The 57671-nt window shown below is 36.5% G+C and carries 54 protein-coding genes (2 of these 54 running past the window's edge); 24 read left to right on the top strand and 30 right to left on the bottom strand.

Annotation, left to right across the window (positions count from 1 at the left end):
• The 5 genes from bamA to IL45_RS10785 form a co-directional block, all read right to left on the bottom strand.
• On the bottom strand, positions 1–1712 hold the 5' portion of the coding sequence (gene bamA, locus IL45_RS10805; RefSeq protein WP_036583754.1) for an outer membrane protein assembly factor BamA. 868 nt of this gene lie to the left of the window's left edge; the window shows 1712 of its 2580 coding nt (coding positions 1–1712); the start codon lies at positions 1710–1712; its stop codon lies off the left edge, out of view.
• 4 nt (positions 1713–1716) lie between these two features.
• Positions 1717–2451 (bottom strand): isoprenyl transferase, encoded by a 735-nt coding sequence (locus IL45_RS10800; RefSeq protein WP_036583751.1) that lies wholly within the window; start codon positions 2449–2451, stop codon positions 1717–1719.
• A 2-nt stretch (positions 2452–2453) separates the two neighbouring features.
• Positions 2454–3134: a type IX secretion system protein PorG gene (gene porG / locus IL45_RS10795; RefSeq protein WP_036583748.1), complete on the bottom strand. Its 681-nt coding sequence runs from the start codon at positions 3132–3134 to the stop codon at positions 2454–2456.
• A gap of 102 nt (positions 3135–3236) precedes the next feature.
• Complete coding sequence (locus IL45_RS10790; RefSeq protein ID WP_036583746.1) at positions 3237–4112, bottom strand: NAD kinase; 876 nt, start codon at positions 4110–4112, stop codon at positions 3237–3239.
• Positions 4112–4768 (bottom strand): CBS domain-containing protein, encoded by a 657-nt coding sequence (locus tag IL45_RS10785; protein WP_036583744.1) that lies wholly within the window; start codon positions 4766–4768, stop codon positions 4112–4114. The genes IL45_RS10790 and IL45_RS10785 overlap by 1 nt, the downstream gene beginning before the upstream one ends.
• A gap of 86 nt (positions 4769–4854) precedes the next feature.
• Here IL45_RS10785 and IL45_RS10780 point away from each other — a divergent pair, with 86 nt between their 5' ends.
• The 8 genes from IL45_RS10780 (at position 4855) to clpX (ending at position 13293) form a co-directional block, all read left to right on the top strand.
• Positions 4855–5571 carry a pyridoxine 5'-phosphate synthase gene (locus tag IL45_RS10780; RefSeq protein ID WP_036583742.1) on the top strand — a complete coding sequence of 239 codons (717 nt, stop codon included), beginning with the start codon at positions 4855–4857 and terminating at the stop codon, positions 5569–5571.
• Positions 5572–6336 carry an alpha/beta fold hydrolase gene (locus IL45_RS10775; RefSeq protein ID WP_036583740.1) on the top strand — a complete coding sequence of 255 codons (765 nt, stop codon included), beginning with the start codon at positions 5572–5574 and terminating at the stop codon, positions 6334–6336.
• A 101-nt stretch (positions 6337–6437) separates the two neighbouring features.
• The gene (locus IL45_RS10770) at positions 6438–7694 is read left to right on the top strand and encodes an OmpP1/FadL family transporter (protein ID WP_106200833.1); all 1257 of its coding nucleotides are present in this window, start codon (positions 6438–6440) and stop codon (positions 7692–7694) included.
• Between the two features lie 13 nt (positions 7695–7707).
• Positions 7708–9300 (top strand): lipase, encoded by a 1593-nt coding sequence (locus IL45_RS10765; protein ID WP_036585266.1) that lies wholly within the window; start codon positions 7708–7710, stop codon positions 9298–9300.
• 81 nt (positions 9301–9381) lie between these two features.
• Complete coding sequence (locus IL45_RS14950; protein ID WP_042244783.1) at positions 9382–9729, top strand: phage holin family protein; 348 nt, start codon at positions 9382–9384, stop codon at positions 9727–9729.
• A gap of 162 nt (positions 9730–9891) precedes the next feature.
• Positions 9892–11220 carry a trigger factor gene (tig, locus tag IL45_RS10755; RefSeq protein ID WP_036583735.1) on the top strand — a complete coding sequence of 443 codons (1329 nt, stop codon included), beginning with the start codon at positions 9892–9894 and terminating at the stop codon, positions 11218–11220.
• Between the two features lie 87 nt (positions 11221–11307).
• Positions 11308–11982, top strand: a complete 675-nt coding sequence (gene clpP, locus IL45_RS10750) for an ATP-dependent Clp endopeptidase proteolytic subunit ClpP (protein WP_006796247.1) — start codon at positions 11308–11310, stop codon at positions 11980–11982.
• A 69-nt stretch (positions 11983–12051) separates the two neighbouring features.
• A complete protein-coding gene (clpX, locus tag IL45_RS10745) occupies positions 12052–13293 on the top strand; it encodes an ATP-dependent Clp protease ATP-binding subunit ClpX (RefSeq protein ID WP_006796248.1) in 1242 nt (413 codons plus the stop codon).
• Positions 13294–13344: 51 nt separating this feature from the next.
• Here the strand turns inward: clpX and IL45_RS10740 are convergent, their stop codons facing one another.
• A complete protein-coding gene (locus tag IL45_RS10740; protein WP_036583731.1) occupies positions 13345–14871 on the bottom strand; it encodes a GH3 auxin-responsive promoter family protein in 1527 nt (508 codons plus the stop codon).
• 62 nt (positions 14872–14933) lie between these two features.
• Here IL45_RS10740 and IL45_RS10735 point away from each other — a divergent pair, with 62 nt between their 5' ends.
• Positions 14934–15728: a DUF2797 domain-containing protein gene (locus IL45_RS10735; protein ID WP_036583728.1), complete on the top strand. Its 795-nt coding sequence runs from the start codon at positions 14934–14936 to the stop codon at positions 15726–15728.
• Here IL45_RS10735 and IL45_RS10730 read toward each other — a convergent pair.
• Positions 15725–18439 (bottom strand): AsmA-like C-terminal region-containing protein, encoded by a 2715-nt coding sequence (locus IL45_RS10730; protein ID WP_036583725.1) that lies wholly within the window; start codon positions 18437–18439, stop codon positions 15725–15727. The two genes, IL45_RS10735 and IL45_RS10730, sit on opposite strands and share 4 nt — an antisense overlap.
• Positions 18439–19137, bottom strand: a complete 699-nt coding sequence (locus tag IL45_RS10725) for a queuosine precursor transporter (protein WP_036583723.1) — start codon at positions 19135–19137, stop codon at positions 18439–18441. Before IL45_RS10725 ends, IL45_RS10730 begins: the two co-directional genes overlap by 1 nt.
• Positions 19138–19200: 63 nt before the next feature.
• On the opposite strand from IL45_RS10725, the gene folK reads away from it, so the two are divergent.
• On the top strand, positions 19201–20334 hold the full coding sequence (folK, locus tag IL45_RS10720; protein WP_036583720.1) for a 2-amino-4-hydroxy-6-hydroxymethyldihydropteridine diphosphokinase: 1134 nt from the start codon (positions 19201–19203) through the stop codon (positions 20332–20334).
• Here the strand turns inward: folK and IL45_RS10715 are convergent.
• The 3 genes from IL45_RS10715 to IL45_RS10705 form a co-directional block, all read right to left on the bottom strand.
• Positions 20331–20858, bottom strand: coding sequence for an RNA methyltransferase (locus tag IL45_RS10715; protein ID WP_036583718.1), 528 nt, complete (start codon positions 20856–20858; stop codon positions 20331–20333). The two genes, folK and IL45_RS10715, sit on opposite strands and share 4 nt — an antisense overlap.
• 73 nt (positions 20859–20931) lie before the next feature.
• A complete protein-coding gene (locus tag IL45_RS10710; RefSeq protein WP_036583716.1) occupies positions 20932–21933 on the bottom strand; it encodes a PorP/SprF family type IX secretion system membrane protein in 1002 nt (333 codons plus the stop codon).
• 17 nt (positions 21934–21950) lie between these two features.
• Positions 21951–25214, bottom strand: coding sequence for a T9SS type B sorting domain-containing protein (locus tag IL45_RS10705; RefSeq protein ID WP_036583714.1), 3264 nt, complete (start codon positions 25212–25214; stop codon positions 21951–21953).
• A gap of 144 nt (positions 25215–25358) precedes the next feature.
• Here IL45_RS10705 and IL45_RS10700 point away from each other — a divergent pair, with 144 nt between their 5' ends.
• Positions 25359–26267: a NifU family protein gene (locus IL45_RS10700; protein WP_036583712.1), complete on the top strand. Its 909-nt coding sequence runs from the start codon at positions 25359–25361 to the stop codon at positions 26265–26267.
• Positions 26268–26391: 124 nt separating this feature from the next.
• On the top strand, positions 26392–26592 hold the full coding sequence (locus IL45_RS10695) for a dodecin family protein (protein ID WP_036583709.1): 201 nt from the start codon (positions 26392–26394) through the stop codon (positions 26590–26592).
• A gap of 1 nt (position 26593) precedes the next feature.
• Here the strand turns inward: IL45_RS10695 and tsaB are convergent, their stop codons facing one another.
• The 17 genes from tsaB to IL45_RS10610 all read right to left on the bottom strand — a co-directional run bounded on the left by tsaB (position 26594) and on the right by IL45_RS10610 (position 43283).
• Entirely contained in the window at positions 26594–27283 is a 690-nt protein-coding gene (gene tsaB, locus IL45_RS10690; RefSeq protein ID WP_036583706.1) for a tRNA (adenosine(37)-N6)-threonylcarbamoyltransferase complex dimerization subunit type 1 TsaB, read from the bottom strand.
• Position 27284: 1 nt separating this feature from the next.
• The gene (locus IL45_RS10685) at positions 27285–28556 is read right to left on the bottom strand and encodes an efflux RND transporter periplasmic adaptor subunit (protein ID WP_036583703.1); all 1272 of its coding nucleotides are present in this window, start codon (positions 28554–28556) and stop codon (positions 27285–27287) included.
• Between the two features lie 4 nt (positions 28557–28560).
• Complete coding sequence (locus tag IL45_RS10680) at positions 28561–29889, bottom strand: TolC family protein (RefSeq protein ID WP_036585263.1); 1329 nt, start codon at positions 29887–29889, stop codon at positions 28561–28563.
• 56 nt (positions 29890–29945) lie between these two features.
• Positions 29946–31115 carry an efflux RND transporter periplasmic adaptor subunit gene (locus tag IL45_RS10675; RefSeq protein ID WP_036583700.1) on the bottom strand — a complete coding sequence of 390 codons (1170 nt, stop codon included), beginning with the start codon at positions 31113–31115 and terminating at the stop codon, positions 29946–29948.
• Between the two features lie 16 nt (positions 31116–31131).
• Complete coding sequence (locus IL45_RS10670; protein WP_036583698.1) at positions 31132–32391, bottom strand: ABC transporter permease; 1260 nt, start codon at positions 32389–32391, stop codon at positions 31132–31134.
• Position 32392: 1 nt separating this feature from the next.
• Positions 32393–33640, bottom strand: coding sequence for an ABC transporter permease (locus IL45_RS10665; protein WP_036583695.1), 1248 nt, complete (start codon positions 33638–33640; stop codon positions 32393–32395).
• Positions 33633–34334: an ABC transporter ATP-binding protein gene (locus tag IL45_RS10660; protein ID WP_036583693.1), complete on the bottom strand. Its 702-nt coding sequence runs from the start codon at positions 34332–34334 to the stop codon at positions 33633–33635. Before IL45_RS10660 ends, IL45_RS10665 begins: the two co-directional genes overlap by 8 nt.
• 96 nt (positions 34335–34430) lie before the next feature.
• Positions 34431–34643 carry a hypothetical protein gene (locus IL45_RS10655; RefSeq protein WP_036583690.1) on the bottom strand — a complete coding sequence of 71 codons (213 nt, stop codon included), beginning with the start codon at positions 34641–34643 and terminating at the stop codon, positions 34431–34433.
• 2 nt (positions 34644–34645) lie between these two features.
• A complete protein-coding gene (locus IL45_RS10650; RefSeq protein ID WP_036583688.1) occupies positions 34646–35173 on the bottom strand; it encodes a DUF420 domain-containing protein in 528 nt (175 codons plus the stop codon).
• A gap of 2 nt (positions 35174–35175) precedes the next feature.
• A complete protein-coding gene (locus tag IL45_RS10645; protein WP_036583686.1) occupies positions 35176–35877 on the bottom strand; it encodes an SCO family protein in 702 nt (233 codons plus the stop codon).
• A complete protein-coding gene (locus IL45_RS10640; RefSeq protein WP_036583684.1) occupies positions 35870–36574 on the bottom strand; it encodes a hypothetical protein in 705 nt (234 codons plus the stop codon). The genes IL45_RS10645 and IL45_RS10640 overlap by 8 nt, the downstream gene beginning before the upstream one ends.
• Positions 36575–36633: 59 nt before the next feature.
• Positions 36634–37041 carry a cytochrome C oxidase subunit IV family protein gene (locus IL45_RS10635; protein ID WP_036583682.1) on the bottom strand — a complete coding sequence of 136 codons (408 nt, stop codon included), beginning with the start codon at positions 37039–37041 and terminating at the stop codon, positions 36634–36636.
• An 18-nt stretch (positions 37042–37059) separates the two neighbouring features.
• A complete protein-coding gene (locus IL45_RS10630) occupies positions 37060–38058 on the bottom strand; it encodes a cytochrome c oxidase subunit 3 (protein WP_036583680.1) in 999 nt (332 codons plus the stop codon).
• A gap of 36 nt (positions 38059–38094) precedes the next feature.
• Positions 38095–38682, bottom strand: coding sequence for a cytochrome c oxidase subunit 3 (locus tag IL45_RS10625; protein ID WP_036583677.1), 588 nt, complete (start codon positions 38680–38682; stop codon positions 38095–38097).
• 3 nt (positions 38683–38685) lie between these two features.
• Positions 38686–39579 carry a heme o synthase gene (cyoE, locus tag IL45_RS10620; RefSeq protein ID WP_036583675.1) on the bottom strand — a complete coding sequence of 298 codons (894 nt, stop codon included), beginning with the start codon at positions 39577–39579 and terminating at the stop codon, positions 38686–38688.
• Positions 39580–39779: 200 nt separating this feature from the next.
• Entirely contained in the window at positions 39780–39959 is a 180-nt protein-coding gene (locus tag IL45_RS10615) for a hypothetical protein (RefSeq protein WP_036583672.1), read from the bottom strand.
• A 198-nt stretch (positions 39960–40157) separates the two neighbouring features.
• Positions 40158–43283: a leucine--tRNA ligase gene (locus tag IL45_RS10610; RefSeq protein WP_036583669.1), complete on the bottom strand. Its 3126-nt coding sequence runs from the start codon at positions 43281–43283 to the stop codon at positions 40158–40160.
• Between the two features lie 126 nt (positions 43284–43409).
• On the opposite strand from IL45_RS10610, the gene IL45_RS10605 reads away from it, so the two are divergent.
• The 4 genes from IL45_RS10605 (at position 43410) to truB (ending at position 46196) form a co-directional block, all read left to right on the top strand.
• Positions 43410–44288 (top strand): cell division protein FtsX, encoded by an 879-nt coding sequence (locus IL45_RS10605; RefSeq protein WP_036583668.1) that lies wholly within the window; start codon positions 43410–43412, stop codon positions 44286–44288.
• A gap of 85 nt (positions 44289–44373) precedes the next feature.
• On the top strand, positions 44374–44679 hold the full coding sequence (locus tag IL45_RS10600) for a DUF3098 domain-containing protein (protein ID WP_051788713.1): 306 nt from the start codon (positions 44374–44376) through the stop codon (positions 44677–44679).
• Entirely contained in the window at positions 44679–45473 is a 795-nt protein-coding gene (locus IL45_RS10595) for an undecaprenyl-diphosphate phosphatase (RefSeq protein WP_036583666.1), read from the top strand. Before IL45_RS10600 ends, IL45_RS10595 begins: the two co-directional genes overlap by 1 nt.
• A 6-nt stretch (positions 45474–45479) precedes the next feature.
• Positions 45480–46196 (top strand): tRNA pseudouridine(55) synthase TruB, encoded by a 717-nt coding sequence (truB, locus tag IL45_RS10590; protein ID WP_036583663.1) that lies wholly within the window; start codon positions 45480–45482, stop codon positions 46194–46196.
• On the opposite strand, the gene IL45_RS10585 is transcribed toward truB, so the two are convergent.
• Complete coding sequence (locus IL45_RS10585; protein WP_036583661.1) at positions 46193–46666, bottom strand: LEA/WHy family protein; 474 nt, start codon at positions 46664–46666, stop codon at positions 46193–46195. The two genes, truB and IL45_RS10585, sit on opposite strands and share 4 nt — an antisense overlap.
• 109 nt (positions 46667–46775) lie before the next feature.
• Between IL45_RS10585 and IL45_RS10580 the strand changes: the two genes are divergently transcribed.
• Entirely contained in the window at positions 46776–47975 is a 1200-nt protein-coding gene (locus tag IL45_RS10580) for a LamG-like jellyroll fold domain-containing protein (RefSeq protein ID WP_036583660.1), read from the top strand.
• Positions 47976–48036: 61 nt separating this feature from the next.
• On the opposite strand, the gene IL45_RS10575 is transcribed toward IL45_RS10580, so the two are convergent.
• Positions 48037–48792: a helix-turn-helix domain-containing protein gene (locus IL45_RS10575; RefSeq protein WP_036583657.1), complete on the bottom strand. Its 756-nt coding sequence runs from the start codon at positions 48790–48792 to the stop codon at positions 48037–48039.
• 319 nt (positions 48793–49111) lie between these two features.
• On the opposite strand from IL45_RS10575, the gene IL45_RS10570 reads away from it, so the two are divergent.
• The 7 genes from IL45_RS10570 to IL45_RS10545 all read left to right on the top strand — a co-directional run.
• Positions 49112–49507 (top strand): type III secretion system chaperone family protein, encoded by a 396-nt coding sequence (locus tag IL45_RS10570; RefSeq protein ID WP_036583655.1) that lies wholly within the window; start codon positions 49112–49114, stop codon positions 49505–49507.
• Positions 49508–49567: 60 nt separating this feature from the next.
• The gene (locus IL45_RS10565) at positions 49568–50281 is read left to right on the top strand and encodes a PspA/IM30 family protein (RefSeq protein ID WP_036583652.1); all 714 of its coding nucleotides are present in this window, start codon (positions 49568–49570) and stop codon (positions 50279–50281) included.
• Positions 50282–50283: 2 nt separating this feature from the next.
• Positions 50284–50493: a zinc ribbon domain-containing protein gene (locus IL45_RS14945; RefSeq protein WP_081866592.1), complete on the top strand. Its 210-nt coding sequence runs from the start codon at positions 50284–50286 to the stop codon at positions 50491–50493.
• Between the two features lie 48 nt (positions 50494–50541).
• Positions 50542–51252 carry an OB-fold-containig protein gene (locus IL45_RS10560; RefSeq protein ID WP_036583650.1) on the top strand — a complete coding sequence of 237 codons (711 nt, stop codon included), beginning with the start codon at positions 50542–50544 and terminating at the stop codon, positions 51250–51252.
• 99 nt (positions 51253–51351) lie between these two features.
• The gene (locus IL45_RS10555) at positions 51352–53424 is read left to right on the top strand and encodes a flotillin family protein (protein WP_036583647.1); all 2073 of its coding nucleotides are present in this window, start codon (positions 51352–51354) and stop codon (positions 53422–53424) included.
• 164 nt (positions 53425–53588) lie between these two features.
• Entirely contained in the window at positions 53589–54203 is a 615-nt protein-coding gene (locus IL45_RS10550) for a transposase (protein ID WP_146128643.1), read from the top strand.
• Positions 54204–54293: 90 nt separating this feature from the next.
• Positions 54294–57671, top strand: partial view of a DNA repair ATPase gene (locus tag IL45_RS10545; RefSeq protein ID WP_036583641.1) — the 5' portion only. 1497 nt of this gene lie beyond the right edge of the window; only the first 3378 of its 4875 coding nucleotides appear in the window; the start codon lies at positions 54294–54296; its stop codon lies beyond the right edge, outside the window.

Below are 57671 nucleotides of genomic sequence, written 5' to 3'. Positions count from 1 at the left end.
CCTATGGTTCCTCCAGTAATTAAGAATCGTTGACTACGATCGACTTCTCTGAAATTTTGCTGATTAACACGAAACTGTTCACTGTGTGAAAACGAAACATTAAATGAAACTGGTTTCTTACCACCTAACCACGGCTCCGTAAAATTTAAACTATATGTTCTAAATATTGTACTTGCTTGTGCTCTAATGGCAAGAGTTTGTCCATCACCCATAGGCACTGGTTCATAGGCCTCGCCATTAAAAATGTTACGTAAAGAAAAGTTGTTGAAACGTAAACCTAGTGTACCCACAAAACCACCACCACCATAACCACCTTGTAGTTCGATCTGGCTAGCTCCTGCTTCTTCTAATTCAAATTCAACGTCGACAGTACCGTCTTGCTGACTTACATTTTTAAGTTGTGGATTAATCGTTTCTGGATTAAAGAATCCTAGCTGACCTAATTCACGAATTGAGTTAATAATTTTTTGTCTAGAATATCTTTCACCTGGTGTGGTTTGTAAATTTCTATAAATAACGTGGTCATTAGTTCTTGTGTTACCAGTAACGGTAATGTTATTAAAGAAGGCTTCTTCACCTTCTACTATACGTACTTCAAAATCTATGGTGTCATTATACACTCGTGTTTCAACAGCATTTACAGATGAGAATAGGTAACCCGTATTTTGATATTGATTTGAGATATCATCAGAGTCTGGATCTTGTGGATTACTAATACGTTCATAAAACGCTACTCCATTATACACATCACCTTTATCAACTTGCAATATTCTCCTTAATTGATCGTCTGTGTAAACAGTATTCCCTACAAACTCTATATTACCGAAATAATACTTTTTACCTTCTTCTACCTCTATATCTAGAGAAATCCTTTTATCACTGTTTTTTATAAGAGTATCGCCTATAATACGGGCATCTCTAAAACCTCTTTCTTTATACATATCAAGAACAGAGCTTAAATCTTCTTGATAGTCTGCCTCGATATATTTAGACCTTTTTAATAACCTAAAAGGATTGCGACGTTTTGTGTTTTTCATTGCTTTACGCAACTTCTTGTCTTCAATCAACTGGTTTCCAGTAAAAGTTATTTCTTCAACTTTTACTTTCTCACCTTTATTAATATCGATTTTCATATCAACACGATTAGTGCTTTGATCTGTTGTATCGATTACTTCGCGTACACGAACTAAAGCATCTGCATATAAATAACCGTCATCTTTGTATTTATTTTCAATAAAATTACGTGTGTTGGTAACCAGGTTTTCAGTTGCTTTACGACCACTAGTAAGCTTAAGTTCATCTCTTAAGTCTTTAGCTTTTCGTTCTTTGATACCAGTTATTTCTACATTGCTTAAGTTAGGAACCTCAACAATATTTAATTCAAGGTTGATGATTTCTAACTCACCACCATCTGGATCAGGAATCACACTGGTTTTATAAAATCTAATATCACTGAATAGCTTTAAATCCCATAATTTTTTAACCACATCACTTAATCGCTGACCTGGAACATAAATTTCATCTCCTTTGCGTAGACCTGTGAAGGCTATTACGGTGTTTTCGTTATAAGTCTGGCTACCTGTTACAGTAATATCGCCTAATTTATATTTTGTGGCGTTTCCAATAGGTGTATCTGCCTGTTGTGCCTTTATAGTAGTTCCTAATAAAAATACTACTGCTATAAGTAGCGAGTGTGCTAGCTGTCTTGTCATTATTCTATAATTGTTCACTCGTTTTACCGAATCTACGTTCTCGGTCTTGATAATTTTTTAATGCCTCTATAAGATGTTCTTTCCTGAAATCAGGCCAAAGTACATCAGTGAAATAAAGCTCTGCATAAGCGATCTGCCACAGCAAAAAGTTACTTATACGTTGCTCACCACTCGTTCTAATCAATAGGTCTACGTCTGGCATGTAATTAGTATACAATAAACCATTAATCGTATCTTGATTGATATTCTCAACTTCTATCTCTCCTTCTTTCACCTTATTTGCTACATTTTTAATAACTGTAATCAACTCTTCACGTGACCCGTAACTAAGGGCTAGAGTTAAGTTCATATGATTATTATTTTCTGTAGCAGTAATTACTTCTTGAAGTTCTTTTTGTGCCGTTTTAGGCAATAATTCAAGACTACCTACTGCTTTAAGGGAAATATTATTTTTTTGTAAAGTAGGAAGTTCTTTTTTAAGACTTGACACCAGTAATCTCATAAGAGTATCTACTTCAAGCTTAGGTCTTTTCCAGTTTTCTGTACTAAAAGCATACAAAGTCAGGTTCTTAATACCTAACTCTGCACAGGTTTCAACTGTTTCTCTTACAGCTTTTGCTCCTTTTTCATGTCCTCGCACTCGCATGAGGCCTTGTTTTTTTGCCCAGCGACCATTACCGTCCATAATTACAGCAACATGCTGTGGTATATTATGGGTATGTAGTACGTTTTTATCCATTCTTAAAAATTACAATAACAAGGTTTTCTACCAAATGCATAAGTTAACGTTACACCAGAGAATACATACCAATCATTATTGTTAATATTCCCAAACCTTACACTTTCAAAATCCTCGTTATTACTACCATCTAGGTTATCTGTAAACGTATATCGCACACCAGCTTCTAATCCTAAGACCAGCTTAGGTGCTATATTATACTTTACTCCTAAAATAAACGGAATTGCTAATCCTCTATCTGTGTCATCTTCTACTAGTTGATTACTAGCTTGATCTAATCTAAAGCCTTCATATTGAAAACCAGTAATCCCTGTGTAAATATAGGGCACGATTTGAGGTTTACCCGTGTAAAGTTCCCATTCCCAAAAATTATATTCAATCCCTACACTTGCTTCTATAAGGTTGTAATTATACTTATAACCTCTTAAATCTCTTGATATATCATCACTATCATTATCGTCACCTACCATATTAGAAAATATTAATGAAGCTCTAAAGCTGTGACGGTCACTACGATTCCATTTAAAAATACCACCTACAGTAAGATCTACAGGATCTATAAACTGCGTGCTACCTACATCACCAATGATATTACTACCACCTGCAAAGAGGCCTACCTCATAGGTTTGCGCTTTCGCGAAAGCGAAACAAAAAAGAAAACTAACTAATAATAATAAACGCATGGAAATTTTAAAACGTGCAAATATAACAATTCTCATTACCTGACATGAGTAAACATGCATGATTGTGAGTAATGTAAAACTAGGTTTCTTTAAAATTATTGTCTAATTACGTTTATCTTCTCCCCAAAGTAATTTATGACGAATGGTTTTTATAAAACTCACGTGCTCTAATTCAATTAAATCAATTGTGAAATCTGCCTTTTTTAAAGTGATTTCAGTCTCATCTGGATATGAAGCAATACGATTATCTAAAGAGGCCAGGAATTCATTTTCTCTACCCATAACTTTTACGGTAATAACAGTTTCATCAGGAATGACTAATGGTCGTGCGTTTAAATTATGAGGCGCTATAGGCGTAATGACCAATGCCTTAGTATCTGGTGTAATTACCGGTCCACCACAACTTAAACTATAACCGGTAGATCCCGTAGGAGTGGAAACAATCAACCCATCTGCCCAATATGATGTTAACAACTCACCATTAAGATGAGTTTCTATTTGTATCATACTCGTGGTATTCTGTCTGCTTACTGTTACTTCATTAAGCGCAAAGTTATCTGGTACCAGATGATTTTCTGGATGTTTAGAGGTTGCTGTGATTAAACTGCGTTTACTTAAACGGTATTTTTTATTGAACAATAAAGTAAAAGCGAGCTCTAACTCTTCTGACTGCAATGTCGCGAGAAATCCAAGTCGCCCAGTATTAATTCCCATTACAGGAATATTAAGCTTACCGATATAGGATACAGCTCTTAAAATAGTACCATCACCTCCTATACTGATCATTAAATCAAAACTAGTATCTAATGATTTAAAAGTCCCTTCCATGTTTAAATCAATCTTATCCCCAATAAGGGAAACATAGTCCTGCTCCATATAAACATCACAATCACGTAAATGCAATTGCTTAAGAACACTGGCAATAGTAGAAAGACTATCCTCTTGAAGATACTGACCGTAAATAGCGATTTTCTTCATTACATGTTAAGGTATTTATTAAGGTAATCTGATCGTTCTTTAAGATTATCGAGATAGGTATCTTCCTCTGCAGCACTGACTACTTCATAACTATATCTTCTAAAAGTTTGTAGCACTTGATTAACATTTTCTGCACTGACCTTAACGGTTATCTGAGTTAAATGATCATTATAACCACTAATAAAACAACCATATAACTTAGAATCATTAGACTCAATAATCTGAGTAATTTCACTAAAACTATAGTCTGTTGTACCTTTTTCTAGTACGATTACAGCTCCAGATTCATATAAAAAAGGAGAATCATTAAATAACTGCAAAATATCTTTAAGTTCATAATAACCTAAATATTGATTATTATCATCTAACACTGGCATCACATTACAATCATGCTGTGCAAATGCCTCCAGCACATCTAACCAATGTGTGTCAACCATAACATAAAAAGTGTCTAGCGCATACTTTACATCTTTTAATGTACATCCAGATTCAAAACAATGCGCATCGTTTTCAGAAACACAGCCAATGTAAACCTCATTCTCCATTACAGGAAGATGGGAATAGGTCAATTGCGAGAATATATTTTGAGACACCGTAACCTCATCTGTAACCTGAAGCGGCTTCACATCATTAATAATGTATTCTTGAATGTTCATTTAACAAGCTTTTTTTGCAAATTAATCATTTCTGTGATTACTCGTTGCGGTGAATCCTTTGTATTTTTGAAACTCAATAAATTATTATGACCGCACTTAGTGTAAATGTTAATAAAATAGCCACGCTGCGTAACGCTCGTGGAGGAAATGTACCTGACTTAATAAAATGCTCATTAGACATAGAGCAATTTGGCGCACAAGGCATTACCATACATCCTCGACCAGATGAAAGACATATTAGATATCAAGATGCTCGTGATCTTAAAAAGGTGATTCAGACAGAATTAAATATTGAAGGTAATCCTAATGAGAAATTTATCGCACTAGTAGACGAGGTTCAACCAGCACAGGTTACATTAGTACCAGATGCCGTTGACGCCATAACTTCAGACGCTGGATGGGACACCATAAAGAATGAAGCTTATCTAACTAAAATCGTAAAACATTTTAAAGATCAAGGCATAAGAACTAGCATTTTTGTAGATCCAACAATAGAAATGGTTGAAGGCGCCGCAAAAACTGGTGTAGATCGCATAGAACTTTATACAGAAGCTTATGCGCAACAATACCCTATCAATAAGAAATTAGCAGTTGCACCTTATATTAAAGCTGCTCAAAAAGCGCTTGAACTAGGCCTAGGAATAAATGCAGGTCATGACCTATCACTAGAAAACATGAGGTATTTTAAAGACAACGTGCCCGGACTACTAGAGGTCTCTATAGGCCACGCTCTTATATCAGAAAGCCTCTACATGGGTCTTGAAAATGTTGTGAATATGTATAAATCCAGATTAACAGACTAGATGCTGCATTCAATTATTTTAGGAGAAGGAAAACCACTTATTATTCTACATGGTTTTTTAGGCATGGCAGACAATTGGAAAACTCTCGGTAAAGAATGGAGTGAAAACGGCTATGAGGTTCATTTAATAGACCAGCGCAATCATGGACGTAGTTTACACAGTGTAGACTTTAACTACACACTACTTGCAAAAGACGTTCATGATTATTGTATAGAACATAAACTGGAGAACATCTATTTATTAGGCCATTCTATGGGTGGAAAAGTTGCTATGAAAGTGGCCGCAGATTTTCCTCAACTTATTAAAAAACTAGTTGTTGCAGACATTGCGCCTAAAACCTATGCTCCTCATCACAGTGATATCATTAATGGATTAAAGTCCATCAACTTTGATGAAATAAAAAGTCGTAAAGAAGCAGATGAGCAGCTCGCCCTACGTATATCAGATTTTGGCACGAGACAATTCTTATTAAAAAGTTTATATAGGATAGATAAAAATAGATATGGATGGCGCTTTAATCTAGAAGTATTAGGTGATAGTCAAGAGATGATTGGTTTTCAAGAACCCATCCAGACTCAAATAAATATCCCTACACTGTTTGTTAGAGGTGCAAATTCAGGATACATTAACGATAACGATTTCGTAATTATAGAACACGCTTTCGCGAAAGCGGACTTAAAAACAATCCCTAATGCAGGACACTGGTTGCACGCAGAACAACCTGAAATTTTCTATAATACGGTCACAAGTTTTCTTACAGATTAAATACTATGCAAGCATAATAATAACGAAAACGCTTGCGTAAGAAGTTTAAAATATTAAATTTGACTTAACAAAACCCCAATTTTTTTAATAACAAACTGATTATGAATAAATTAAAAGCTTTAGCAGTGCTTCTTTTGATTTCTACAATGGCTTATGCTGGTGGATATCGAGTAAGTACACAGAGTAATAGACAGTTAGCCATGGGACACACTGGTGTGGCTGTAGTTAACAGTGCTGACATTCTCTTTTTCAATCCAGCAGGATTGGTACACTTAGAAAACAAAATTAATTTTAGTGCTGGTGGATTTGGCGTTTTTTCAAGCGTTTCTTATCAAAACTCAGAATTTGGAACTTCTTCAGAAACTGACAGCCCTACAGGTACTCCTGTTTATGCTTATGGAACTTATAAAATCAATGAAAAGCTTGCTGTAGGTTTAGGTATTTACACTCCTTTTGGTAGTAATGTAACATGGCCTACAGATTGGTCAGGTTCTCATTTAGTAAATGAAATTGAATTAAGCGCTATATTTATACAACCTACTATTTCTTATCAACTATTTGATAGCGTTAGTATAGGTGGTGGACCGATTCTAGCGATAGGCGGAGTTACCTTTAACAGAAACGCTGGCCAATCACTTACTGATGAGCAAGGTAACCGCTCAAATGTAGGTATTGATGATTCCAGTGTAACTGCATGGGGTTGGACCGCAGGTTTAATGTTTACACCTAATGATCGTTTCTCTTTTGGTTTTAACTATCGTTCATTAATTAATATTGAAAGTACAGAAGGAACAGCTACATTCTCAAATTTCCCTAACTCTGCATTAACACCAGCAAACGGTGAAACTGGATTTACAGCGACTCTTCCTTTACCAGCAGAAATCACTGTAGGACTTAGTCATAAGTTTTTTGACGATAAACTTTTACTTGCATTTGATTACAATCGTGCATTATGGAGTGAGTACGAAAGTCTAGATCTAGTTTTTGAAAATGGATCTACTTCTATCAATCCTAGAAACTACAAAGACTCTTCTTCATGGAGATTAGGTGCTCAATATTTAGCAACTGATAATCTTACCTTAAGAGCCGGATGGTACTATGATGAATCTCCTGTACAATCTGGTTATTTTGCGCCAGAGACACCACGTAACGACTCTTTAGGATACACCTTCGGACTTTCTTATCAAGTTAATTCTAAACTTGCTATCGATGCTTCATTCCTTTACTTAAGATTTAAGGAAGTAAATGAATCGTATGACTTCTTTACAGATCCGGGAGCTTCGGCACCTTCTTCTTTTGGCGGAACTTATAAATCACAAGCGCTTATTCCTGGTATAGGAGTAACATACAGCATGTAAAAAAACAATGATGATGAAAAAATTTAATTTAAAATATATTGGACTTTTTATCGCAGCAGCTGCGGTAGTAAGTTGTGAGGTAGAATTTGATAATCCTATTGATGAAGCTGGAGTATACACCTCTGGTGAAGCAGATTTTTCAAACTACGTGTCAGTAGGTAACTCTTTAACATCTGGTTATGCAGATGGCGCACTTTATCTAGACGCTCAATTAAAATCTTTTCCAGCAATAATGGCTGGTCAAATGGAACTTGCTGGTGGTGGTGAATTTATCCAACCGTTAGTAAATGACAACGCTGGTGGATTGCTTGCCGGTGGAGTTCAAATATTGCCTAATCGATTTGTACTAGCAGTAGGCGCAAATGGTAGTCCTGCACCAGCAGTTTATACTGGCGAGGCACCTACTACAGATATCACAAATACTTTTACTGGAAAATTGAATAACTATGGTGTACCAGGTGCAAAAAGTTTTCATTTAGGCGCACCAGGATATGGAAATATCGCGGGTGTGGCAACTGGCCAGGCTAATCCGTATTATGTACGCTTTGCATCAGGTGGCATGTCTACTGTTATAGGTGATGCCGCTGCAGCAAACCCGAGCTTCTTCACTCTGTGGATAGGTAATAATGACATATTATCTTTTGCTACTTCTGGTGGTATAGGAGTTGATCAAACTGGAAACTTTGACCCAACATCATATGGGAGTAATGACATTACAGACCCTAATGTATTTGCAGGTGCTGTATCTCAATATGTAACGGCACTAACAGCAAACGGAGCTAAAGGCGCTTTAGTTAACATTCCAGATGTAACTTCAATACCTTTCTTTACAACTGTTCCTTTTGCACCATTAAGCCCTGCAAATCCAGATTTTGCCGCTCAAATCCCAGCTTTAAATGCTCAATTTGGTGCGTTAAATCAAGCGTTTGCATTTTTAGGTGTACCTGAAAGATCTATTACTTTTTCTACTACAGCTGCAAGTGCAGTAGTAATTAAAGACGAATCATTGACAGATATATCAGCACAACTTACACAGGTTTTAATAGGAGGCGGATTTCCTGCTCAACAAGCTGCACTTTTCGGTCAGCAATATGGACAAGCAAGACAAGCAACTGAGGACGACCTATTAGTATTCACTAGTCAGACTGTAATTGCACAGCTTAACAGTACACGTTTCCAAGAGTTAGTAGGTCTAGGTCTTGATCAAGCAACCGCTGGTCAGTTATCAGTAAACGGTATTACATTCCCGTTAGAAGATCAGTGGGTTTTAACTCCTGAAGAACAAACTGCTATAAGCACAGCTCAAACAGCATACAACTCTACTCTAGAAGCTCTTGCAGCTGCAAACGATCTTGCTTTTGTAGATGCTAGAACAGCTCTTTCACAAGTAGCTAACGGTGGTGTATCTTTTAATGGTGGTGTTTTAACATCTACTTATGCGACAGGTGGTGCATTTTCTTTAGACGGTGTTCACCCAACACCAAGAGGATATGCTCTTACAGCAAACTTTATTATAGATGCAATAAACGCTAAATATGACGCTAACGTTCCTAAGGTTAACATAGGTGCATACCGCTCTATTCAAACTAGTGATTCTGTAAACTAAAATCAGTTCAATAATTTATTAAAATCCGTCTCGGTTTTACTGAGACGGATTTTTTTATTTTTACCACCTAAATCATACATTATGAAATTTATAATCAAGCTGTTAATAACTGCACTATTAGTTGTATTGCTTTCAAAGCTATTACCAGGAGTAAGTACCGATGGATATCTAAGTGCTATTTTAGTTGCCATTTCATTATCACTTCTAAACTTTATAGTAAGACCTATTCTAGTGATACTCACATTACCAGTGACCATAATTACTCTAGGGATATTTCTTTTAGTCATCAATGCAATCATCATTTTACTTGCAGATTGGCTAGTAAGCGGTTTTGAGGTGGATGGGCTTTTATGGGCTTTTATTTTCTCTTTACTATTAGCTATCGGTCGCTCTATATTGTTTCAACTACTAGAAAAGGACAAGGATTAATCGACATAAGATGCCATGCTACAGCAGCATTTTGTATCCTAAAAACGTAAATTCAAGTTAAAACCGTGACTTTAAAACCGTTCATTGTTACAAACTATTTGATTACACGCAAATAAAGAGTAATTTTGCACCCCAATTTTAACAGCACTTAAAAGTCTTTAAATGAATATCAAGCGCACTGACATAGACGCACTTAATGCGTTGCTTACACTAACTGTTGAGAAAGCAGACTATCAAGAACAAGTAGATAAGTTACTTGCAGATTATCGCAAGACAGCAAACATTCCTGGTTTCAGAAAAGGACATGTACCTGCTAGCTTAATCAGAAAAAAATACAGAACTCCTATTCTAGTTGAAGAGATCAATAAAATGATCCAGCAACAATTGAACGAGTATATTACTAAAGAAGAACTTGAGTTATTAGGAAATCCACTTCCTAAAGCTCAAGAGGACATCAACTGGGATGCAGACGATTTTACCTTTGAATTTGAACTAGGTATAGCTCCACAATTTGATGTAGATGTAAAAGGTAAAAAGACCATTACTCACTACGAGATCAAAACAGATGACGATACTTTAAATCGTCAAATTGATCGTATCCGTGAGCAATATGGTAAATTAATTGCTAAGGATACCGTTGCTGAAGGTAATGAAGTGACTGGAGTTTTCCGTAATGATGATGAAGACATCAACAGTGACGCTACCTTTAAAACCGACAAAATCAAAGGGAAGACCAACCTTAAGAAATTTGTAGGTAGTAAAGTAGGTGATACTTTAGAACTAAAAACTAAAAGCCTTTTTGAAGATGATCACGATTTGATGAACTTCTTAAAAGTAGAGCACGATAAAGCACATGGTCTAGACATTAAAGTAACTTTTGAAATCACTGAGGTTAACGAGCGTGAACTTGCTGAGATGAATCAAGAGTTCTTTGATAAGTTATTCGGTCCTGGAGTCATTTCAAGTAAAGAAGAATTAATGGAACGTTTAAGAGAAGATGCTGGACGCCAGTTCTCTCAACAAACAGATCAAAAACTCTTAACAGACGTTACTGAAGGACTTATTGAAAACACAAAATTTGATCTTCCAGCAGACTTTTTAAAGAGATGGATAGCAAATTCTGGTGAGAACCCTATGACTGAAGAAGAAGCCGCTGCAGAGTATGAGCGTTCTGAAAAAGGTCTACGTTACCAGCTAATTGAATCTAAAATATTAAAGACTAATCCAGATCTTCAATTAAAATTTGAAGAACTAAAAGATTATTCTCGTACTCAAATCAAAGCACAAATGGCACAGTATGGTCATACAGATGCTAGTGATGAAGAGATAGATGGAGTTGTTGCACGCATCATGCAAAACCAAGAAGAGGTAAAAAGAATGAGCGAGCAATTACAAAACGAAAAAATGTTACAATTCTTTAAGGAAAACGCAAAGCTCAAGAAAAAAGAGCTTACCTATGAAGAGTTCATTAAGGAAGCCTACGAGTCATAAACTCGATGGAATAATTCTTATCTTTAGGGCGTTAACTTTATCAATAGGTTAACGCCTTTTTTACCTTATTAAAAGTAATATTACCACATGGATATATCTAAAGAATTTGAAAAGTTTGCCGTAAAAGATCAAGGTGTCAACCCGATGTATTACGATAAAATAATGGGTAGCATGTACCCTACTAATCTTACTCCTAATATTATTGAAGAACGCCAGATGAACATCGCCATCTTTGACGTGTTTTCACGTTTAATGATGGACCGTATCATTTTTATGGGTACTGGAGTAAATGATCAAGTAGCAAACATTATACAAGCACAGTTGCTTTTCTTAGAAAGCACAGATGCAAACAAGGACATACAAATCTACATCAACTCACCAGGTGGTAGCGTTTATGCAGGTTTAGGTATTTATGACACGATGCAATTTATCAAACCAGATGTTGCAACAATTTGTACCGGTATGGCTGCTAGTATGGGAGCTGTTTTACTATGTGCAGGAGCAGATGGAAAACGCAGTGCCTTACCACATAGTCGTGTGATGATCCATCAGGTTTCTAGTGGCGCACAAGGACAAGCTAGTGATATAGAAATCACCGCACGCGAGGTCGTTAAATTAAGAGAAGAACTTTATACTATTATTGCTAAGCATTCTAAGCAAACTTATGAAAAAGTCTATGCAGACTCAGATCGTGATTACTGGATGAAGGCTGCCGAGGCTAAAGAGTACGGTATGATTGATGAAGTACTAACTCGTGACTAGTACATCTGTTATAGTGTTTACGCTTTCGCGAAAGCGTATTCTAAAACAAAGTACTACAAACTACAAATTATGAGTAAAGAACAACTGGAATGCAGTTTTTGTGGCCGTAATAAGGCCGATACCAATTTATTAATTGCAGGATTAGACGCGCACATTTGTGATCGTTGTATCGAGCAAGCACATGGTATTGTATTAGAAGATGTCAAGAAAGAAGATGAAACTGGTATCACTAATGCCGAGCTGAAACTGCGCAAGCCACAAGATATTAAAGCTTTTCTTGATGAGTATATCATAGGTCAAGAGTTCACTAAAAAAGTGATGTCTGTCGCCGTTTATAATCACTACAAGAGATTATTACAAGTAGATAACGATGATGATATTGAGATTCAAAAATCCAATATCCTTATGGTAGGACAGACCGGTACTGGTAAAACACTTATTGCCAAAACCATTGCTCGCATGCTTAATGTACCGCTAGCAATAGTTGATGCTACCGTACTTACTGAGGCTGGTTATGTAGGTGAAGACGTAGAAAGTATCTTAACACGTCTCTTACAAGCTGCAGATTATAATCTTGAAAAAGCACAAACCGGAATCGTATTTATCGATGAGATAGATAAAATTGCTCGCAAGAGTGATAATCCATCTATTACTAGAGATGTATCTGGTGAAGGAGTGCAACAAGGACTTCTTAAATTACTAGAAGGAACCGTTGTTAACGTACCGCCTAAAGGTGGTCGTAAGCATCCAGATCAGAAATTTATTGAAGTAAATACAGAGAATATCCTATTTATCGCTGGTGGAGCCTTTGACGGAATAGAAAAAGTGATCCGTAAGCGATTGAATATGCAAGCGGTAGGTTTTAGCGCTAGTATGTCTAATGATGATGTAAAAGATCAAGACAACATCTTGAAATATATCATCCCTAAAGATGTCAAAGATTTTGGGATGATTCCAGAAATCATAGGTCGTTTACCTGTACTTACACATATGAATCCATTAGATGCAGGTACTTTAAGAGCTATTCTTACAGAACCTAAAAATGCGATTATCAAGCAGTATACTAAACTTTTTGGTATGGATGATATTACATTTACCATTACTGATGGTGCACTGGATTATATTGTTGAAAAAGCGATTGAATATAAGTTAGGAGCTCGTGGATTACGTTCTCTTTGTGAAGCGATATTTACAGACGCTATGTTTGATTTACCTAGTAGTGATGATAAAGAATTTAAAGTCACAAAAACCTATGCCGAGTCTAAACTCAATAAAAGCGGTATTCAAAAACAATTAAAGGCTGTAGTTTAAAAACGGCAGCACGCTATAAAGTGAAAAACCTCATCGATTGATGGGGTTTTTTTATGCTTGAATTTGCGACTGCAATCGCAACAACTCTTCCATATAATCTCTGGAATTGCTCAATCTAGGAATTTTATGTTGTCCGCCTAGTTTGTCTTTTTCTTTGAGCCAGTTGTAGAATAAATCGGGTTGTGCGTCGTGAATTTTAAGCTCTGTAAGTGTGATGTTATTAGCTCGTTTTGCCTCATAGTCTGAGTTCACTTGCTGGAGTTCTTTATCCAGCGTGCGAGCAAATTTTTGCAAGTCAGTAGGTTTGTGATCAAACTCGATCATCCACTCGTGAGCACCTTTTTCTTTTCCTTGCATAAAAATGGGTGCTACCGTATAATCTTTAATACTGCATGGCACTTCTTTCATTGCTTTTTTAAGCGCAGCCTCAGCATTTTCTATGATAAGCTCTTCTCCAAAAACATTAATATGGTGTTTCGTTCTACCAGTAACTTTGATGTGATATGGTGCTTTACTCGTAAAACGTACCGTATCGCCTATTTTATAACGCCACAAACCGCCATTTGTAGTAATAACTATGGCATAGTTCTCTCCTACTTCTACTTGGTCTAAGGTGATGATTTTTTCATCTGGTGTCCCATAAGTTTTCATAGGGATGAACTCATAGAAAATCCCGTAATCCAGCATTAACAGCAACTCCTTATTATGATTACTATCTTGTATGGCAAAGAATCCTTCACTGGCATTATAGGTTTCGTAATACTTGATTTTATCGTCTGGCAACAACTTTTTATATTGATCTATATAAGGATCAAAACTCACGCCTCCATGAAAGAACACTTCCATATCAGGCCATACTTCTAAGATATTGTTTTTTCCAGTAGTTTCTAGCACGTTATTCAACAACACCATCATCCATGACGGTACACCAGCAAGACTGGTTACTTTCTCATTAATAGTTTCTCGTACTATGGCTGGCATCTTAGTTTCCCAGTCGGGCATGAGTGCAATCTCATTACCTGGTGTGGAACTATAATCTGCCCAAAAAGGCATATTATCTATGAGAATAGAACTTAAATCACCAGCACTAGTACCAGCTATTTTATCTAGTTTTTTACTACCACCTAGACGCAAGCCTTTACCTCTAAACAGTTTTGAATTAGGATTATTATTAAGATACATACATAACAAATCCTTTGCCGCTGCATAATGACAATCCTCAAGAGATTCCTGACTTACGGGTATGAACTTACTACGGCTACTGGTGGTACCACTACTCATGGCAAACCATTTAATAGGTGTAGGCCATAAAATGTTGTTTTCACCATTTTTACAACGCTCAATATCATCTTGAACATCATTATAATTTCCTAATGGCACACGGTCTGCAAAATCCCGATATGACTTCATATCTGCAAAACCATATTTTTTTCCCACTTCAGTATGACGTGCAAAACGTATCATGTCCATCAACAGATTGTTTTGCAACTCTTGTGGATGCTTCATAAAAAGCTCCATATCATGTATACGTTTCTTAAGAAACCACGATACTACAGAATTGATTAACGGTATAGCCATAAAGCCGAAAAAACTTGGGTATTTTTACCGTACTAAAATACTACTAAAAACATAAAGCGACTATGCTGGTTACAGGAACCTTACGTAAAATGCAGACCGAACTACAAGAAACCGTTCAATACTATTGGGTTTTTAAAGATAACTTTATACATGTTAACCAGCTGCTCGATAAAAAAATCCATATCAAGCATGTCGCAAATGAATGTCTTAATTGCGGCCTGGATAAGAAAATATGGCGTCAGGGATTTTGCTACGATTGTTTTACTAGCGCACCACAAGCTGGCGACTGGATCATGAAACCAGAACTGAGTCGTGCCCATCTAGACGAGGAAGATCGTGATATAGAATATGAGAAAAAAGTACAGCTTAAACCGCACATCGTTTACCTAGCAAATTCCAGCAATGTAAAAGTAGGTGTCACACGCAAAACGCAAGTACCGACTCGATGGATTGATCAAGGTGCACATGAGGCAATTGCTATTTTAGAAACGCCTAATCGCTACCTAGCTGGAATTGCTGAAGTTGCCCTAAAAGATCACGTAGCAGACAAGACCAATTGGAGAAAAATGTTGACTAATGATATTGAAGATGTTGATTTATTACGCTTTCGCGAAAGCGTCATCGAACACATCCCTGAGGAAGCAAAAGAGTATATTCTAGCTCCAGAAAACGAGATGCATATCAACTTTCCTGTATTACAATACCCAGCAAAGGTAAAAACGGTAAACCTTTCTAAAACACCAGAACACAGCGGAATTGTAAAAGGAATTAAAGGTCAGTACCTTATTTTTGAAGATGGCCACGTAATGAATGTACGCAGCCATGAAGGTTATGTGGTGGACCTAACGATTGATTAAGACTTTTTCTTTTTAAATAAATTATTTAAAATATTTCCGGCAGCTTCTTTTACTTTGTCCTCTGCCTCTTCCTTTGCTTTACCAATAGCGGTAGTGTCTTTAGGTTTTGTAACCGCAGTAGAGTCCTTTACTTGAGTTTGTGTGGTATCGCTAGGCTTTTTATTACCTGTAATTGCATCTTTAATACCGTCTAATGGATTTTTACCACCTAATATATCTGTAACAGCATCGTCGAGTGTTTCTTTACCTTTATCTTTAATACGTGCCTTTTGTATCTCAACGATTTGATTTGTGAGGTTTTTAACGGCTAGATCTAGATTTAAATCAACACTAGGTTTCATAAACGATCCTGATAACTGTACAGGTATCGGTACTGATATTTTATCAATATCCTCATCACTCAACTTAGACAATAATGCAGCACCATCAGTACCTAAATATCTGGCTGGCACATTTAAATCTAGCTTATAGCTCATATCATTAGTTAAGCTATGTGCTCCACTAGCGGTAATTTTAATATCCTTAATATTAAAATCAAATGGAGTAATTTGAACAGCTCCATCTTTAAAATTAAGCTTAGTCACTAAGTCTGAAAGTTTCAAATCATCTAGATTAATAAAATTAAGGCGATCATCTAGTTTTGCAATTAATGGCGCCTTGTTTTTATCGATTTCTCTAGTTAATAATTGTGCAATAGCATCACCAGTGAGACTACTGATTATAGGTGTAAGGTCATTATTTAGTTGACCATTTAAATTAATCTCTGTATTTATCTTTCCTTTTAATGCCTGTATGATAGGCACTAATTTTTGGAACATTTCAAATCCTTCAAAAGATTGAGCAATATCTAGATCATTCATATCTAGCGCCATGTTAAATAATGGCGTATCACCTTTAGTAGTTACAGATCCATTAAGACCGATGTTCCCGTTAAAAATATCTGTAGTGGTATTATTTAGAGTTAGCGTTTCATCCCTAACCAAAGCAAGACCCTTTACATTAGTCAAGGTGAGATTATCATACAAAACTTTATTTGCGTTAAATGACATATCTGCATTGAGAAATGAAGGTATTTTTATCGCCTCTGTAGCGGCCGCTGCAGAATTAGCACTATTAGTTTCAGTAGTCTCAACTTCTGTTTCTGTCATAAAATCAGAAGTGTCGAACTGATTAGAATCGACTTTAAAACTTCCCTTAAGGTCTTGATCTTTAAACAAGAATCCCATTAAATTACTTATCGTACCGTTTGCTGCAAAATCTGTGTTTCCTGTTTTTGCTTTAAAGTTATCGAGTTTGATTCTTGTATTATTCATATCCAGATCTGCACGCTCTATATAAAGTGGATTTTTCAAATCTGCACTGGCATAATTAAAGTCAGTAAGGCTTGCGGTTCCTTTAGTATTGATATTTTCATAACGTTCTTGTTCTACACTGTTCATATCAAACTTTGTAGAAACGTCTGCTACTAATGTACCGTCTAGATTCATGTCATCTCCCATAGGGAAAGCTTTAGATAGATTCCCTAAATTCAATGTACCATCTAGGTTTAAATCTACTAGCATATTAGTTGTCAAATTGCGTACGAGCGCGTTTCCTTTCAATCGATCTTGACCTATATTAAAAGCAACATTCCCTATTTTAACATAGGTATCTTCTGCAAGACCTGTTGTATTTTTTATCTGTGTATCAATATCAATTTTAGTAACACTTTGCGGTAAGTCAGGATATTTAAAAGAAGCATTATTAGAGCTAATATTGATATCTAGCTTTGGTATATGCACATCGTCTACCATACCATTAATAACACCATTAACCGTAAAATCACCAGTGGTGGTAATACCGTCCAAATTTTTACGGTAAACCTCAGGAATGACTGCAAAGAAATTTTTAAAATCAGAACTAGGTGTTTTAAACGCTAAGTCTACCATCGTACCACCTTCTACCATTTGCACATAACCGTCGAGGTTTAACTTGAGATCATTAATTAAAGCCTCATTTTCTTGAAGAGTATATTTCTGATTTGCGAGATCCATTAAAATATCTGCATCTAGTTCTACTTGCTGACCAGATAAATATTCTATGTCATCCATGCCGTAAAAAACTTGCGCACTCGTCTGGGTATCTAACGTACTACTGTCTAGAGAGAAATCTCCATTCCCTGAATGTGTCAGGTTCATTAATCTTAGTTTATTTTTAGTAGCCACATCTTCATAGCTAAAATCAGCATTGTTAATCTCATAGTGATTTAAATCAAAACTAAAACCTGCAGTCGTATCTTGTGGCTCTTCTACGACAACCGCGGTAGAGTCCACCTTTGCAATATCCCAACTAGCTTTACCATCTTCATTTACTTTAAGTCTCGAGGTCGCGTCATTAATGACTAATTCATTGATATGTATAGGATCAGAAGCATCATTAAATAAATCACCTACTGGTAAATCTAGTTTCACTTCCTTACCATAAAAAAGAGTATCACCTTCAAATGGAGCTTTATTAATAATCGATAATCCATCAATCTGTAATCTAGCATCTGGAAAGGCTCTAAACAAACTCAAATCCACATCTGCAAACTCAACCTGAGCATCTAATGCACCATTAAGTTTGTTTTTGATGATAGTCGCAATTTGGTCTTTAAACAAGAATGGTGCTGCTGCAACAAGTACAACAACTGCGAGTAAAAAGACGCCTAATATTTTTAAAAACTTTTTCATTAATCTATTTTAATTTCTTCTCCTACATCTAATTTAAACAATCTTCTAAATACGTAAACACCCAGATATAATAATGGTGTATCGATCAACGCTACCAATAATTTGAACAAGAAACCAGCACCTAATAACGGCCAGAATCGCTCCCATGGTATCACATTATAGTAACATAACAATAATAACACACTCATAGTGTCAACAAACTGTGAAAATATGGTACTCGCATTATTGCGCAGCCATAACATTTTCCCTTTTGTCAACCGTTTCCAGAAATGATAAATCTGTATATCTACAAACTGAGCAAATAAATAAGCCAACATACTCGCAATAACTGCAATTGTGGTAGCCCCAAAAACCTTATTAAACACATCATCCTGTATGGCCGAAAATCCCGTAGCAGGAGCCATATCTGCCACATAGATAATTCCTAGACTAAATACCGATGCAAAAATCCCTGCAAGTACTAGATCATTTGCTTTACGTCTTCCGTATATCTCACTCACTAAATCTGTTATGAGAAATGTAATCGGATATGGTAATAAACCAACTGATATCTCAAAATTGAATAGCCCTAACGGATTCCAATAAAAAAACTTCTGAAAAATTAGATTAGATACCACTAGCGAACATATAAACAATGCCGCTAGAACTAAATAAATACGATGTGCCTTGCGCAAATCTGCGCCCAAAAGAGTTTTCATATTAATGTAAAAGTAGCTTTTAGGCTGCGTATAATTCCTTAATTTGCTGCAAAATTTTTAGACATCACTTCAAATCATAACCATAAGATATTCATTGCTTTAGGTAGTAATCTAGGAGATCGTGAGAAGCATCTTCTTGATGCCGCACGACTTATTGAGAGCACACTGGGCTTGATTATTAAAACGGCTCCGGTTTATGAAGTGCCTGCAGCAGGTTTTACTGGCGGGAATTTCTTAAACACTTGTATATTAGTTCACAGTCATAAAAACCCACTAGAGACCATCATCATATTACAACAGATTGAACGTGATCTAGGTCGCGTTCCTAGAAGCGGTGATACTTATGAGGATCGTGTTATAGATTTAGACATATTACTATTTGATGATCAAATTATCAATACTGATTCATTGCAAGTGCCGCATCCTAGAATGGAACAACGTTCATTTGTAATGCAGCCTCTTGCTGCCATAGCTGGTAAAGTATATCATCCAGTATTAAAAAAGAGTATACAAGAAATTACAGATTCCTTAGAGTCATTAAACAGCAAGGTTAGTTTTGAGATTCCGCTTTCGCGAAAGCGCTATCCCATAACCAATATCAATTTTATAGCCATTGAAGGAAACATAGGTTCTGGGAAAACGAGCTTATCTCATAAAATTGCTGAAGACTTTAATGGCAAACAGGTCCTAGAACGATTTGCAGACAATCCATTTCTGCCTCTATTTTATGAAGATACCGAAAGGTATGCGTTCCCGCTTGAGATGTCTTTTCTCGCAGATCGCTATCAACAATTAAGTGATGACGTCGCACAACAAGATCTATTTTCAGATTTTACAGTTGCAGATTATTACGTCATCAAATCACTTATTTTCAGTAAAATAACCCTTGAAAAAGAAGAATACTCTCTATATAAACGGCTGTTTAATATGATGTATAAAGAACTGGTAAAACCAGATTTATACATTTATTTATATCAAACAGAAGATCGTTTATTAGAAAATATAAAAAAACGTGGTCGTGATTATGAGCAAAACATAGAGGCCAGTTACTTATCTCAAATCCAGCAAGGGTATGCAGATTTTATAAGATCTCAACAGGATTTAAAAATTAAAGTTATTGATGTTACAGATCTTGATTTTGTAAATAATCAAGAAGATTATTTAAAAGTACTGGAACAAATTACCTCAGCTATTTAAGAGTTGAGTTTATAGAACAAATCATAGATTACAATTCCTGTACATACTGAGATATTTAAGGAGTGTTTTGTACCATATTGCTCTAGCTCAATGACAGTATCACAAGCGTCTACAACCTCTTGTTGAACACCTTTCACCTCATTACCCATAACTACAGCTACTTTTTTAGTAGATGGCTTAAAACCGCGCAAAGTGATTGAATCTTCTGCTTGTTCAATAGCACAAGTAGTTACACCTTGCTCATTAAGCTCTTTAATTACATCGATGGTGTGCTCACGATATTCCCAAGCTACCGTTTCTGTTGCGCCCAGTGCCGTTTTTCTAATATCTTTATGTGGTGGTTGCGCTGTGATACCACATAGATATATTTTTTCTACTCGATAAGCATCTGCGCTACGGAAAACAGAACCAATATTATTGAGACTGCGCACATTATCTAATACAATGATGAGCGGTGTTTTATCGCTTTCGCGGAAGCGATCTACCGACAACCGGTCTAATTCTTCATTAAGTAATTTTCTCATATCAAGATGAAAATATTTTTGAAACTAAAAAAGGACTGCTTTCACAGTCCTTTTAGTTTGAATATAAATAGTATTATAAGTTCACTGCAGGACAGTTACAACTCCATCTATCTTTAGTACATAAGAAATCAATTCCTAAAGTGATCTGGTGGAATCCACCACTGGCAAATTTAATTTCACCAAACTGGTAGCTATACGTATAAGCAAATGTAAAATTCTTGTGCTTAATCCCTAATAATGGAGAAAGTAAAGAAAGGTTTTGTTCTTGGATACTGGTTCCATTTACAAACTCTGCTCCATCAAAACTCTGACGGTAAGAAGCTCCTAAATAAAGCACACTCTCGTCGCTCAAATCATAATATGCTTTTGCATTGAAATCCATAAACTGCTCTTCAGTACGATCTGTACGTTGATATAAGAAAGATGGTTCCCATTGCCACTTTGAATTACGTGGTGCAAAAAGATATCCTAATGTCGCGATGTAGCGACGTTGGTTAGTGCTTTCAAAACCTTCAGAATAAATTTCGCGATTTTGGAAGATAGCATTCTTCACTGTGAAGTGTGCATAAAATTCTTTATAGAAATAAGAAGCACCTAAATCTACATTAAAGTAAGAATCAGACCTTAAAACTCCAGTGATGATTGGATCAAAGTCTGTTAGGTCAAAATCAGATTCATCTAATCTACTTTGAACAAGACCTACGTTTACACCAAAAGAAAGTCTATTAAGGTCTTCAAATCCACCACCTATTTGTAGGTGATAAGCATATGAAATGTATCCACCTGTTTGAGAGTGATAACCATTTTTATCATTAAAAAGAATAGCTCCAATACCGCTATTTTCACCTATTGCTGTATTAAAACTGAGTGTCTGTAAATTAGGAGCATCTTCTTGATCAAACCACTGCTGTCTGATAGTAGACCTAACTTTACCACAACTAGCGGCACCTGCCATCGATGGATGTAACAAGTAATAGTTGTCTGTTAAGTAATCCAGATATACTGGTACACCTTCTTGAGCTAACGCAAACTGACTGCTAAACGCTAGTGCCAGTACAATTAAAATTTTTCTCATGTTCTATTAAGTCTATTCTATCTCTTTAACGCAAAATGTCCACCAAATGTTTTATTGCTTCCGTTTTCTATGTATTCCACCTGGAACCAATAATCGGATGATGGTAACGGTTGACCATTATAAAAACCATCCCATCCTATACCGGAAGGATTCATTTGTTTAAGCAGTTTTCCGTATCGGTCAAATATATAAATTTTTGTAGTAGGTTCATTGTTAATTCCAATGATGTTCCAAGTATCATGGTAACCATCGTTGTTAGGCGTGAAATAGCGTGGATAACCGATGACATCTATAGGGATTTCTACTGTGTTACAACCGTCTAAATCCTGTATAAATACCACATGCGGTCCTGGTGTAACGTCCTCAAAAAAGCCATTATATTGCCATGGACCATCATCAACGCTAAAAATATATTGTGTTGCAGGTCCTTGAGCAAAAGCTTCTATTCTATGAACTTCATCAAAATATCGAGATGTTACCTCGGCACCAAAACTATCTGGCGGACCTAATTGTCTTACCTCTGTAGTTTGAGAACTATTACATCCTGTAGCCGTATCTGTAGCTGTTACCGTATACATTCCTACCATAGTAGCTGTAAGTGTCGCACCTGTTTCAGCAGGCAATACATTACCGTCTAACGACCAGCTAAAACTTAATCCTGTAGCCGATAATGTCGTGTCTAATGTAGGTGGTGAATTATCTGTATTTAAAACATTACCGTTACCATCAAGACATAAATAGTACAAATCAAACATTTGTGGGACTGGCACTTCATTTACAACAATATTAAAACTTGTTGTATTGAAACATCCAGTAGTGTTTTCTACTCTTACATAAACAGTCTGCAACGATGATGAATTATCAAAACTCGTAGGATTTCCTATAGCATTTGAACCAGCATCTGCGTCAGCTTGTGAGTTATGATAGGTTAATGTAATTCCCGTTTGCCCATTTAAAACTGCAGTCTCATTATCTGTCAGGTTAAAGGTTTCGGTAAGATCACCTGTGTTATTATCATCACATAATATTAAATCTGGTGCCGTTGCAGCCTGTGGCGCATCAATAACCTCAAGATTTAACGTTGTATAATTTTCACAACCTGTTACATTATCTTCTACAACAACAAATACCGTTTGTGGATTTACAGTATTAGTGTAGGAACCCGTTAATTCATTCATCCTATTATCGGCATCTAGCTGTGTGGCATAATAGAAAACAGTATAAGAAGTATTACCACCAGTTATTTCACTATCCCTAGTCGCCAAATCAAAAGAAGTAAATCCATCAATTGTATTATCATCACAAAGATCATATAAGGCTGGCGCAGTAACTACCGGTAAGTCATTAACGACCAGTTCAAAAGTTGTATCTGTATTAACACAATTAGTCAGCGCGTCTATGAGTCTCACATAAATAGTCTGTGGATTAGATGTATTTGTATAACCATTAGTAGGCAACTCATTGACACCTATATCAGCATCTGCTTGCGTGCTGTAATAACTGACAAGGACATTTGCTTGTCCATTCATAATTTCTGTATCCTTATCGCTTAAAGCGAAAACCGTAGTATTAGGATCTATAGTGCTACATGATTCAAAATCTGTTATTGTAGGAGCGACTGGTGAAGGATTCAGAATTAAATTAAAACTAGCAGTATCTGCACAATTACTATCTGTATTTAATTCTACTCGACCATAAATAGTCTCTGGCGTTGTCGTATTAGTATATATTGGTCCTACAGGATTAACACCAGCGTCTGCATCTGCCTGAGTAAGGTGGTAAGTAACCGTTACAGATCCAGCAGCATTAGTTCCTGCCATGTCTGCGTCCTGTGTACTTAAGTCAAAGTCAAAGAAACCATCATTATCAACATCACAAGCGATCATATCCATTGGCGTTCCTGCTGATATGGTTGCTATAATGAGATCAAACTCTTCAACAGACGCACAGTTAAATGCATTTTCTTCCACACGCACATATACAGTTTGTGGATTTGCGGTGTTTGAATAAGTTGATGGATTAGGAATCGGGTTGATACCAGCTTCAGCATCAGACTGAGACTCATAATAACTTACGGTATGGTCTGCTGCAGCTAACGCACCTAAAGCTTCAGGTGTTTTAGACGTTAAATCAAAAACAGCAGTTCCACCAGAACCACAAGCTTGCATATCTGTAGGTGTAGAAGAATTAGGACTGATAAATTCTAGAAACACACTCGCTATCGTACTACAAGATGCCGTATAATTAATATCTACAGAATAATTCCCTGTGGTGGTTGCTGTATATGTTGCATTAGTAGCACCAGGAATTGGTGCTGCATTACGATTCCATTGATAACTCATGGCAGCACCAGCTACAGATGCGTCTAATGTATATTGATCTCCTTCACAAAGCGGATTTGAACCTACTAAAGTTCTATCCAATCCCAAATCTGCTCCAATATCAAAACTTCCTCCAGCAATGAATACTGCGGAGTCGTATTGGTCATCACCAGAATCTCCAATAACTAATTTTATATTATAATTACGATTAGCAACGACACTACTTTCTGCCCTTAGAACAACCGTTTGACCGTTATAAGATATTGCACTAGTTGCCGCTGGATTACCTGTAGTAATAGTTGCTCCTGCTGCACCAGCAACATTATAATCATCAAAAAACGTTGGATTCACCGGCACACAAAAAGCACTTGCAGGTGGATTTCTAACACTAGTGACTCTTATAGGGTCTGTTGTACCTGGTATTAAAGCTAAATTAGTAACAGTTCCAGTTACTGTATCTGTTAAGATAAAGGCAAAAGCATCAGAAAAAGAACATTCGAAGTTACCATCATACTCTTCACTAGCAAACAGAAAATCAAAAGACATAAATCCTGCCTGTGGCACAAAATCAAAACTTAACCAACTTACATCTTGTGAAACAACAGCTGGAACAGATCCTACCATTGCTGCTTGCAAATCTGGATCCGATGGAGTTCCTATTACATCTGACTGACTTAAATCAGTATTGGGTCCAGCAGCATTTAAAGCATTACCACTAGATAAAACAATACCTTCTCTAATAGGAAAACCAGAAGAGTTATGTTGAAAATAAGCTATCCCATTTTGGTTAGGTCCAGCTCCGGTACTCCAGGCGATATTTCTAACACCTGCACAAGTGCTGTTCACAAGAACATCTTCAACGAGCTCAATATTGGTATAAGTTGTATTATCTACTATTATTTGAGCATTTGAAAAAACACAAAGACCTAGTAGAAGTAATAAAAGGGCTGCTTTTTTCATTTCTTCTTAACTAATAAAAAGTAAATATATGGTTTTAAGAATAACTTAACGGCTTAAAGATGACACTATCAATAGAATCAATGACTTCTTTAAGTTACTATCTACATGACGCATCGTATCTTTGTCACTTATAAGAGAACGATCATGGATTCACATACAATTACTATTACACCTACTACTAATGAGGCGATCATTAAATTTGAAAGCAATCATTTTCTAGTTAAAAATGAAAGCTATGAATTTAAGAACATTGATGACGCAAAACCATCACCGCTAGCGCAGCAATTATTCTATTTACCGTTTGTAAAAACCGTTTATATTACTCAAAATTTTATAGCCATAGAGCGCTATGACATTATTGATTGGAGCGACGTACAAGATGAAGTAAAAGAGCAAATAGAAAATTACTTGAATAGCGATGCACCGCTTTTAAATATAGAAAGTACACAAAAGAAAGTTCCGGTAACCGTGTATGCTGAGGCTACTCCTAATCCTTCAGTAATGAAGTTTGTGGCTAATAAGAAGCTAGTAGTGAATAGCACAGAATTTAAATCCATTGCTGACACGGCAGACAACACACTGGCGCGTCAATTATATAATTTCCCTTTTGTAAAAGAAATCTATGCCGATGAGAATTATGTATCCATTCAGAAACATGATATTGCCTCTTGGGATGAAGTAACCTTTGAAATACGTTCTTTTATTAAAGAAGCTATAGAAAATGGTGCTGAGATAGGATCTTCAAAACATGAAGCCGGAACAGTTAAAAAAGAAGGTGAAAACATAGAGCTACCTAAATTCGAAAATCTAGATGATGTCTCTAAAAAAGTGGTAGAAATACTAGATGAGTACATCAAACCTGCTGTAGCGAGTGATGGTGGTAACATCGTCTTTGACAGTTATGATGAAAACACTAAAGAGGTAAAGGTTATTTTACAAGGTGCCTGTAGCGGTTGCCCATCATCTACCATGACTTTGAAAAGTGGTATAGAAACAATGTTGCGTGATATGTTACCTGGTAAGGTAGATCGAGTGATGGCTATAAATGGCTAATAAATCTGTCAATCATCTCTAAAATTTGTTATTAATCCAGTTATGTTTTTAGCTAGCTGATTTTAAAATCGATTTTAAAATTTTACTTATCTTTTGAATCTAATTAATTTAAAAAGATATAATCATGGCAATTTTAAAAGTAATTGAAGTATTAGCAAATAGTGATAGCAGTTGGGAAGACGCAACTAATAAAGCGGTAGAACAAGCCTCAAAGAGCGTTAAAAATATAAGATCTGTCTATGTAAATGAGCAAAGCGCTCAAGTAAAAGATGGAAAAGTATCTGAATACAGAGTGAATGTAAAAATCACTTTTGAAGTAAAGTAATTTATCCTGCCTTAAACTCTTTAAGGTAAAAAGGTTCAAAATAAGCGACATCAACAGTGTCGCTTTTTTTATACTTTAAAACAGCAGTATCGCACATCGTTATTGCTGTAGGATTAGAAGTTACATATCGATGTGCAGGTTCTTTAATCAGATTTTCAAATTTCTCTACACCAGTACCTATGAAAGTAATGTTTCCGCTTTCGCGAAAGCGAGAAAAAGAATCTTCATCTAATACAACCGCTTTAGTAGTTTCTACAAGCTCTTTACCTTGATACACTGAAGCGTAAACCTCCATACGTCTTGCATCTAACATGGCGATAGTATAATCACTTGGTAACGTATTTTGCAAGCTTAAAGACTCTAAGGTATTGATCGCAATCATAGGAATATCTAAAGCATAACACATGCCTTTTACACTAGCAACACCGATGCGTAGACCGGTATAGGATCCTGGTCCTTCACTAACGGCTATGGCGTCTATATCTTGAACGGTTAAGTTATTGCGCTTAAGTAAGTCATCTATAAAAACATGTAAACGTTCTCCATGAGAATAACTAGAGCTATTATCTTCTATAAAATCAGCACAATGTGCTACCTGATATGAATTTGCGTTTGTGATACTAGTATCATCACTAGCCAGTGCTACTGAACAATTTGTAGAAGAGGTCTCTACACAAAGAATGAGCGCCATATTATTCTTTCTCTACAGTTTCTTCCTTACTCTTCTCAGTATTGATGAGATCACCAGTCTTAAGCTCTTTAGTAACGGTGCGATATGGTCCCGTAATAATTTCTTCGCCTTCTTTAAGACCGGTAAGGATTACGATGTTTTTATCATCTTGTATACCTGTAGTTACCACGCGCAGTTTTGCTTTATCGCCAGACTTTACATAAACACACTCATACTTTTCAGCGTCTAACTCAATATCTGAGCGTCTTTTATTTTCAGTAGTATCATTTTTCACAACGATAGAACTGATAGGTACTGCTATAGCATCTTTCTTTTCTCGTGTGATAATATCAACGGTCGCTGTCATTCCAGGTTTAAACGGACTGTAATTCTCTGGCTTACCTTCTGTAAGATCTGTATAGGATTTTGGAAGGATACGTACTTTAACTTTAAAGTTAGTAACCTGATCTGCAGACAGCTGTCCTGTAGCCGTGTTTGCGATTTCAGTCACTTCACCTTCAAACTTTTTCTTTAAGTAAGCATCTACTTCTACAATAGCTTTATCGCCTACAGCAATTTTAACGATGTCATTTTCATTAACATCTACTTCAACTTCCATTTGCGAAAGATCTGCAACACGTAGTAACTCTGTACCAGCCATTTGTTGAGTTCCTACCACACGCTCACCTAACTCAACGGCAAGTAACGATATGGTACCTGTCATGGGTGCATATATACTTGTACGACCTAGATTATCTGATGCTTCATTTACAGTTGCTCCTGCACTTTGTACCGTAAAATAAGCAGATCTTTCAGATGCTTTTGCCCTATCATATGCAGCGATAGCCGCGTCAAAATCTGATTGTGAGATCACACCTTTCTCAAATAAGGTAGCACTACGACCATAGTTTGCTTTTGCCTCAACCAGTGATGCTTTTGCCTGTTCAAAACCAGCTTTAGCATTTGCGAGTCCAGCTCGAGAACGACTAACACTAGATTGTAATAAATCTGGATTGATACGTGCTAGAAGATCTCCTTTTTTAACAGCTTGTCCTTCTCTTATAGGTAATTCAATAATCTCACCAGGAACTTCTGGAGAGATACTTACTTCAATCTCTGGCTTAATTTTACCAGTCGCACTTACGGTTTCTATGATGTCCATTTTTTCAATGGACATTACTTCTACCGTTTTCCCTTTATCCTTACCACCTATTACACCAACAGCTTTGAGTCCAAAGTACCCGATGACAGCTATTCCAATAAGGATTAATATAATAAGTAATGGTTTTTTCATGGTTTTAGAGTTTTAAATCTTCTGGTGCAATTCCTGTAAATAATTCAAGAACTTTAAGTTTAAAGATGTAATCGTATTTACTGCGCAGTAGACTGCTTTGCGCATTAGTCAATTGTGTTTGCGACTGGTTAAAGTCAAAGGCATTCATTAGCCCAACATTATAACGTTCTTGCGCATATTCATATGCTAGCTCTCTTGCTTCTAATGCTTTTTGAGCACTTTGATAAGTCAGTCTTGAACCTTGAGCATCGTTATATGCTTGATAAATATTTTGTTTTAAATCTAGTTTTGCTTGAGTTTCTTGTAAACGGTTATTCTCTACATTGAGCTTACTGCGTTTAACATTATTAGATACCGACCAACCATTGAATATAGGAAGGTTTAAACTTAGTCCGTATGATATACCATCGTTTAATGATAACTGATCAAAGAATGCTAGATTTAATCGATCGCTCTCACGAGTATTGTAGTTGAAAAAGGCATTAACTGTTGGAAGCCTCGCACCTTTGGCAATTTTCAAGTCTTGTTCTGCAAGAGCGGTATTTTGCTCTGCTATTTTAATTTCAAAACGATTTTTAGTGGCTGCGTCATAAATACCATCTGCACCTTGATCTAAAATTAGTGCCGAAGGATCACTCAAATCAGGATCTGCAACGTCAAAGTTTTTAAAGTCATCTAAGTTTAAAATTTGTGCAAGAGTGATGCGAGAGATAACCACATTATTTTGGGCTGCAAGGATTTGCTGTTCCTCATTTGCAAATGTAGCTTGCACTTCTAATACATCTCCTCGTGGAAGTGAACCTGCATCTACTAGCTGTTGTGTTTGTTCTAATTGCTTTGCAGTTAACTGGTGTTGTGTTTCTAATTGCTTTAAATTTTCTTTATTGAAAAGAACGTTTAAATAACTGTTAGCTACGTTCAATAAAATATTGTCCTCCAACTGCTCTGCACTGTATTGAGTGGCTAGAATATTCATTTTTGCACGTTGATGACGATAAGCGTTACGCATACCATTGAATAACGTTACACCAGAATTAATTCCATAGGACGAGTTACGTGTTGTTTGCGTTTGTAAAACACCAGTAACTACGTTTTGTGTAAGACCTGTATTCCATGAATTACTAGCGCTCGCATTAAGACTAGGTAAGAAAGCACCTAAGGCATCCTTTTTATCTAGTTGTGCTTGCTCGATATTTAAATCTGCCTGCTTTATATTGATGTTGTTTTCTATTGCATAATTCACGCACTCTTGAAGAGTCCATGATTTTGTTTGTTGCGCTTTCGCGAAAGCGAAACTTAAAACCGCAATACTACAGATGATAATTTTTTTCATTCCCATAACTTCCTATATGATATGTATGTGTTTCTATTAAAATGTTACAAAAAAGTTTATCCGCCGTATCCACCACGACCGGTAGGTGCTTTAAGAGCATTCCAAACTTTAATGTTATCACCTTCATTTACTCCAGAAAGGACTTCAACATCGATACCGTTACTTAATCCTAGTTCTATATCACGTCTTTCAAATTCTTGATCACCGACTGCCACTTCTACAAAAGGTTTTTTAGTTTCTGGATCATATTGAACTAGAGCTTCTTTAATACTCAAAACCTGATCTCTTTTATCCAGTATTATACTCGCATTTGCGCTTAAACCTGCTCTAATAAAGGTGGAGTCTTGGGCTGCTTTAAGAGTTCCTTTTATCGCAAATTGAATGGCTCCATTCTCTGCAATACCTTTAGGGGCAACATAATCTAGCACGGCATCAAATTTCTTATTATCAAAAGCTCCCACGGTAATCTCTAATGGCAAACCTTCTTTAATTTTACCTACTTCACTTTCATCTACCTTACCTTCAAATATCATTTTATTAACGTCTGCAATTACTGCGATAGATGTTCCTTCATTAAAGTTGTTTGCCTCGATAACTTGATTACCTTCTTTTACCGGTACATCTAGCACCATACCAGATACAGTAGCGCGTATAGCGGTTTGTGCATAATTACCCAATCCTGCGGTAGTTCCTGTTCTAATGATATCATAATTCTGCTGTGAACTGGTAAGATTTACTTGTTCTTGCTTTAAACGTTGAAGTGCGTTATTGTAAGCATTCTGTGCCAGATCAAATTCATTTGCAGCGATAACTCCTTTATCAAAAAGAGTTTTCTGTCTGTTATAGATAGCTTTTTGATTATCTAAAGCAAGTTTTGCAGTTTCTACAGCAGTTCTAGCTCCAGAGATATTGTTTTTTGCATTAGTTAATGAGGAAACATTAGGCACGACTTTAATGTCTGCTATTAAATCTCCTGCCTTAACGAAGTCACCTGCCTCTACATGGATTTTATCAATCACTCCAGAAATATTAGGTTTAATATTCACCTCTTCTTTAGGCACAATACTACCTGTAGCGACTGTTTCTTTGATGATCGTCTCCTTAGTAGGCTGCTCAGTAGTATAAGTGATAGGATCTTCTAAATCTTTTTGATAGATGTAAAAAATCCCTGCTGTTGCAAGTAGCAGTATGATGATCAATGTAATTACGGTTCCTGTACGTTTCATTATGGTTACTTAGTTATTAGTCGGTTCTTAAAGCGTCTACTGGTTTCATTTGAGTAGCACGTGATGCTGGTATAAATCCAGCGAGTAATCCTGCGATGATTAAAATGATAAGCGCGATGATAATCACGGTAATATTTACACTAGGATTTGCAAAGTTTTCTACGGGTCCACTTTGATCTAATATATAATTCATGACCCAAATTAATCCTGCAGCAGCAGCAATACCTGCTAATCCAGAGACAATGGTTAACACTAGTGATTCTTGTAAGATTTGTGATTTGATATCCCATGGTGATGCGCCTAAGGCACGGCGTACACCTATCTCATTAGTACGTTCTTTTACCACTATAAGCATGATATTACTGATACCTATTCCTCCAGAAAGTAAAACCAGTGCGCCCACAAAATAGCCTACAAAACCTAAAATATCGAAAAGCCCAGTAAAGCGAGCAAAAATCTCTGCTTTATCAAAGTTCCCAATCGCTCTTTGATCATCTGGATGAACACCTCGTTGTTCTCTCATGATAGATAAAACCTGAGGCTTTAATGAGGTGATACTTGTGTGATCATATGCCGTGATAGCCATCCAACCTACATTATTCCCAGTATTAAATGCGTTTGCAAAGCTGGTGAATGGTATAAATATATTGTTTGCCTCTTCTTCACTATCACCTTGTGTATTGGGATTTTGAAATACACCGACTACTTTAAAGTTGACTCCATTAATTTTAATATAGGTCCCTATAGGCTCTTCACCGATATCGTATAAAGATTTAACAACATCAGTTCCTATCACTGCGGTTTTCATTTTTGCATTGATATCAGAGTAGTTGAGCCATCTACCTTTAATGATATCCATATATTCTTGGTGAATATATTCTGGATAATCTCCATAGATTCCAAAGGCACCAGTCTTCTCGTTTCTAGTTACATTGTTAGCACCACGGAAACCACCCAATTGTAGTCTAGGTGAAACATATTGTAATGCAGGAATATTTTGTTTGAGCGCCTCAACATCATCTAGCTTAAACTGTACACGACGACCTTTATTAAGACCTTTATAAGCCATTGAGGTACTTTGTCCCCACATGAACATAGAGTTTGTCGCTCCGTTTGCAAAACCGGTGGTTACACCTGTTCTTAAGCCATTTGTTAGTGCTAACAACGCTACTAAAATGAATATTCCCCAAAATACTCCAAACGCAGTTAAAAATGTACGCAGCTTATTGGCATTAAGTGCCTCTAATATTTCATTCCATCGATCTCTACTAAACATATTACTCGTCTCTTAAGGCTTCTATAGGTTTAATATTTGCAGCTCTTCTAGCTGGTATAAAACCTGCTAAAGCACCAGCAACTATTAATATAATGACCGTGGTTATGGATGTTACAAAATCAACTTTAGGATATTTAATGAAGTCTGCTTCAATTTGAGGACCTACTAACTCCAGTAAACCAACACCAAAAAACAATCCTATCAATCCCGCAAGACTCGTTATAAAAATAGCCTCTTGTAATACCATCCATATAATTTCTGAAGGCAATGCTCCTAAAGCTTTTCTGATTCCTATTTCTTTGGTACGCTCTTTAACTATAATAAGCATTATGTTACCTACTCCTACCACACCTGCAATAATGGTTCCTATACCAATAAACCAGAACACCGCTCTTATGGTATCTATTAAACCATAAATTTTCTTAGCTTCTTCAAGTGTATCGTTAACTCTCACAGCGATTCGATCATCTGGCGCAACACTAAATCTAGTGCGCAAATCTTGATCAATGCTTTGAGACATTGCAGCGCTCAACGCAACCGCTTCATCAAAACTATCACTCATTTTAACTGTATAAGCAATGCGGTTGATATTTTCTCCAGCGTTAAATACTTTTTGAGCGGTGGTCATAGGAATGAACAATCGTGTCTCCTCTCGTGTACCACCTGGATCTGTATAAACACCAACTACCGTAAAATTAATATTATTATTGAGTATAATAGTTTCTCCTACAGCCTCTTCGTCTCCAAACAAATCTTGTTTCATCTGATATCCTAGTAGACCTACTTTACGCGAACCATCTATATCTGAATTATTTATAAATCGCCCGCTTACTAATGTGGCATTTTCAATAAATTGTTGATCTGGGAAAGCTCCTTCAATACGATAGCTTCCTTGCTTTTCTTTATAATTTATCTGTCCACCCCATGTGTTATATAAACTCGTTTTATATTCAATCTGATCCTCATATTTTTGATTCAAATTTTCATAATCCTTATTAGTCATCTGAAGACGACGACCAGGATTAAGACCCTTAAACCCTTTTGTAGTTACTCTAGTACTTACCTGAATACGGTTTGTTGCATCACTTTCAAATTGTGATTTCACACCATTCTGTATACCAGATGAAAACCCTAGTAAAATGACTAAAATGAATATCCCAGATGCGACAGAAAGGCTCGTTAAAAATGTACGCAATTTATTCTTACGTATGGTTTCAAAAATCTCTTGCCAGCGTTCGATATTAAACATGCGACAATGCTTTAACCTGATCAACCATAGTATCATCTATGATTAAACCATCTTTAAGATTTACAATACGCTTAGTCATTTGAGCGATGTCAGGCTCATGCGTTACGATAAGAATAGTACGACCTTCTTCATTAATACCTTGAATAAGGTCCATGACCTCGTAAGAAGTTTTAGTGTCTAAGGCTCCTGTAGGCTCATCTGCCAGTAATACTTTAGGATCACTAGCCAGTGCTCTCGCAATTGCCACACGTTGTTTCTGACCACCAGATAATTGATTAGGTAAGTGATTAGCCCAGTCTGCTAGACCTACCTTTTCAAGGTAATGCATGGCACGCTCATCACGTTCTTTACGACCTACTTTCTGATAATACAACGGTAAAGCCACATTATCTATAGCGTTCTTATAATTAATTAGATTAAATGATTGAAAAATAAAACCTAAGAATTTATTGCGATACTGTGCCGCAAGCTTTTCATTAAGGTTTTTAATAGGGACTCCATCTAATGTATAACTTCCATGATCTGCTTCATCCAGCATACCTAAAATATTAAGTAAGGTAGATTTACCAGATCCTGAGGAACCCATAATAGATACTAACTCACCTTCTTTTACAGAAAAATTAATTCCCTTAAGTACGTGAAGTGAGTTATTTCCTGTGCTGTAGGATTTATGCAGGTCCTTTATTTCAATCATGGCTAGTGTTTCTAAACGAGCTATAAAGCAAGCTTAATTACTAAGACCCTAAATTTCATAAGATGTTACAGCAATAAATGATAATTAAATGTTAATTCAACTTTTTTTAGTCGTTGAACGATAAACGAGATAAATGATCCCACCTACTAAGATATACGGGAAAATCATTAAATACGTGATTCCATTATTCAAGCCTTCAGCAGCTTTAGTATCTCCACCACTTTCAATTACTGCACGACACATAGCACATTGCGCTTTCGCGAAAGCGGAATAAAAGAGAACTATAAGAAGTAAAATTAATTTTTTCATCTCTAATAATATGGGTACATAAATAGATAAACCAAAACACCTGTTATTGCAACATACATCCATATGGGAAATGTCCAACGAGCAATTTTCTTGTGCTTTTCAAATTTTTGAGTCCAGGCAAAATACATGGTATATAACACTAAAGGTAAAATGATACCTGACAGCACGATGTGTGTTAATAAGATAAATAAGTAAACAAACCTGAACGACGCATCTTCTGGATATGGCACTGGCTCATTACTGATTTTGGAAATCACATAGCTCACTAAAAATATCGCAGATAGAACAAAAGCTGTAGTCATCACTTTTCTATGTGCCGTTTTGTTTCCAGTTTTAATTAACCTAAAACCCGTAAATAATAATAGTGCAGTCATTCCATTAATCACTGCGTGAAATAGAGGAAATAATCCTGACTCAACACCTAAGAAGTTATACCTCTCTGGCATTAACATCAATAGCACCACCACAAGAGGTACTAATATTGATATGGTTATTATAATTGCCGGTCCTTTCTTTTCTAGCGTACTCATAATTACTTATTTAAAAGAGTTTGTGCGTCTTCTATAATTTCTTTTAATTGTGGTGCAATACCATTTTCTTCCACACCATTATATACCATCATCCAATTGCCATAGGCATCTTTGCGAGAACGTATTTTGCCTTCTCTATCTACTAAAGCAAAATTACCACTATGCTCAAATTTTATTAGGCTGTCTTGACTTTCTCCCACATAGGCACTGAAGCCTTCTCTTGCGAGCTTAAAAGTAGCCTCTTTATCTCCACGAGCAAAGTGCCATAATCCGTCTATAGCATCATGACGATCTGCATAATTTTTAAGGACTGGTTGTTTATCATAATCTGGATCTATGCTCACGGACAAAATCTTGAAATCGGGATGGCTTTTCAATTCATCTTGAACCGTTTTTAAATTATGACTCATAGGTGCACAAATAGTAGGACAAGATGTAAAGAAAAAATCTACTATATAAACTTTTCCTTTCAAGGATTCATTGGTAATGGTATCACCATTTTGATCTACAAATTCAAAATCAGGAACTGTGTTAAATTTTTTAAGAAATTTATCTGCCACTGGCGCTCGATCTTCAGAGCGGTTACTATCCACGACTTTATCTTTATTGATGTAGTGTACTATGTTAGTTACCGCAAAATAACCAAATATGAGGATGATTATCCCTAGCCCTATGTAATATGGAGTATCCTTAGACTTACTCATCTTCTTGAATTTTTTGATCTCTATTTTTTTTGAAAGCAAATCGATATTCTGCAAGTAATACACGCATATCGTCTATCATTCTTTTATTGAGTTGTGCTGCTGTTCTTGTATTATAACCATAAACAACACCATCTTCTTCAATATCATCATCATCACGACCTCTTAAATTCCTATCTAAGTCGATAACAAAAGCATAGTCTGATGATAAATCTTTATTCAAAGCATCATCTGTTTTAAAACTGTTATAAAGAGCCTGAACTTGTTGATGGTTACCTTTTAAAAAGTGCCAATCCTGCAGATCGGTTGTTTCACCCATTTGCTCTACAATTTGCTCTATATCATCCACACCAGATTCTGGAATTATACTGATCATTTGAAAAGTATTGAAGCCGTGGAATTTCTTGTATATTTTCTCATTAAGGTTAGAGACGTAACCTAAACGCTCATAAGGATTATCTCCTAAAAAAGTAATGATTGTAACACTATCCTTAAGTTGTGTTGCCGTTCCTTGAATTATTTCAAATTGATTGATCTCCTGCACATTTTCTGTAACAACAGGTAATGTCTCAAAGTGATGCTCACCATTAAGAAAGAAGAGGTATGCTACTAAGGGCAAAGCAAATAAAATCACAATAACGAATTTTTTAGAAAACTCGCTGGTTTGTTTAATTCCTTCGGCCTTTGGAAAATCTGACATATTAAGGTATAAAAAAGGACGGAAAAACCGTCCTTAATAATTTATTCAATTAGTATGCATTAGAAGTCAAAACTTACAGCTGCATTTTTATAAACTTGGTAAATATATTCTCCTTCTACAAGTAATATTGCAATAAGGTATATTATTAAGAATACTCCTGTCCATACTACTGCGCGACGCAATCCACTTACTTCATCTCTCATGTGCATGAAATCCCAAGTAATGTAATACGCTTTTACTAAAGTAAGAATGATGAATATCCAGTTTAATATTTTCAATCCTAATATATGACCGTTTAAAGAGTCAGGTTTAATATAACCTAAAGCAACCTCAACGATTGTTATTAATGAAAGAAATATAAGTACCCCCCAAATTTTTTGAGTGTTAGATTTGAACTTTACAAGACCTCTAAAGATCTCTAATTTGTGTTCTGCGTGTCCGTCAGTATGTGCTGCGTGATCTGCCATTTTAATGTCTTAAAAAAATTATACTAGGTAGAAGAATGTAAATACAAATACCCAAACTAAATCTACAAAGTGCCAGTAAAGACCAACTTTCTCTACCATTTCATAACTACCTCTTCTTTCATAAGTACCTAATAATACATTGAAGAAAATAATTAGATTGAAAAGAACACCAGAGAATACGTGGAAACCGTGGAATCCAGTGATAAAGAAAAAGAAATCTGCAAATAGAGGTGCTCCATATTCGTTTTCAGAAAGATTTGCTCCTTCTACCACGCCTACTGCTTGATTATTTAGTTTAAACAAAGACTCTTCTCTAGATAAAAGTAACTTCTCTGAGGCACCTGTCTCCTCATTAACAATAAGTTGTTGTGTTCTGATTCTTAAATCAGGATTTGCAGCAAACCCTTTTCTCACCTCATCAATTGTGTAAGTAGAACCTATTGGATCATCTGATTGATACCAGATACCTTCATTATTACCTAATGCCTCTACAGGACGTTCTCCTACAGTCACAAATTCATTTAAGGCTACACGAGAACCTTCGGCATCAGTAAATTGAAGAATCTTTCCTCCTTTAGTTTTTACGGCACCGTATTCTCCATTAATAAAGTTTTTCCATTCCCAAGCTTGAGAACCTACGAATATTAAACCACCTATAACGGTAAGTAATAAATAGAAAGATACTTTTTTCCTATCCATGTGGTGACCAGCATCTACAGCTAGAACCATCGTCACCGATGAACCAATAAGGATAAAGGTCATTAAGGCAACATAGAACATAGGTGCATCAGTCCCATGCATAAACGGGAAGTGATTAAACACCTCATCTGCGATAGGCCATTCTTCTATAAATTTAAATCTTGAGAAACCGTAAGCGGCAAGAAATCCTGAAAAGGTCAATGCATCCGATAGGATGAAAAACCACATCATCATTTTACCATAACTAGCCTTGAGAGGATTTGATCCACCACCCCAAGTTTGCCCTTCGGTACCAGTAGGAGCTACTGTTGTATCCATAATCTTTAATTAAAAATAATGTGCTGCAAAAGTACTCTAAAAAATGTCTTTAGCAAACACTAAAAATAATAGTAGATATATCCATAACACATCTACAAAGTGCCAAAATACGGCACCTAATTCGAAACCTAAAATTTTTGTTGGAGAATATTTTCCTTGCAACACACGTATCGTCATGACTAGCAACGCAATAAGCCCTGCAGCGATGTGAGCTAAATGGGCTACAACAATCACATAAATGAATGATGCATTCACACTACTTCCTTCTCCAGTTAAAAATATTTTTTCATTTACTAGATTATCAAAGCCTGCAAATTGCATAAAAACAAAGGTGCTTCCCAGTATAAAAGTAATAATTGTAAGTATGGTGGCTCCTTTTTTATTGCTATTAAGAATAGCTTTTTTTGCCAGAAACAAGGTTAAACTACTCAATAAAATCACTCCTGTACTCCAGAAAAACTCTTCAGGTAATTCTATCTCAACCCAATCCTTACGACCACGACTTACAACATAAGCACTTGTAAGTCCTGCAAACATCATAATTAGACTCACAATACCAAACCACATCATTTGTTTTTTGGAACGTGCAATTTTCTCATCGTGCGTTAATTCTATCTCTTCCATCGTTTATCTTAAAAATTTATCAACCACATAGATGATTTGAATCAATGTGATATAACTAACACTAACTAGCATTAATTTTCTTGCAACCTGATTAGTGCGCTCTTTAAAAAGTTTTATGGCATAATATAAAAACCATAAACCCAATAAACCTACTAACACAGCACTTATCCAAGTCATGTATAAGCTACCTGTAACACCAAATGCCGGAATCAGCGATATGGATATTGTCCAAACCGTATACCAGATTATCTGCACAGCAGTACCTTTATTTGCTCCACCAGTAGGCAACATTTTAAAGCCACCTGCTTTATAGTCGTCTTCTAGCATCCATCCTATCGCCCAAAAGTGAGGAAATTGCCAAAAAAACTGCAGCATAAACAAAGTACCTGGTTCTATCCCAAAATTACCACTCGCTGCAACCCAACCTAGCATGTAGGGAATCGCACCTGGAAAAGCGCCTACAAACACACAAAGTGGTGTCCTAGTCTTTAGTGGCGTATAAACTGCCGCATAAAGGATAATACTTAACGCACCAAAAAAGGCCGTTGCAAAATTGATAAGATATAGTATATAAATTCCACTGAATGCCATGATTAAACCATAGACCCATGCCGTGGAAACACTTATGCGACCTGTAGGTAATGGTCTATTGCGCGTTCTTTTCATAAGCGCATCTAGATCCTTCTCTATAATTTGATTAAAAACGTTTGAAGAACCTACTAAAAAGTAGCCTCCTACTATGAGCATCAATATAACCTTCCAATCATACACCTCAGCGCCTAAAAAATAACCTGCAATAGAAGAAAACACCACCACTACAGATAATCGCGGCTTTGTAATTTCTATCAAGTTTCTCACCATGCTCGGTGATTTTTCTATGGCATTTACTTCTGTCAAAAAACTGTTTTAAATAGTTGATTTTAAAGGTTTGCAAAGATACCTTACAACAGCTTTGTGGCAAAGGAATTTAAATGCTTTCAAAGATATTTATGATTTATGAAGAATTGCGTCTCTACGCTTTCGCGAAAGCGTACTTCTCAAACGCAAAAAAGGAACCTAAAACGGGTTCCTTTTTTTTATATGATAAGAAGACAAGTTTACTTTTTGCGCTTCAACTTTACAAAGCCTATACCTACAGCAGCCGCTATAGCAAGCGCAATACCTGGTATAGGTGCAGCATCCTCTACATCTGTACCATCTGGAAATCCTGGTTGAGCCATAGCTGTCATGGATAAAGTTAAAAAGGCAATTAAAGCTATTGATTTTATGTTTTTCATTACTTCTGTATTAATAATATTAAAGGGAACTATAGTTAAGAACAATCGCTAATTTAACATATATTAACAAATGGACTTGAAACAAATATACACTTTTCAATAAAACAGCTCAATGCTTATCAAAGATTTATCACATGAAACCTCATAATCATAACGTTAAGGTAATCTTTACATCGATTTTGTTTTATTTTTCTTTAATTATCCCACCACAAAATTCACAATTTTTCCTGGTACTATAATCGTTTTACGGATCTGTTTTCCTTCTAATTGTTGCTGCACTTTCTCATTTGCAAGTACCATTTTCTCCAACTCATCTTTTGAAACGTCTACCGGTAAATCCAGTGTAAATTTCATTTTACCGTTAAATGAAATAGGATATGTCTTGCTGCTTTCTACCAAGTGCTTTTCATCAAAAACTGGGAAAGGCGCTTCACTTATCGACTCGTTATGACCTAACAATGACCATAATTCCTCTGCAATGTGTGGTGCATATGGTGATACAAGAACAGCAAGTGGTTCTAACACCTCACGACTATTGCATTTTTGTTGCGTTAACTCATTTACAGCAATCATAAAACTACTCACACTTGTATTAAATGAAAAGTTATCAATATCATCTTGCACCTTTTTAATAGTCTTGTGCAAGGTTTTCATGCTATCTGGTGATGCTTTTTCATCACTAACAGAAAAACCAGCATCATTATGATATAGTTTCCATAGCTTTTTCATAAACCCATAAACTCCAGTAATACCAGCAGTATTCCATGGTTTTGCCTGCTCTAGCGGACCTAAAAACATCTCGTATAATCGCAACGTATCTGCTCCATACTGATCACAAATATCATCAGGACTAACGACGTTGTATTTAGACTTGGACATTTTTTCTACTTCAAAACTGCATTTTATTTCAGTTAATTGGTTGTAGAATTCGAAATCAGCAAATAGTAACTTAGAGACACCAATCACTTCAGATTTTAAAATATTTCCATTTTTAAGAAAATTATTTTCAACCCTAGCTGGAAAGAATTTATATTTTAAAACAAAATCCTTTTCTGGATTAGTAATTAGATCGTACGATTTCTTTGTTATCGATTTTTCACTTTTCTTTTTAAAATCGTCAAAATAACTCTTATCTAAAGCTTTGTGTAAATCAGCACTGTAATAAAAATGTTTATATATATCTTCATCTTTTACAGACTTGACACTTTTATCAAGAACAAAATCTCTTTCAATTAAATCTTTTGAAATATAAACCTCTCTATTCCCAAACAAAAACTCATTTACCCCAAGTGTTCCTCCTAAACTAACTTTAGTTTTTTGGCATTCAAACATCGGAACCATTCTATAAACAAAAGCACTCTCACCCAAAATCATCCCTTGATTGATCATTTTTTGGAACGGCTCTTCTACTGTGACTTTACCTAAATCATGTAATAACTTTACCCAAAATCTACTGTACAACAAGTGACCTGTGGCGTGCTCGCTACCACCTATATATAGATCTACGTTATTCCAGTATTCTTGTGCTGCTGCAGAGAACATTTCGTCTTCATTATTAGCATCCATATATCTAAACATGTACCAAGAACTACCTGCCCAACCTGGCATGGTATTCAATTCTAGTGGATACACACAATCGCGGTCGTCATCATTAGAAACGACTTTATTTTCTTTTGTACACCAGCTCCATGTCGTTGCACGACCTAGTGGTGGCGCACCATCTTCAGTTGGTAAATATTCATCTACCTCTGGTAATGCGATAGGCAAGTGCTTGCGATCTATCATTTGAGGCAAACCGTCTTTATAATATACTGGGAATGGCTCACCCCAATAACGCTGTCTAGAAAATACCGCATCACGCAATCTGTAATTGGTTTTTCCTTTTCCAGATCCTACTTCTTCTAATTTCTCAATCGCTGCTGCCATTGCACCAGTCTGATAACTCATTCCGTTTAAGAAATCACTATTACAAAGCGGTGTTTTATCTTTTGCTCCATAAGCCTCTTCAGATATATCCACACCATCAAAAATATTCTTGATCGCTGGCATTCCTTCCTGACCTGCAAAGTAGTTAGCAAATGCATAATCACGCTCATCACCACACGGTACTGCCATAACCGCACCAGTACCATAACCAGCCAAAACATAATCACCGATCCATACCGGTACTGGCTCACTACTTAATGGATGCGTAGCATATGCTCCTGTGAATACTCCAGAAATGGTCTTCACATCGGCCATGCGTTCTCTTTCTGAACGTGCAGCTGTTGCTTTTTTATAAGCTTCTACCGCGTCTTTTTGTGCCGCAGTAGTAATTTGATCTACTAGCTCATGTTCTGGAGCAAGTGTCATGAATGTAACTCCGTAGATGGTATCTGGTCTAGTCGTAAAAACATCTACCTTATGACTATCTAGCTGAAAGGAAACCATCGCACCGACAGACTTCCCTATCCAGTTGCGTTGTATTTCTTTAATAGATTCTGCCCAGTCTAATCCTTCTAGACCTGTTAATAAACGCTCTGCAAATGCGCTAATTCTCATCATCCATTGACGCATTTTCTTGCGCACTACAGGATGTCCACCACGTTCTGAAACGCCATTTACAATTTCATCATTTGCTAGTACGGTTCCTAATGCTGGACACCAGTTTACTTCCGTATCTGCAAGAAAAGTTAATCTATAATCAAGCAATATCTCCTGTTGCTCTTTTTCTGTAAACGCGTTCCACTCTGCAGCTGTGAAGTGTCTCAAATCTTCTTCTGTAGCAGCGTTGATGTTGTTGGTTCCGCTTTCGCGAAAGCGAGATTCTAACAAACTTATAGGTTGCGCTTTATCTGCATCATTATCATACCAGCTATCAAATAGCATGATGAAAATCTCTTGTGTGTATTTATAATAATCTGGCGAAGAAGTTCTTACCTCTCGATCCCAATCAAAGCTAAAACCGATGCGGTCCATCTGATTGCGGTAACCTGCAATCTTATTTCCAGACTTATCAGTTCCTCCTTCAATATTTGTTTTAGTAGTCTCTGCAGGATGTTGTCCAGTTTGTATCGCATACTGCTCTGCAGGCAGTCCAAAACTATCATAACCCATAGGGTGCAAGACATTAAAACCCTTGTGACGCTTATAACGAGACACGATATCACTAGCAATATAACCTAACGGATGCCCAACGTGTAGCCCAGCACCACTAGGATATGGAAACATATCGAGTGCATAGAATTTAGGTTTATCAGAGTTATTTGTAGCTTTAAAAGTCTTATTAGTAGCCCAATGTTTTTGCCATTTTGCTTCTATAGATTTGTGATCGTAATGCGTCATTTTATAGTCTTATGAAAGAGCAAAAATAGGGTGTTTACAACAATGCCGAAACTTATAGCGTTGTAATCGTCAGTAGCTCATTTACTTTATTATTTTTGTGACACGATTAATTCTGTTAATAACTGCATGGCATCACACGAGAGATATCAAAAAAGACGATTATTCAGCTCCTACTTTTGGGTGGTGATTAGTGTATTTCTAGTATTGTTTTTACTAGGGATCATGGGCTTTTTCCTTTTAAACAGCCAGCAGATTGCAGACCACTTCCGTGAGCAAGTACCTATGTCTATTTACTTCAAGGATACCGCAAAAGAAGTAGAAATGCGACAGTTAGAGAAAACATTACAGATGGCAGATTATACTAAAAGCGCCATTTATGTCCCTGCCGAAGAAGGAGCTAAAAAACTAGTTGAAGATCTAGGAGAAGATTTTATTGCAAACCTAGATGGTTTTAATCCATTACCGAATTCTATAGATGTGCGACTTAATGCAAATTTTGTTACCGATGGAGAGATTGAACAAATCGCCCAAGATCTAGCAGCCAAAGATTATGTGCAAGAAGTGCAGTATGATAAACCACTGGTTTCCTTATTGAATGAAAACGTGAAAAGAATCACCTTTTGGATGCTGGTTATCGCAGGTATATTTGTTTTAATATCTTTCTTATTGATTAACAGCTCCATCAGGCTATCGGTTTATGCAAAACGATTTACTATTAAAACCATGCAAATGGTAGGTGCAACTAAAGGTTTTATACGCAAACCATTTATATGGACTAGTGTAAAACTAGGATTGATAGGTGCTATCCTCGCTTTAATTGCACTGGCAGGCGTGGTTTACTGGATGAATGGATTGATTCCAGAATTAGAAATATTAAAAAATTATGAAATGCTTGCAATCCTTTTTGTAGGTGTATTAGTGTTTGGAGTTTTAATTAGTTTATTAAGTACATTTTTTGCAACAACGCGTTACTTAAACCTAAGGACTGATGAGCTGTATTACTAATTAAGTTGAAGTTTTTAAAATCAGCTGTCAGTTTCAATTCGGTAATCTCAGTAACACAAAAGCATTTGAAATTAAAAAATTAAGCATGAAACAAGGAAGAGTTAAAGAATCACAACAAAAGGCTCCTGTAACGGAAGCTTCACCAGTTGTTGAAGAAAATATAAAACCACGTTTTGAATTTATCTTTAAAAAGAAAAATTACATGTGGATGATTATAGGTCTAATAGTTATTGTTACTGGATTTGCCTTAATGGCAGGTGGTGGTAGTGATAATCCAGAGGTGTTTAATGAAGCCATTTTTTCATGGCGCAGGATAAGACTTGCTCCTACATTAGTTCTTATAGGATTCGGTATAGAGATGTATGCTATACTATTAAATCCAGATAAATAATGGAGTGGTTAGACGCATTAATTTTAGGAGTTATACAAGGCCTTACAGAATTTCTACCTGTTTCATCAAGCGGTCATTTAGAATTAGGTAAAGCCATTTTAGGTGACAACTCTGTTCCTGAAGAGAGTCTTCTCTTTACGGTCGTACTTCACTTTGCTACCGCATTGAGCACTATTATTGTTTTTAGAAAAGATATTTTTAATTTGATTGCTGGTATTTTTTCTGGTCAGATGGACGATATGATTTTTGCGGGTAAGATTATCTTATCCATGATTCCAGCGGTAATCGTAGGGCTATTTTTTGAAGAACAATTAGAGGCCTTGTTTAATGGTAATATTGTTTTAGTAGGCTGTATGCTTATTGTAACAGGTTTATTATTATTTCTAGCCGGTAGAGCCAAAAATACTGGTAAAAACATAGGATGGAAAGACGCTTTACTAATAGGTGTTTCTCAAGCAATCGCTATGTTACCTGGTATATCACGTAGTGGTGCTACTATTTCAACTAGTGTCCTATTAGGTAATGATCGTACAAAGGCTGCACGTTTCTCTTTTCTAATGGTTGTGCCGTTAATCTTTGGTAAGATAGCCAAAGACATTATGAGTGGCGACATATCGATGGAAAGCAGTGCGAGCATGCCACTTCTTATAGGATTTATAGCAGCATTTATTACTGGATTAATTGCTTGTACCTGGATGATTTCTTTAGTACGCAAAGCAAAACTGCATTACTTCTCATACTATTGTTTTGCAGTAGGTCTCATAGCAATCGCAGCTGGAGTTTTTAACGGTTAAATTAATATGGATCCTAATCAAAAACCCGTTACTAATCCTTATCAAATAGGTCAGGTGCTTTTAATTGATAAGCCTCTAGGCTGGTCATCCTTTCAAGTGGTGAATAAAATAAGATGGTTGATCAAACAAGAATATGGAATTAAGAAAATTAAAGTTGGGCACGCAGGAACTCTAGATCCATTAGCTAGTGGCCTTCTTATCATATGTACAGGTAAAGAGACTAAGAATATTCATGTGTATCAAGCGCAAGAAAAAGAATACACAGGCACCATAACTCTAGGAGCCACTACACCTAGCTATGATCTAGAAACTGAAATAGACAACCGCTTCCCGTTGAATGATATTACAGAAGAGCTATTAGTAAAGACAACCTCACAATTCACTGGCGATATCATGCAAAAACCACCTATATATTCAGCCATTAAGAAGGATGGCAAAAGACTATATGAACTAGCACGTGCAGGTGAAACTACAGAAATCAAAGAACGTCAGGTAAATGTTCAGGCATTTGAATTGACTAAAATTAAGCTGCCTAAAGTTGACTTTAGAATTGAGTGTAGTAAAGGAACCTATATTAGATCCATGGCACATGATTATGGTAAAGCATTAAATAATGGCGGCCATTTAAGCGCATTGAGACGCACCGCAATAGGTAATTATCGTGTTGAGAGTGCTATAAGCCTTGAAGAGTTTGAAGCAGATTTTAAGAATATAGAGTCTTAAAATACCTTTACAGGAACCTCTAGACTGTCTATAATAGGTACTTCAAAATTAACCATGCCTTTTCCAGCACGTATACTACCATTGTATTTAATATCCACCTTTTGATTTACTAATATTTGTAATGTAGCGTCCAGTAAACCACGCCCTTTTTCTCCATAAAAATCCTTAGGCGACATGGTAGCTTTTAATGGTAATATAAACTCGTCACTTGCAGGCATCTCAACATCTAAATCCTGATTAATCTCTGCCGTTTTACGACCATTTACATAGACATCAAACTTTGCTTTAGTCAGGTCTAGCCCTACAGCATTAGGATTAAAAAGCACACAATCACCACTCAGCTGCACATTATCTGATGTAGCATTGTTGATTTTTACATTTTTTATTTCCATAAAAACGACCTCTTCATAAGCATCTTGACACGACGTCATCGCAATAAGAACAGAACATAAGAGCAGTAAAGCACGCATAGCATTGAATTTGTGGTAAAGATAGTAGTAGTTATGCTTTCGCGAAAGCGTATTGAAACAACATATTTTTTGCTAACTTTCTAACTTGTAAAAACTTAACCCAACCATTATGAAAAAAACTCTACTCTTATTCTTTTTATTTATCGGATCAACAACTCTATTTGCTCAAACGCAAAATGGTCTCAACTTTGACAGTAACGATGACTATGTACAAACATCATTCACAGGTGTTACAGGTACTACCAACAGAACTTTTGAGGCATGGATATACCTAAGCCCAAGTGCACCCAACACTAATCTGGCAATTCTTGATTATGGTCTCAATACTGTAGGATCTAGAAATACTTTTATGGTAAATGCAAATAGAGGTTTGTCATTTATCTCTGGTGGAACTAATGCAAACATATCTTCTACAGCTGGTATTATACCTGCAGGACAATGGACACAAGTGGCTTTTGTACTGAGCAACGGCACTGGATTCTTTTTTGTCAATGGTAACCAAGTAGGAACAGGTAATTTGAGTACGGTAAACACACCTACTACCGGTACGGATTTAAGAATAGGTAGAAGAGTTGCTGGTGGCGCTAATTTAACTTTTGCAGGTGCTATCGATGAAGTAAGGATATGGAACGTAGCACTTTCACAAAACGATATCATCACTGGTGGCGGCAGCGAGATCTGCCCATCGAGCAATGGCTTAATAGCGTATTATCAATTTAATGAAGGAATGGCAAGCGCAGCAAATAGTGGTATCAATGTATTGCCAGATTTAGTCTCAGGAAATAATGGGACTTTAAATAATTTTACCCTTAGCGGTGGTAGTTCTAATTGGACTCCTGGTGCGCCTGTAACTCGACTTATTGACACTAATGTTTCAGAAAATGCTGGCATGCTAACAGCAGCACAAGCTGGCGCTAGTTATCAATGGATTGATTGTGCTACAAACATGACTATAAATGGAGCAACTGCCATGAGTTATACACCTACAGCAATAGGTGATTATGCTGTAGATATTACAAACCTAGGTTGTACGCAACGTTCAGATTGTATAAACGTAAGTACTCTAGGACTATCAAAAGCTAGTTTAAATGATATATCAATACTCAAAAACCCATCTAGTCACCTACAATTTGAAGGTAATGCTATCAATAACGCACAGCTGGTTATCTATAATCTTTCAGGAAAAGAAATCATCAAAACAATCTTAAACGATACTGAAGTTATAAAATCTACCATAGCACCGGGCTTATACATGGTAACACTTTCCCTTAATGGAGCTAGCAAAACTTTTAAGTGGATAAAGGAGTAACCGACGTAACTTAACTGATAATAAAAAAGCCAAGTAGAACACTTGGCTTTTTTAATTGAAACTATATTGAATTCCTCAACTCTTTCATCTGTGCTTCTAGAAATGCCATTTTATCTTCCATACTATCTGAAAAATCTGGAATACGACGGAAAAACACGTAACGTACACGCCATAATTCTTTGAGATCGTTAACAGTAATAGTCTGATCGTCTATATTTTTATGGTCTGCTCTGAGCACAAGACCATCGGCAGTGACGTATAACCTTCTTAATATAAGTTCGTTTTCAGTAACCGCGAGAACTATAGTACCATTATTAAGCTTCTTCACCACTTTATGAGGTACTTTTTCCCCAACTATAACATCTTTGGGATACAAACCTTTATCGTGGCTGGTCATTTCTAAATTAGTAACCGTATAAGCTCTAAAGTCTTTCTCAGTATTGATAGGCAAGGTCAGACGAGGCATATCATCTATAAAAGATTGATTATCGTAATATTCAAGATAATCATCAGCTAACTTTTCGGTAATACATGGCACTTGAGCAAATTGCTCTCGCTCTAATTCTTCTGGCGTTAAGGTTAAGCGATCATTAAATTTTAATAACTGATTAACCGTTAACTCTGCAGTAAGTATATCATCTATAGAAATGCTAAAATAATTAGCAATTTTAATTATGGTTTCTATTTTTGGTTCGCTACGACCTTCTTCATAAGCACCTAACGTACCTCTTTTTAAGTCGAATAGGTCTGCAAAAGCCTGCTGACTTAAGCTTTTAATTCCACGTATCTTTTTGATGTTTTTACCGAAAAACGACATTATTTTGCTAATTTTATTTGCAATTAAAAATAATTGTGTATATTTACACTAACAATATTAGCAAAATAGTTTCTATTAAGCTAATATTTTGAGTAATACTTCAGTAATCTAACCAGTTATAACCTAGCTTACTCAAAATTTGAGCATTATAAAACAGTAGGCCGTTGTCATATAATGTATCAAGACCATTTGAAACCAATAACTATAAAAACTTTTAATTATGATACTCTTAATGATTTACGTTGCAGATATCGCACTGCATATTTTAGTGGGATAAGAAGTTCCTTTTTCGTAATATTAAACCTACCAATAAAAACCTATGAATAATTACTTCAGCACTATTAAAGAATACCTATTACAGCTAGATTTTGACATCATTAGAGAAAATCCGCAAGACGGAATCCTAGTGATTGAAAAAGAAAGCGCTGGTGTTAAAAATATGATTTTAGGAATAGCACCACCCATTTTAATCATGGAGCAATACATTTTTAAAATCAATAACAAGAACGAAGAAGTTTTCAAAAGTCTTTTACAAAAAAACCGCGATATCATTCACGGCGCATTTGTGCTAGACGAAAGTGGATCTAAAGTCATCTTTAGAGATACCCTACAAATAGAAAACCTAGACCTTAACGAGTTAGAAGGTACTCTTAACTCATTAAGTTTATTAATGAGTGAGTACTCTGACCAAATTATTAAATTTTCAAAATACTAGATGCATACAATGCATCTATAAAGTAACGGCAGATTGCATCTGCCATAAAAAACTAATATCATGAACATATTTAAAAGAATTTTCAAAATAGGAGAAGCACAAGCTAACAAAGCAGTTGACAACCTAGAAGATCCTATCACCATGACCGAGCAAGGTATACGTGACATGAAAGCAGACCTTAATAAAAGTGTAGAAGCTATGGCGCAAGTAAAAGCACTAGCCATACGTTCTAAAAATGAGCGAGATGAACACGAATCCAAAGCTAAAGACTATGAATCCAAAGCTATGCTGATTCTCAAAAAAGCACATTCTGGCGACATGGCAGTAGAAGAAGCAGATCGTCTGGCTAAAGAAGCACTTGCAAAAAAGGAAGAAGCGCAACAACATGCAAATCGTGCCGCTGCAGACACAGAAAAGTTTGATAAAAATGTTTCTCAATTAAAAGATACCATTGAGACCATCAAAGGAAACATCACCAACTGGGAAAACGAACTTAAAACGTTGAAAGCACGTGTTAAAGTAAGTGATGCAACAAAAAATGTCAATAAACAAATGGCAGAACTTGATAGCGCAGGAACAGTAAGCATGCTCGAGCGTATGAAAGAAAAAGTCGCACAAGACGAAGCGCTTGCTGAGGCTTATGGAGATCTAGCAAAGACGACAAAATCTGTAGACGATGAAATCGATGCTGCTGCAGATATGACGGAATCTAAACTTGACGATGATCTAGCAAAGCTCAAAGAGCAGTTGGGAATCAAAAAAGATGAAGCATAAGGATGAGCAACATAAATTATAAATGTGTCAAATGCGGTCATCACGATTATGAAACTGGAGAAATGCGAGCTACTGGCGGCACGCTTTCAAAAATTTTTGACGTACAGAACAAGAAATTCTCTTACGTAGCTTGCACTCGTTGCAAATACACAGAATTTTATAAAGCCAGCACAGGAGCATTGAGTAACATCTTTGACTTTTTTACGAGTTAAAGCAACGGCGGATTGCATCCGCCAATAACCACTAAACACTAACCAACCTTGGAAAACTATTTCAACATATTATTCTCTGAAGTAAACATCACACTTACCGTGTTGTTGATCATTCTCATTCTATACTGGCTTGCTACCATGATTTCAGGTATCGATTTTGACCTGGACATCGATGTGGACGTAGACGTAGATATCGATGCAGATGTTGATCTAGACACTGGTATTGAAGGAGGAAATATGGATTTCCAAGACGTTGCAAATGCTGAAGTTGATCGTGAACACGTAGTGAACAAACGTACTCGTAAACTCAAGTGGTGGCAAGTCTTTTTGATCTATTTCAACTTTGTAGGGCTGCCATTCATGTTCACGTTTACATTTTGGATTTTCCTTTGGTGGATGATTTCTGTTCTTACAACATCAATCACTGGCAGTTATGACAACACATTCGGATTTGTAATCGTACTTGCAGCGTTTATACCAGCATTAATTCTGACTAAAGTAATCACCACGCCTTTCAAATCATTTTTCAAAAATTTGAATAAAGATGGAGACAAAGCAGTAGACTTTTTAGGTCGTGAAGCCTTACTTTTATCTTCCATTTCTGGAGATAAATTAGGAAATGCAGAGGTCATGGCAGATGGTAACTTAATGAGTATCTATGTAAAATCATTAGATGGATCAGAATTACGCTTTCGCGAAAGCGTGCTCATCATCAAGCGATCCGATGATAAGAACTATTTTTTAGTGAGTAAAGCATAGATAGTAGGCAAATGTTATTTGCCTACTCCTTGAATAGTAACCGCGGATCGCATCCGCTTTCAAAACAACTAAATAAACAACAAAAACCAAACAATAACTATGGAAGGAATCTTACCAATTATCGTAACAGGATTAGGAATTATCTTGTTTCTCATCATCGTGTACTTTGCGATCATCGCGATGTTTTACAAAAAAGTACATCAAGGACAGGCGCTGGTGCGTACTGGTTTTGGAGGTACTAAAGTGGCTACGGATAAAGGACTTTATGTCGTACCAGTATTCCACCGTGTGGAGACTATGGATATTTCTGTAAAGAAAATCCAGATTGAACGTATGGGCGTAGAAGGACTGATCTGTAAGGACAACATGAGAGCCGATATTAAAGTAGCGTTTTTCGTGCGTGTCAATAATGAAGTAGAATACATTAAAAAAGTAGCTCAAACCATAGGTGTAGCTCGTGCATCTCGTAAAGAGACACTTGAAGATCTTTTTGAAGCAAAGTTCTCTGAAGCATTAAAAACTGTAGGTAAGAAATTTGAATTTATCGATTTGTATGAAGCACGTCGCGAGTTTCGTGATGAGATTGTGGACATTATCGGTACAGACTTAAATGGTTATACACTTGAGGATTGTGCGATTGACTTCTTAGAGCAAACCAGCGTTTCTCATTTGAAAGCTGACAATATCTTAGATGCTGAAGGTATCAAGAAGATTACAGATCTTACTGCTGCACAAAACATTAAAGCAAACCTGATCAAGCGTGATGAGGAAAAAGTGATACGCAAGCAAGATGTTGAAGCTCGTGAAGCGATTCTAGAACTAGATAAGCAACTGGCCGAAAAAGAAGAGCAACAAAAACGTGAGATTGCCAACATCAAGTCTCGTGAAGATGCTGAAACACTAAAAGTAGCTGAAGAAGAAAGACTTAAGTCAGAAACAGCTCGTATCGCTACTACAGAAAAAGTTCAGGTTGCTGAAGAAAACATGCAACGTCAGATCATCATTGCAGAGAAAAATAAGCAACGTACTAACGCTGTAGAAACAGAACGTGTGGAAAAAGACCGCATGCTAGAACTTACCGAGAGAGAAAGAGTCGTGACTCTAGCTCAAATCGAGAAAGAAAAAGTAGTAGAAGTTGAGAAAAAGAACATTCAAGATGTCATTAGAGATCGCGTAGTTCTTGAAAAAGGTGTGGTAGAAGAGCAAGAAAACATGAAAGATATCGAGGCTTTCAAAACTGCAGATCGTGCTAAACAAGTTGCTATCACAAATGCTGAAGCAAAAGCTCAAGATGATTTAATTAAGGTAACTAAGGCTGCCGAGGCTTCTAAACAAGCTGCAGTTCAAAAAGCTGAAGAAATCAACATAGAAGCACTTGCTCATAAAGAAGCTAGTGAAAAAGAAGCAGACGCTCGTAAGATTCTTGCCGAAGCACAAGCTAAGGAAGAAGCAACGGTAGGATTATCTGAAGCACAAGTAATGCACGCAAAAGCTGAGGCTAGCGAACGTCAAGGAATCGTAGATGCTCTAATTATCCAGAAAAAGGCTGAGGCTGAAGCAAGCGGTATCGCTGCAAAAGCTGAGGCTAAACGTAAGGACGGACTTGCAGAGGCTGAGGTAATCAAAGAAAAAGCCCTTGCAGATGCTGCCGGTATCGAAGAGAAAGCTGAAGCAATGAAGAAACTTGATGGTGTAGGTAAAGAACATGAAGAGTTCAAACTACGTCTTGACAAAGAACTTCAAGTAGACCTAGCACAAATCAATATCCAGAAAGATATTGCAGACGCACAAGCGCAAGTAATAGGAGATGCATTGAAAGCTGCTAAGATTGATATCGTAGGTGGTGAGACCATGTTCTTTGAACAAATCATAGGTCAGATCACAAAAGCAAAAGGTTATGACAGATTAGTAAATCACTCTGAAACTGTGACTGAAGTTAAAGATGCCATTTTAGGAAGTGATGACGTAAAAGGTGATTTACTGGATAAAGTAAAGGACTTTGCAGACAAGTATAACATCAGCTCTGAGGACATCAAGAACCTGAGTATCGCAAACATTTTGAACAACCTACACGGTAAATCAAATGATGGTGATGAGAAAAACATGCTGAGCAACTTGTTGAACATGGCAAAAGGCATGGGACTTTCTGGTAAAAAGCTGGGAGATATCTAAACAACCAGTAAGGGCGGATCGCATCCGCCCAATTACTGTAAAGACGCATGCGATGCGTCAACAACACGCATGCGATGCGTCAACAACACGCATGAGATGCGTCAACAACACGCATGAGATGCGTCAACAACGCACATACAATGGGTCGAACAAGCTAAGCTAGTATGAAGCAATATAATCGTAAATCAATACGTCTCAAAGGACATGACTACACATCAGTAGGAAGGTACTTTGTAACTATTGTAATACGTAATCGGTTGCATCTATTTGGAAAGGTGATTGATGAAAAAATGATACTCAATAAATTTGGAGAGATTGCGGCTAAAGAATGGCAGCAAACAATAAATTTAAGAGACAACGTATCCCTGGGAGCATTCATGATCATGCCAGATCATATTCATTTTGTCATTCATATAGAAGAACAAAGAATACAAAAGGAATACACGGCAGAAGAGTTGGAACGCAGAGCAGGAGCAGTTGCAGGAAAACACATGAATAAGCCAGGTTCTTTAGGAGCAGTAGTCAGAGGATACAAAGGTGCTGTGACCAGACAGGTTTTAAGTATCATATCAGAAAATCAGAATAATGAATCGACCTTGAAAAATAGCGAGCTTATGGACATCCATAATCAACTGAGAACTGAAAAAACCATATGGGTACGCAACTATAACGAAGCTATCATCAGAACTCAAAGACACTATGACAATGTAACCAGATACATCAATGATAATCCAAAGAAGTGGGATGAAAATCTAAAACAGAAACTGGATCTAGACTGATGAAAAGGCGCATGCGCCGCAATGAAAGGGCGCATGCGATGCGCCCCAACACTGAGAAGGCGCATGCGATGCGCTACTAACTAGAAATCAATGGCAGAAAAAAACACCAATAACACTACACAACTAGACTCAGGAACTTACGAGATCATCCAGAGCCGTTTGCTCAAGCAAAAGAATGACTTGCAGCAACGACTCCATGCTCTTAATGAAGAACGTAAAAAGGTCTTCGGTTCTCTAGAAACACGACTGATTGCAAACGACCGCGTGAATACAGAAAATAACTGTATCGCCCGTGATATTGTGACCATCGGTAAATACAGCATCTTTGGGTACAACGTGCATCTAGGATTGCGCACTGAGATGCAATTGAGCGATGTTTTTAGCATCTATGAGTTTGATCGTGATGGTGTGGATGGTGATGCGTTACGCTTTCGCGTAAGCGGGAACAAATTAAACCTCATCACAGATCCTATTTTTCAAACTGATTTTGAAAATCTGTACAAATACTATCGCAACACGATTTTTTCCAAGTTTGCGATTATGGGGAATTACCTGCATATGGTATTTCAACTTAGTGATTCTGTTACGGATATCAAGACCTTTAAATGGTTGATTGCTGATGGTAAATTGCAATATGTAGACAATCGTAGTGAGCATGAATATCGTTTTCCTGCACAATATGGTTTCCAGTGGAAAGAAGCTGGACGCGATAATCAACGTGCTGGTGTGCATGGACATGTATCGATTCTAGACAAGGTTTTTGTAGAAACTATAGGTGGTGATTTAACCATAAAGGTTGAAGATAATACCGACGATGGTCAGGGAATTTATCGTGAAGATGTAGAACATCGCGACCAGACACTAGATGACGGACAATATCGTTATGCCGATTTAGGCAATCTTATTGTTCTAGAAATAAAACCGTTTCAAGAAGAGCCTCGTTATTTTGTGTACAACCACAAGATTAAGGAAGTAGAACGCATCAATAGTATTGCAGAGGCTGCAGTATTGCTGCCAGATGATCAAGGTATTATTTTCCCAAGTGGTTATTACTTGCAAACTGGAGAGTATAACGTATTCCCTAGCGATGCTGGTAAATTAAAATTTCAGCAAAGAATCGCATCACCTAATGGTGAAGATCATTTGTATGTATTTTATAATGCCGCACAGGGATTGTATGTACTCATGTCTTACAATGTGATTGATCAAACAGTAAAGACACCTATCGTTTGTAATGGATTTACGATTTTAGAACAAGGTGAGTTGTGTTATTTCCGCACAGAAGATGAACAGACCAAGCATCACATGATGCAAATATGGCAAACACCATATTTAAAAGGTAATATCATGCCATCTGAGCATCAAGACACGATGTTATTTAAGATAGGTAACAAGGATATTGTTAAAGCTATGGCGCAGGCAAATGAGCTGCTCACGCTTCTTAACAAAGAAGATAGTTATGGTGGTTTATATGATGACATTGCACGTTCTTCAAAAGATATTCTAGATGCCTATTACTGGTTGCCTGAAGAAGAAACTAAACAAATTAATCTACCTCTTAACGAGATCAACAAAGCGTCTAACGCAGCAATTGACGAGTTTGAAAAAGTAAAACAGCTGCGCAAACAAGCAGCTGCAGATACTAGAGATATTTCTAAAAAGGCAGATGAGCTTTTTAGTAAAATTAAAAGCACCTCATTTAAGTCTATCAATGATTTTGTAGAGCTACTGACTCAGCTGCGCAGTTTGCGAGGTGAAGCGATAGGTCTTTATGAAATACGTTATGTAGATACCGATTTTATAAAAGGAATCGAAGAGCAAATCGTAGAACAAAATGAAGTGATCTCGCGTCGTGCGGTTACTTTTTTACTTGATGATAAAGCACTCGCTCCTTATCACGATGCTGTTGCCGAAAAGCAAAAAGCACTAGACGACACAAAAAAAGTGATCGAGATTAAAAATCTTGAGAAAGAAGTGAATCAAATTGCTGAAGATCTCGAGCTGTTGATAGACATCGTTTCTAATCTAGAGATAGAAGACACTTCTCACTCTACTAAGATTATTGAGAACATATCGTTGATTTTTGCCACCATCAATCAGGTAAAAGCGGCGATTAAGAATAAAGTAAAAACCGTAGGTAAAAAAGAAGCGCAAGCCGATTTTGCCGCGCAGTTAAAGCTGATTGACCAGAGTATAATCAATTATCTGGACATTGCAAACACACCAGAAAAGTGTGATGAGTTTCTTACCAAAGTTTCTATACAACTAGAAGAGTTAGAAGGGAAATTTGCCGACTATGAAGAGTACATTACAGAGATTATAGGCAAGCGTGAAGAGGTTTACGCCGCTTTTGATAATCGTAAAAGTAGTCTGGTAGAAGCGCGCAATAAAAAGGCAATGGCATTTCAAAATGCTGCAGAGCGTATTCTAAAAGGTGTTCAAAAAAGAGCACAATCCTTAGATAGCGTTACTGAAATCAACGGTTATTTTGCCAGTGATTTAATGATCAATAAAGTGCGCGACATCGTCGTGCAATTAAAAGATCTCGATGATGCCGGAAAAGCCGAAGCGATTGAAACAGCGCTTAAAGTGGCTCGTGAAGATGCTTTGAGAAAACTCAAGGATAAGAACGAACTTTATGAAGATGGTGATAACATCATCAAGCTGGGGAAACATAAATTTGGTGTTAATAAACAGCAGCTGGATCTTACCATTGTATTTAAGGATAATGCGCTGTTCTATCACCTAACAGGAACTGACTTTTATCAAGAATTGCATAATGAGATTCTCACACAATCTCAAGGAATATGGAATCAAGATTTGGTGTCTGAAAATAACCAAGTCTATAGATCTGCCTACCTCGCCTACTCTATTTTTAAATTTGGAGATAAAGAAGCTTTAAGAATAATGAGTCCGGCAGATTTGCTGACAACTGTTCAAGAAATCGCGAGTGGTAACTATTCTGGTGGTTATGTAAAAGGTGTTCATGACCATGACGCTGCTCAATATTTAAGTGTTTTATTACATAAACACCATGATCTGGGCTTACTTACTTATGATCCTGATACGAGAGCGCAAGCACAGTTTTACTGGAATGCACTAGATACCAAACATCAATCCAACCTCAACCGTATTTTGAAAAGTGCTGGTGAGGTATTATCTGTTTTTCCAGATAGTAAGGAGTACGACTTTATAATAGAAGAACTAGCTGATGAGATTTTTAAAACTTCTGAGTCTGCTAATAGTTTATCTATCGCAAGTTACTTATTCAATGAACTTAAAGACAATGATCATTTCACAGTAAGCACGAGCGCTATTCAATTAAAAGAAGCTTTTGAAAAGAAAATAAAATCTCAAAATGCCGATTTAAAATTTAAGAAAAGTCTAGAAGCTTGTGAGGACGAGAAGTCTAAAGTGGAACTGGTGAGACATTGGGTTTCCGCTTTCGCGAAAGCGGACTCAAAACAA

The sequence above is a fragment of the Nonlabens ulvanivorans genome (assembly GCF_000732625.1).
GTDB lineage: Bacteria > Bacteroidota > Bacteroidia > Flavobacteriales > Flavobacteriaceae > Nonlabens > Nonlabens ulvanivorans.
This window is presented reverse-complemented; position numbering and strand designations above follow the sequence as displayed.

Bases quoted from the DNA above. Each gene is read 5' to 3' on its own strand.
- IL45_RS10740 (WP_036583731.1), bottom strand. From the start codon at position 14,871: ATGGCTATACCGTTAATCAATTCTGTAGTATCGTGGTTTCTTAAGAAA.
- truB (WP_036583663.1), top strand. From the start codon at position 45,480: ATGGATCCTAATCAAAAACCCGTTACTAATCCTTATCAAATAGGTCAG.
- IL45_RS10605 (WP_036583668.1), top strand. From the start codon at position 43,410: ATGGCATCACACGAGAGATATCAAAAAAGACGATTATTCAGCTCCTAC.
- IL45_RS10675 (WP_036583700.1), bottom strand. From the start codon at position 31,115: ATGAAACGTACAGGAACCGTAATTACATTGATCATCATACTGCTACTT.
- IL45_RS10710 (WP_036583716.1), bottom strand. From the start codon at position 21,933: ATGAGAAAAATTTTAATTGTACTGGCACTAGCGTTTAGCAGTCAGTTT.
- IL45_RS10635 (WP_036583682.1), bottom strand. From the start codon at position 37,041: ATGGCAGATCACGCAGCACATACTGACGGACACGCAGAACACAAATTA.
- IL45_RS10780 (WP_036583742.1), top strand. From the start codon at position 4,855: ATGACCGCACTTAGTGTAAATGTTAATAAAATAGCCACGCTGCGTAAC.
- IL45_RS10685 (WP_036583703.1), bottom strand. From the start codon at position 28,556: ATGAAAAAACCATTACTTATTATATTAATCCTTATTGGAATAGCTGTC.
- IL45_RS10615 (WP_036583672.1), bottom strand. From the start codon at position 39,959: ATGAAAAACATAAAATCAATAGCTTTAATTGCCTTTTTAACTTTATCC.
- IL45_RS10625 (WP_036583677.1), bottom strand. From the start codon at position 38,682: ATGGAAGAGATAGAATTAACGCACGATGAGAAAATTGCACGTTCCAAA.
- IL45_RS10790 (WP_036583746.1), bottom strand. From the start codon at position 4,112: ATGAAGAAAATCGCTATTTACGGTCAGTATCTTCAAGAGGATAGTCTT.
- IL45_RS10550 (WP_146128643.1), top strand. From the start codon at position 53,589: ATGAAGCAATATAATCGTAAATCAATACGTCTCAAAGGACATGACTAC.
- IL45_RS10765 (WP_036585266.1), top strand. From the start codon at position 7,708: ATGAAAAAATTTAATTTAAAATATATTGGACTTTTTATCGCAGCAGCT.
- IL45_RS10660 (WP_036583693.1), bottom strand. From the start codon at position 34,334: ATGATTGAAATAAAGGACCTGCATAAATCCTACAGCACAGGAAATAAC.
- IL45_RS10655 (WP_036583690.1), bottom strand. From the start codon at position 34,643: ATGAAAAAATTAATTTTACTTCTTATAGTTCTCTTTTATTCCGCTTTC.
- IL45_RS10670 (WP_036583698.1), bottom strand. From the start codon at position 32,391: ATGTTTAGTAGAGATCGATGGAATGAAATATTAGAGGCACTTAATGCC.
- IL45_RS10580 (WP_036583660.1), top strand. From the start codon at position 46,776: ATGAAAAAAACTCTACTCTTATTCTTTTTATTTATCGGATCAACAACT.
- IL45_RS10730 (WP_036583725.1), bottom strand. From the start codon at position 18,439: ATGAAAAAGTTTTTAAAAATATTAGGCGTCTTTTTACTCGCAGTTGTT.
- IL45_RS14945 (WP_081866592.1), top strand. From the start codon at position 50,284: ATGAGCAACATAAATTATAAATGTGTCAAATGCGGTCATCACGATTAT.
- IL45_RS10630 (WP_036583680.1), bottom strand. From the start codon at position 38,058: ATGGATACAACAGTAGCTCCTACTGGTACCGAAGGGCAAACTTGGGGT.
- IL45_RS10775 (WP_036583740.1), top strand. From the start codon at position 5,572: ATGCTGCATTCAATTATTTTAGGAGAAGGAAAACCACTTATTATTCTA.
- IL45_RS10680 (WP_036585263.1), bottom strand. From the start codon at position 29,889: ATGAAAAAAATTATCATCTGTAGTATTGCGGTTTTAAGTTTCGCTTTC.
- IL45_RS10585 (WP_036583661.1), bottom strand. From the start codon at position 46,666: ATGCGTGCTTTACTGCTCTTATGTTCTGTTCTTATTGCGATGACGTCG.
- IL45_RS10665 (WP_036583695.1), bottom strand. From the start codon at position 33,640: ATGTTTAATATCGAACGCTGGCAAGAGATTTTTGAAACCATACGTAAG.
- clpP (WP_006796247.1), top strand. From the start codon at position 11,308: ATGGATATATCTAAAGAATTTGAAAAGTTTGCCGTAAAAGATCAAGGT.
- IL45_RS10650 (WP_036583688.1), bottom strand. From the start codon at position 35,173: ATGAGTACGCTAGAAAAGAAAGGACCGGCAATTATAATAACCATATCA.
- IL45_RS10575 (WP_036583657.1), bottom strand. From the start codon at position 48,792: ATGTCGTTTTTCGGTAAAAACATCAAAAAGATACGTGGAATTAAAAGC.
- IL45_RS10770 (WP_106200833.1), top strand. From the start codon at position 6,438: ATGAATAAATTAAAAGCTTTAGCAGTGCTTCTTTTGATTTCTACAATG.
- IL45_RS10725 (WP_036583723.1), bottom strand. From the start codon at position 19,137: ATGAAAACTCTTTTGGGCGCAGATTTGCGCAAGGCACATCGTATTTAT.
- IL45_RS10785 (WP_036583744.1), bottom strand. From the start codon at position 4,768: ATGAACATTCAAGAATACATTATTAATGATGTGAAGCCGCTTCAGGTT.
- IL45_RS10645 (WP_036583686.1), bottom strand. From the start codon at position 35,877: ATGAGTAAGTCTAAGGATACTCCATATTACATAGGGCTAGGGATAATC.
- IL45_RS10600 (WP_051788713.1), top strand. From the start codon at position 44,374: ATGAAACAAGGAAGAGTTAAAGAATCACAACAAAAGGCTCCTGTAACG.
- IL45_RS10555 (WP_036583647.1), top strand. From the start codon at position 51,352: ATGGAAGGAATCTTACCAATTATCGTAACAGGATTAGGAATTATCTTG.
- IL45_RS10595 (WP_036583666.1), top strand. From the start codon at position 44,679: ATGGAGTGGTTAGACGCATTAATTTTAGGAGTTATACAAGGCCTTACA.
- IL45_RS10640 (WP_036583684.1), bottom strand. From the start codon at position 36,574: ATGTCAGATTTTCCAAAGGCCGAAGGAATTAAACAAACCAGCGAGTTT.
- tig (WP_036583735.1), top strand. From the start codon at position 9,892: ATGAATATCAAGCGCACTGACATAGACGCACTTAATGCGTTGCTTACA.
- clpX (WP_006796248.1), top strand. From the start codon at position 12,052: ATGAGTAAAGAACAACTGGAATGCAGTTTTTGTGGCCGTAATAAGGCC.
- tsaB (WP_036583706.1), bottom strand. From the start codon at position 27,283: ATGGCGCTCATTCTTTGTGTAGAGACCTCTTCTACAAATTGTTCAGTA.
- IL45_RS10715 (WP_036583718.1), bottom strand. From the start codon at position 20,858: ATGAGAAAATTACTTAATGAAGAATTAGACCGGTTGTCGGTAGATCGC.
- porG (WP_036583748.1), bottom strand. From the start codon at position 3,134: ATGCGTTTATTATTATTAGTTAGTTTTCTTTTTTGTTTCGCTTTCGCG.
- IL45_RS14950 (WP_042244783.1), top strand. From the start codon at position 9,382: ATGAAATTTATAATCAAGCTGTTAATAACTGCACTATTAGTTGTATTG.
- IL45_RS10695 (WP_036583709.1), top strand. From the start codon at position 26,392: ATGGCAATTTTAAAAGTAATTGAAGTATTAGCAAATAGTGATAGCAGT.
- IL45_RS10800 (WP_036583751.1), bottom strand. From the start codon at position 2,451: ATGGATAAAAACGTACTACATACCCATAATATACCACAGCATGTTGCT.
- IL45_RS10570 (WP_036583655.1), top strand. From the start codon at position 49,112: ATGAATAATTACTTCAGCACTATTAAAGAATACCTATTACAGCTAGAT.
- IL45_RS10700 (WP_036583712.1), top strand. From the start codon at position 25,359: ATGGATTCACATACAATTACTATTACACCTACTACTAATGAGGCGATC.
- IL45_RS10565 (WP_036583652.1), top strand. From the start codon at position 49,568: ATGAACATATTTAAAAGAATTTTCAAAATAGGAGAAGCACAAGCTAAC.
- IL45_RS10610 (WP_036583669.1), bottom strand. From the start codon at position 43,283: ATGACGCATTACGATCACAAATCTATAGAAGCAAAATGGCAAAAACAT.
- IL45_RS10735 (WP_036583728.1), top strand. From the start codon at position 14,934: ATGCTGGTTACAGGAACCTTACGTAAAATGCAGACCGAACTACAAGAA.
- IL45_RS10705 (WP_036583714.1), bottom strand. From the start codon at position 25,214: ATGAAAAAAGCAGCCCTTTTATTACTTCTACTAGGTCTTTGTGTTTTT.